A 57073-nucleotide genomic window follows, 5' to 3' on the forward strand; every position below is an offset into this window, starting at 1 on the left:
AGTCTGTCGCCTATGACCCGACTCACGTGTCGCCGATCATCTGTCGCCTATGTCGTGACACCAGACACCCTATCCTCCGCCAAAGACCCCCACCAGGGCCACCGCACAGCACCCACAACCAGGGTCCGGGCCGGTGCCCGCGGACCCCGGACCCGCAAACCGGGACACAACTTCGGAGAATATCGTGCCACCGGCGGCGGCACGCGGCGTGGCGGCGCTGTCAACGCTCGAACTCCGAAGTTGCGTACGACACGAGCCGAGGAGCTGCGGGCATCTAAACTGAGGCTCGGAGCAGCAAGCGCGTCGAGCGGTTGTACTCACGTTCGGAGATCTGCAGTCGATCGCCTTCGAACATCTGCAGTCGATCAGTTGCAAACGTCCGGCGTGACGTCCCGGCGGGTTGCGATCTCCGAAGTTGTGCATGAGTGAACAGTGACAGGAGGGAGCCCATGCGACAGGTTAATGGCACCGATGTTGTCGTCCGCCCGCTCCCCGCACTGCTGTGGCAGGGTGCCCTCGGCATGGCCCTGCTCGGAATCCCCATCATCGTCACAGGCCTCTTGCATACGATTCCAGACGGCCAATGGCAGTTCGTCGCGATCTTCTGCGTGGTCTTCGCCGTCGCTGTTGCGGTCATGGTGACGCTCTTCGTTCAGGAACGCATCACCGCTACCGACGACACTCTCATCGAGCGGACGATGATCGGCCGCACGATCGTTGTGCCGAAGAGCGAGATCGAGCGCGTTGTGCTGCTCGAACTCCATCGCAGCATGGCAAACGATTCCCGTCTGCAGTTGTTCGTGCTCGGGAAGGGCAACAAGTGGCTTCTGCGCATGCGCGGGGAATACTGGTCACGAGAAGACATCGAGAACATTGCCTCGCGCATCTCGATCCCCATCGAACGCCAGTCGAAACCCGTGACCCTCAACGAGCTGCAGATGACCAGTCCTGAGATGCTGTACTGGTTCGAGCGCGCTCCGAAGCTGCCCCGCCGCACCTGACCCGCGAGCACCGATGCTCGCGGGTGCCGATGCACGCAGGCACCTATGCACACAGGCACCTATGCACACAGGATGCCGATGCACGCAGGTGCCGACTGGCGGCCATCTCAGAAACGGATGCCCAGAATCGGGCGTCGGCACTGCACAACGGCAGAAGGTCCAGCCCGACGCGCATATAGACGGGATGCGATGCCAGGTTCCTCGGGCCGGTCACCAGATGCAGCCCCTGCACTCCCAGGCGGCGGAGCTTTTCGAAGAGCCGCTCGATCAGCCCACGGCGCCGCACCCTCCGTGCCCCGCACAACCGGCGCGAACACACCAGCTCAGTCGTGGACGATGCGCACCCTCTCACGCGGCACACTCAGCCAGACGTGATCACCGGGTGCGGGGAGCGGCGACGACGCCACGTCATCCAGGTCACGAAGGGCGCTCACTCCCGCCGATGTGCGCACGGTGACACCGCGCAACTCGCCGTGCAGCCCAGACACTGTCGCCGGCCAGCTGGGCTCCGACGGAACGGTCGGATGCACGGCGACGGACTCCGGCCGGAACACCGCACGAGCCGCGACGGGAGCCCCGCTGTGCACGGCGTCACAGGTTCCCGCGAGCACTGTGCCGTCGTCCGTCACGAGTGTGCGGCCGTCGCACCGGCCGCGCACGAGGTTCTGCCCGACGAGTGCAGCGGTGAACGGATGCCCTGGCGCGGCGACGAGACCCGCCGCGTCCGCTTCATCGACCACCCGGCCGTCCCCGAGCACCACACAGTGGTCGGCGAGCTGCACGGCGTCGACGGGTTCATGGGTGACGAGCACAGCCGTCGTTCGCGTACGACGGAGCTCATCGTGCAGCAGCCGGCGGATCGCCGGCACCTGTTCCACGTCGAGTGCGGCGAAGGGCTCGTCGAGCAGAAGCACCCTCGGAGCCGCGGCGAGCGCCCTCGCGATCGCGACGCGCTGCCGCTGCCCGCCGGACAGCCGGTGCGGCTGCCTGCCGCCCACGGCGGAGAGCCCGATCCGCTCAAGCCATTCGTCGGCGATCTGCCTCGACAGCACCCGCGACGCCCCGCGGGACCGCGGCCCGAACGCGATGTTCTGCCTGGCCGTCAGGTGCGGAAAAAGCAGAGCCTCCTGCCGCAAGAGACCGATGCCGCGGCGCTCGACTCCCACCATCGACACCGCGGGCCGGGCAGACCTCGCAGAGTGAGCAGAGCCCGCAGACCCGGCAGACCCCGCAACCCCAGCAAAGCCCTCAGACCCCGCAACCCCAGCAGACCCAACCGTCCCAACGGACGACGACCGCGACCTGCTGAAGCCCTTCGGCCCACCGAGCTCCCCCTGGCCCGCACGCGTGAGTTCGAGCCGGCCGACGCTCACCACTCCGCGCACAGGCCGCAGAAACCCCGCGATGACATCGAGCAGCGTCGACTTGCCAGACCCGTTCTCACCCAGAACCGCCAGCACCTCGCCGCCGGCGACGGAGAACGCCACGTCCAGGGTGAAGTCACCGCGCTCGGCGGTCACGTCGACGTACAAGGCGCCGTTGTGCACAGCGTCGCCGCGCATCGTCCCGTTGTCCGGGACGCCACAGGCCGCATCGCTGCCCGGAACACCGGTGTCCGGTGCCCCACCGACCCGAGCACCACCGACCCGGGCACCGCCGTGCAGAGCACCACCGTCCGCTGCACCACTGCCCCGGGCAGCGCCGTCCGCGGCACCGCGCACACCACCGCCGCGCAGACCGTCGTTCATCGCACGGTGTCCTCACGCCAGCTGCGCAGTCCGAGCACCACAACCAGTGCGGCGACGACAAGCATCAGCGCGAGCGCAGTCGCCGACTCCTGCGTCGCGCCTGCGCCGTTGAACGCTGTGTAGATCGCCAGCGGCATCGTGCGGGTCACCCCGGGAGCATTGCCGGCGAACAGCGCTGTCGCCCCGAACTCGCCTATCGCCCGTGCGAAACAGAGAACCGTTCCGCCCACAACGCCGGGCAGCACGAGGGGGATCGTCACGCGAGTGAGCACCCGCGCACGGCTGGCACCGAGGGTTGCGGCAACGGCTTCGAAGCGTGTTCCAGACGTTCTCAGTGTGCTCTCAACAGTGATCACGAAGAACGGCAGGGCGACAAAAGCCTGTGCGACGACAACGGCTGCGGTGGTGAAGGGCAGACTGATCCCCCACGCCTCGAGCACGCCGCCGGCCAGGCCTGCCCTGCCGAACAGCGCGAGCAGGGCGAGTCCGCCGACGAGGGGCGGCAGCACGAGGGGCACGAGCACAACGGCGCGCAGCACCGAGGCGGCGCGGCGCGGCGCGCGAGCGATGGCGAGCGCGAGCGGCCCACCGAGCAGCACGCAGATCACTGTCGCTGCCGCGGCCGTGGTGACCGAGAGCCACAGTGCCTCTCTCGCCTCGTCTGAGCCGATCGCCGCGGGGAGCGTCGCGACGTCGACGCGCCAGACGAGCGCGACGATCGGCAGCACGAGCAGCGCGAGTGCGATCCCCGCCGGCACCCACACCCACCGCGGCAGCGTCTGCTGCACCTGCCCGTTCATGGCGCTCCGAAGCCGTGACCGGCCAGGATCCGCTGCCCGGTCTCAGACAGAACGAAATCCACGAACTCCTGTGCTCCCGCCCCGGGCCGTTCGCCGAGCGTGGCGATCGGGTAGCTGTTGACGACGGCGTCCGCCCCCTCCGGAACAACGCCGTCGATCGATCCGCCTGACGCGACGATGTCTGTCGCATACACGAGGCCGGCATCCGCTTCGCCCAGACGCACCTTGTTCGCCACGGCTGTCACCGCCGTCTCTTCGCTCACGGCGCTCACAGCGCTGAGGTCGGCGCCTGCCCGCTCGAGCAGGGCGACGGATGCCGCCCCGCACGGAACCTCTGCAGCGCACAACACGACCTTCAGGCCGGGCTCGGCCAGATCCTCGAGCGAGTCGACCCCGAGGGGATTGCCCCTGGCGACAGCTATGCGCATGGTGTTGGTGGCGAAGACGGTGCTCTGCGCGACCAGACCGTCGTCGATCAGCGGTGTGAGGCTGCGCTCGTCGGCGAGCGCCACAACGTCCGCACTCGCGCCCTCTCGCAGCTGGGCCGCGAGCACGGTGGATCCATCGGAGACGAGCGGTGCGACGTCGGTCCCCGGATGCGCCTCGATGAATGCCGCGATCACGTCGTCGAAGGCACCCGCGAGCGAGGCAGCGGCGAAGATCGTGACCTCGTCGTCGTGCGGGGAATCCTGCCCGCCCGGCCCCGAGCATCCGGTGAGCAGCAGTGCGGATGCCGCGGCGACCGCGAGCAGGCGAGGGCGCCTCATGTCTCGGCTGTCTCCACGATCACGGTTGTCGCCTTGACGACGGCGACGGCGAGCGAGCCGGGTTCGAGCGCGAGCTCACGCACGGCCTCGCTCGACATCAGCGAGACCACGCGGAACGGCCCGCACTGCAGCTCGACCTGCGCCATCACGGTGTCCATGGTGACGGCGGTGACGAGTCCGACGAATCGGTTGCGTGCACTCGAGACCCCTGACGCCGGGTCGTCCGGAGTCTTCGCGACGCGGCGCGCATGCGCGGCCAGGTGAGCCCCCTCGATCACCTGCCGGCCGGTCTCGTCACGGCCGACGGGCAGAAGATCGCGCTCGATCCACCTGCGCACCGTGTCGTCACTCACGCCGAGCAGGCGGGCCGCCTCAGAGATCCGGAAATGCGTCACAAATTGAAGATTATCACCGCACCTGCGGTTCCACACGGCGGAGTCATCTTTTTCCGCTCGCGTTGTTCCCCGGCCGGCACGGCCACCCTCGCGTTCCTGGTGAGGGTGCGGTCACGGCGCCCGGTGCAGGGACAGAGGATGACGGGGCCGAGAACGTCTGGATCTCACCCGCCGCACGTCTGAGCCTGGAGGCATCCACCGTGCTCGGTCGTGCACACCGCCAGAAAACGGCATACCGTTGCATCATGACCTTCCCGCCCCTCGTCGAGCCCGCGAACAGGCTGAGTCCGGACGAACAGCTGCGCACGAGCAGGCAGACGCGCCTGCCGCAGATCGGCACTGTCGGCCAGCGCCGCCTGCAAGCCGCACGCGTGTGTGTGCTCGGCGCCGGCGGGCTCGGCGCGCCGGCACTGCTCTATCTCGCCGCCGCCGGGGTCGGAACGATAGGCATCGTCGACGACGACACCGTCGACGAGTCCAACCTGCAGCGCCAGGTGATCCACGGCATCGATGACGTCGGGCACCCCAAAGTCGCGAGCGCTCGCACACGTGTGCTCGAACTCGCCCCGGAGGCGAGCGTCGTTGTGTACAGACAACGCCTCACGGACGAGAACGCTCCCACCATCTTCGCCGCCTATGACCTCGTTCTCGACGGGACCGACAACTTCGACACCAGGTACCTGGTGGCAGACGCGTGCGCGAGGGCCGGTATTCCGCTGGTGTGGGCATCCGTTCTGCGTTTCGACGCGCAAATCAGCCTGTTCTGGTCTCGACCGCCCACAGGACATGACCCCGTCACCCTGCGCGACGTGTTCCCCCACCCGCCAGCGCCGGGTGAGGTTCCGTCGTGCGCAGAGGCCGGAGTGCTCGGCGCCCTCTGCGGGCAGGTCGGAAGCATCATGGCGGCAGAGGCGGTGAAGCTGATCTGCGGCATCGGCGATCCCCTGCTCGGCCGCATGCTCGTGGTCGACGCACTCGCGACGCGCACCCGCGAGCTCCCCGTGCGTCAGAGGGCCGGCGCAGCGGCGACGTCGGAGCAGGAGCCGGCACAGTCGCGCGCACCGAAACCGGCGCCGTCACCGTCGATCACCGCCGACGAGCTGCTGGTCCGCCGGGCGCAGGTCGCCCTCATCGACGTGCGTGAACCGGACGAGCACACGCAGGGTGTGATCCCCGGCGCGATCCTTCTGCCCCTCGATCAGGTTCTCGCGCGCCTCTCCGCCGGCACCGCCCACACCACATCCGGCACCGACGACGCCGCCGCCTCGCCGATCGAAGGCGTCGACCACGACTCCCCGGTTGTGGTCTACTGCCATCGCGGCCCACGCGCAGACCTCGCCGCGACCGAACTTCGCGCGAACGGCTTCACCGACGTCGTGACTCTTGACGGAGGTATGATCGCGTGGCGCGCAGGGGGGCATCCTCTTGCCGCACCCGCGTTCTCGCACGCGCACTCGCACGCGCACAGCGGATCGGCCACCGTATGATCACCGTCGCCGAACATCGCGACCGGATTCTGGCGGCCGTTCACCGGCTGCCGACCGAGCATGTTCACCTGACCGCTGCGCACGGTCGGGTGCTCGCCGCGGATCTTGTGAGCGCCGCCCCCGTGCCGGCGTTCGACAACTCGGCGATGGACGGTTATGCCGTCAGGCGTGCGGATGTGCTCGAACCACCCGTCACGCTGAGGATCGTCGCCGATGTGCCGGCGGGCTCGGCCGAGGACCCGCGCATCGGTGCGGGCGAAGCGGCACGCATCATGACGGGCGCTGCCGTGCCGAGCGACGCCGACGCCATCGTTCCCCTCGAACAGACGGATGCCGGTACCGCCGTCACGAGATCACCTCACGCCGAGATCACCGTGCTGGCGGCTCCACGGGAGCACGCGCACATCAGGCGGGCCGGTGAAGATGCCGCGGCGAACAGCCTCGTCCTCGTCGCGGGCACTGTGCTCGGTGCCCGGCAGCTCTCGGCGGCGGCAGCGGCTGGCGCCGGCCAGCTCTCTGTGCTCGCACGACCCCGTGTCGCTGTGATCGCGACGGGCGACGAGCTCGTCGCGCCCGGTGAACCGCTCCGGCGCGGGCAGATTCCGGAATCGAACTCCACACTGCTTGCGGCATGCGCTTCGGAGGCCGGTGCCCTCGTCACCTCTGTCACGAGAGTGTCTGACGATGAAGACGGGCTGCGCGCCGCCATTCACGCGGCGGCAGCTGATGCCGATGTGGTCATCCTCTCTGGCGGGGTGAGCGTCGGAGCCTTCGACGTGGTGCGTGCCGTGCTCGAGCCCGCGGGCATCCGCTTCGAGAACGTCGCCATGCAGCCGGGAAAACCGCAGGGATTCGGCACACGAGACGACGGAACCATGCTCTTCTGCCTGCCGGGCAACCCGGTGAGCTCGTTCATCTCGTTCGAGGCCTTTGTGCGGCCGGCCCTCAGGCGTTTAGCCGGGCACACAACAGAGCTGCGACCGGCACGGGTCGAACGCGTCGCCACCGGGTGGACCTGCCCGCCGGGGCGCGCCCAGTTCATGCCGATCAGATTCACCGCAGACGGTGTTGTGCCCTCGGCCTCTCGCGGGTCTGGATCGCACCTCGTCACCTCGCTCGCCCTCGCCGAGGGCATAGCGCTCGTCGACGCGAACATCGATACGGTGAGAGAAGCAGATCACCTCGACGTCTGGGAGCTCACACCGTGACAGCACATCCGTTCACCCATCTGGATGCCGCGGGCGAGGCCAGGATGGTCGACGTCACCGACAAGACGCCGACGGTCCGCAGCGCCACCGCTCGAGGATTCGTGCGGTGCGGCGACGCAGTGATCTCTGCGCTGAGAGACGGGACCACCCCGAAAGGCGACGTGCTCGCCGTGGCCAGGATCGCCGGCATCCAGGGGGCGAAGAAATGTGCTGAACTGCTTCCGCTCGCCCATGTGATCGGCGTGCACGGGGCATCCGTCGACCTGACGGTCACAGACGGCGGTGTGGAGATCAGCGCCACCGTGCGCACCGCAGACCGCACAGGCGTCGAGATGGAGGCGTTCACCGCCGTGTCGGTCGCCGCGCTCGCTGTGGTCGACATGGTCAAGGGAATCGACAAGGCGGTATCGATCACATCGATCGAACTCACCCATAAGAGCGGCGGCAAGAGCGGTGACTGGGTCAGACCGGAGTGAAGCGGCGATCGTGCTCGCGGGCGGGCGCGCGACGCGGCTCGGCGGTGCAGCCAAGCCCGAGCTCGTGGTCGACGGCTCCGCGCTGCTCGACACCGTGCTCGCGGCAGTGAGCGACGTGCCGCAGCGTATGATCGTCGGCCCGCAGGCGTTAGAGCGCCCCGGCGCTCGCGCGGTGCGCGAATCCCCGGAATTCGGAGGGCCTGCCGCCGCACTGTGCACGGGCATCAACGCGATCGAGCCGGTCGACGACGTGTGGGTTCTGGCCTGCGATCTGCCGCGGGCGCGCGAACTCGTCGATCTCATCCGGACGTACGATGCCGGCGGTCACCGTGGCGGTCTCAGCGGTCGCCGTAACGGTCTCAGCAGCGGTCGCGGTCTCAGCAGTCGCGGTCTCAGCAGCAGGGAGCCAGGCGAGTCAGACGAATCAGACGAAAACACCGATGCGAGCGTCAGCGCCGGCACGGGCGCTGACCTCCCGCCTGAAGACACGCATACCGACCGCACTGACGGCACTGACGGCACTCACGGCACTGACGGCACTCACGGCACTGACGGCACCGACGGCACCGACGGCACCGACGGCACCGACGGCACGATTATCGTTGATACGGAAGGCCGCGACCAATGGCTGGCCGGGCGCTACAGATATACAAGTCTCGTCGGCGCATGCGCCGCAGCCGACGATCGAGCAGGCCTCTCGATGCGGTCCCTGCTCGCGCCACTCGTTCTTCAGCGCGTCGTCGACCGAGACGGCGCGAGCGTCGACCTCGACACCTGGGACGACGTCAGAGCCTACACCGACCGAGGCTACACCGACCGAACGGAGACCATCTGATGGCGACCTCATCCGGCAACACACCGGCATCCAACCCCGCCACGGCAGACCCGGGGACCCCCGCGCACCTCGACGCCTGGCTCGCCGCCCTCGGCGATGAGCTCGACGTCGATGTCAGCACCATGCCCGTTCAGCTTCTGCTCGACGTGGCCCGCGATGTGGCGCACAACGTGATTCGCCCCGGCGCACCGCTCAGCACGTTCGTGGTCGCCCTCGCCGCCGCGAAGCACGGGGGCGGTGCCGATGCCGTGCGAGAGGCGGCCGCCAAGGCAAGCTCACTCGCCATCAGCTGGGGTGCGAAAGACGCTCGGTCGGATGCGGGCGGGCACACCGGTGCGGGCGGCACGGCATGACAACGATCAGGTACTTCGCCGCGGCCGCAGAGGCTGCAGGAACAGATGAAGAAACCGTCGGGCCCGCGACCCTCGGCGACCTCAAGCGATTGATGGTGGGCGCGCACGGTGGCGAGTTTGAGCGGGTGCTTTCGCGTTGCGCGGTGCTCGTAGACGGTGAGCATCTCGATGACGACCGGGTGATCTCGAACACCGCGACCGTCGACATCCTGCCGCCGTTCGCCGGGGGCTGACCGAGCCTGAACGGGGCTGACCGAGCCTGGCCGAGGCCGACCGAGGCCGGCAGGGCGAGATCTGCAGCGTACCTTCGGCCCGTCTGCGGCAGCCCCGAGCACAACTTCGGAAGAACGTGTCACCCGCGCCGATCCGAGCCTGAATCCGGCACGAACCCCACATTCCTCCGAAGTTGTGCACACCAGCGCCACCTCGCCGGATCGCCGAGCTGGTCAGCTCCGAGATCTGCACCTGTATGCCCCACGCATCTGTTTGCCCCACGCATCTGTTTGCCCGATCCATCTGTGCTCAACTCCACGCACACAACTTCGGAAGAACGCGTCACCCGCACCGATCCGAGCCCGAATCCGACACGAAACCCACATTCCTCCGAAGTTGTGCACACCGAACGGTAGCCGGTTGTCAGCCAGCCGATCCAGGTCAATCTCAAACCGTCGAAGAGTTGTGTGCACTGCGCACTGCTAGCCGCCGATGGCCGACATCGGCCTGTCCGGCTGCAGGAACCCGGGGTCGTCGATGCCGTGGCCGGCGCGCTTGCCGGTGATGCAGGTGCGCAGCATCGCGGCGAGTTCGGCGTCTGAGGCACCTGCGCGCAGCAGCGAGAGCAGGTCTGATTCTTCACGGGCGAACAGGCAGTTGCGCAGTTGACCGTCTGCCGTGAGCCGCACACGATCACATGCGCCGCAGAACGGCGCGGTCACAGACGCGATCACCCCGACGGTCGTCGGCCCGCCGTCGATCGAGAAGACCTCTGCGGGCGACGAACCGCGTTCGCCGAAGGGGGTGAGCTCGAACTCCGCTCGCAGGGCGGTGACGATCTCGTCTCCCGTGACCATCTTCACGCGCGACCAGACATGCCCGGCATCGAGGGGCATCTGCTCGATGAAACGAAGTTCGGCGTCGTTGTCGCGCGCGAATCGCACCAGGTCGCAGAGCTCGTCTTCGTTGACCTCGCGCATCGCGACGGTATTGATCTTGAGCGGCCGCAGTCCGGATGCCCGCACGGCCTCGATGCCCTCGAGAACGTCTCCGAGGCGGTCACGTCTGGTGAGCGAGGCGAACCGGTCTTGCCGCAGTGTGTCGAGGCTCACGTTGACACGCTCGAGTCCCGCGTCGACGAGTTCGCCCATAAGCGCTGCCAACCGAAGCCCGTTCGTCGTCATCGACACCTTGAGCGGGCCGTCAGCGCCCTCGATTCGAGACATCCGGCGCACAACATCCACCACGTCGCGGCGCAGCAGCGGTTCACCGCCGGTCAGACGCACCTCGACGATGCCCATGCTCGCAGCGACCCGCGCAACCCGCTCGAGCTCGTCTGTGTTGAGGATGTTCTCCTTCGCCAGCCACGGCACCCCCTCTGCCGGCATGCAGTAGGTGCACCGCAGCGAACAGCGGTCGGTCAGCGAGATGCGCAGGTCGCGGTGCACACGGCCGAACCTGTCGACGAGCGGGTCGATGACGGGCGGCGCGGACGTGTCAGCGTTCACGGCCTCGACCTCGGTCTCGACCGGGTCGACGTTCGTGCTGTCGACATTCGTGGCGACGTTCATACGAGCCCTACCCAACCGTGGGTTCCGTCACGTTCGTGCTGTTTCTTCCACACCGGCAGCTCGCGTTTGACCGTCTCGACGATCTCACGGCACACGGTGAATGCCTCGGCGCGGTGTGCGCTCGACACACAGACGACGATCGCGGCGTCGCCGACGTCGAGGGTTCCGACGCGGTGACTCACGGCGATCCGCAGCGAGTCGTCGCCCTGCCAGCGCGACACGATGCTCTCGAGCACCCGCCCGGCATCCGGATGGGCGCTGTATTCGAGCCTGACCACCTCTCCGCTCGCATCGGGATCGTGGTCCCTGACCGTGCCGACGAAGCTCGCAGTCGCTCCCGCATGCGGGCCGGCGACGGCATGAATGTGCTCCATAACATCGAGCGGCTCCGCCGAGAGACGGATGATCGTGGCCGGCATCAGTGATCGCCCCCGTCGAGCTGGTTGACCGCGTGCGCGGCGATCTCGAGCAGCACGGGGATGCCGTCGCGCACACCCCCTGGGGAACCCGGCAGATTCACCACGAGTGAGCCGGGGATGCCCACGATTCCCGCGATTCCGCGCGAGAGAGGCGCCGCCGGGTGACCGCCGTTCCGCCTGATCGCCTCGGCCACACCGGGCAGTTCCAGCCGGAGCAGTGCTGCTGTCGCCTGCGGAGTGACGTCGCGCGGGCTGACTCCCGTGCCGCCCGTGGTCACGACCAGCCGGGCGCCGGCATCCGTCGCGGCACCTATCGCATCGGTGATCGCGTCGATCTCGTCTGCCACGACGATCGGCTCGTCGACCAAGCACCCGCCCTCTGCAAGAAGCCGGACAGCGAGCGGGCCGGATTCATCCGCACGAGCGCCCGCGAACGCGCGATCGGACACCGTGATGACGGCAGCCGGAAGAGCCTGTGCAGAAACAGTGGCCATCAGCCCACCTTACGTGCTGTCTGCGGCAGCAGCGCCCCTTTTTTCACAGGGTGGCAGGCGGCCGCTTCATCCTTTCTGGACGTTCTCACCCGGCATAGCGGGCGACAACGTCCAGAAGAGATGACCTCGCGGAGTGGGATGGCGAGACGAGATGCTGGGCGCTAAGCGCTGTCGCTGCGTTCGCGGTGCGGGCGGGGTTCGGACCGCAATGCCGCCGCGAACGGGGCCCAGACGATGAGTGCGACCCCGATTCCGAGCAGCGCTCCCCCGATGGTGTCGCTCAGCCAGTGCACACCGAGATAGGTGCGCGAGTATGCCATCAGCGCGACGTAGGCCAGCCCGGCGATCCACACCCAGAGGCGCGGAAAGATGATGCCGATCGCCACGGCTATCGTTGCCGCATTCGCCGCATGCCCTGACGGGAACGATCCGAAATCGCTTGTGACGAGCATGTCTTCTGGCCGCGGTCTGCCGATGGTCCCCTTGAGCAGCTGAACGGCTCCGGCGCTGAGAGCGGACGCGACGATGAAATAGAACGCAGACCACGGTCTTCGAACGATCAGCAGCACCACAGCCGCCCCGATCGGCACGATGAAGACGCCGACGATTCCGCCGCCGAGCGCGTTCATGGCCAGTGACAGCCATTCCAGTGCCGGCAGCCGGTCTTCGACGAGCTCTTCGGCCCATTCCTCGTCGAACTCGAACGGCAGCAGGTTCTGCCTGACCACAACGAGCACCGCGAGAAGCAGGGTGAGCACAATGGCGATGCCGCCGCTGATCACGGGCCAGCGGCGAGAGATGCGGAGCTCGGTCTCCGTCGGAGTGTCGGCGTTCGCACTGTCGTCGGTCATCCCCCCATCATGCCGTGCGCAGGATGCCCGGACGAGAGCACGCAGACTCGCCGCGGAGAGGTCGGCACCGGCGAGCGGTCAGCCGCCGCGGGAGCCGCTCAGGCGCCGCCCGACCGGCATCAGCCGCATGGGATCGCCGAGCACGTCACCGCCCCGCCCGAGCCGAGCGGTCAGTTGCCGAGCGGCGGCACCGTCTTCGGCCGGACGATCATCCACAGCGAGATGACCGAGACCAGTGCCGTGATGGCCATGACCGAGGCCATCGGCAGGGCGGTTCCGATGCCGAGAACACCGACGATCGGCGAGATGAGGCCGGCGAGCCCGAAGTTCAGTGCTCCCAGCAGTGACGCCGCCGTGCCGGCCTCGTGGCCGTGGTTCGCGAGTGCGAGCACCTGAACGGCGGGAAAACCGAAGCCGGCCGCCGTGATGAAGAAGAACAGCGGCACGAGGATGCCGATGAGACCCGCGTCCGTCATCGACAGTCCGATGATGCTCAGGGCGGCGAGCAGCTGAACGAGTGTTGTCGCCGCCAGTATCCACTGGGGTCCATACCAGCGCATCAGCCTCGACGCGATCTGCACGCCGATCACGATGCCGACGGAGTTCACGCCGAAGAGCAGGCCATACTGCTGTGCGTCGAGGTCGTACACCTCCTGGAACAGGAACGACGACGCCGACAGATAGGCGAACAGGCCTGAGAAGCTCATTCCGCCAATGAGCGCGACGCCCACGAACGTCCTGTCGCTGAAGACGTTCTTGTACCGCTCGAGTGTGGTGCTGTGGCCAGCTCCCGTGCGACGTGCCGGCGGAAGGGTCTCGACGATCCAGAGTGCGACGGCGACGAGCACAAGCACCCCGTATGCCGCCAGGAACCAGAACAACCCACGCCAGTCGAGCCAGAGCAGAAGCTGCGAACCGACAACTGGCGCGAGAATCGGCGCAAGGCCGTTGACGAGGGCGAGACGCGACAGCATCCGTACGAGTGGTTTGCCTCCGAAGAGGTCGCGCACCATCGCCATGGCGACGACACCACCCGCTGCGGCGCCGACACCCTGCAGCACCCGGAACACGCTGAGCCACACGATGTCAGGGGCGAACGCCGCACCCACGGACGCGAGAACGTGCACGCTCGTCGCGATGAGCAGCGGCAGCCGCCTTCCCACCTTGTCGCTCCACGGCCCCATGAACAGCTGGCCGACGGCGAACCCGATGGTCGTTCCGGTGAGAGTGAGCTGGATCGCGGATGCCGCGACGTCGAACTCGCCCTCGAGCATCGGGAACGCCGGAAGGTAGAGGTCGATCGTGAACGGCCCGAGAGCGGTCAGCGAGCCCAGGATGAGCACGTAGACGAGCCTCTGGCGCCCGGAGAGCGAATCGCCGGGGTGCACAACGGTAGTCACAAGAGTCCTTGCAGAAGAGAGTTATTGCCGCCGCTGCGGTGCGACGCTGAGAACCACGAAGCCTCGAAGGCTGCCCGCGTGGCCGGGCCGCGAATCAAGAGCCGCGAAACCGGCTCGATTCAATAAAGAATCCAGTCTAGTGTGCAAGACGGCATTCCGTTCAACCCGTGGTGCTCAGGATCGTCAATTCATCGGTGCGATGCGCCGGGCGAGGCGGCGGGTGCGGCAACAGGACGACGGAAACAGCCGTACGTCATCCACGGTGACGGACTTGACGGACTCCGCGACCGTCGGCCACCCGGCCGATGCTGCCGCACTCCGCTTCGAACGGCAGCTTCTACGGCGCCGATGGTTGACAGAACCGCAACGTGTTCGAGAACGGGTCGGTGATGGTCATCGTCGGCCCACCCGGTGCGTCGTCATCGATGCCGGGTCGCAGCCGTGGATGACCTCGTCCGGAGAGCTCACGATGAAGACCGGCGAGGTCCGATGCCGGCATCCACACAACCGTGCCGGGCGTTCCATCGCCGTGATGCTCGGACAGGTCGAGCACCGCACCGTCACGGCGCAGTCTGGCGTACAGCGGCATCCCGGGCTCGAAGCGGTGCTCCCACTCGACGGCGAAGCCGAGGTAGTCGACGTAGAACTCTCGCGCCACCGCCTCGTCGTGGATGCGAAGGACAGGGATCGCGCCGCCGATTCCCCCGCCGGTCGACGCGTTCAGGCCTGCGACAGCCGTGTTCCAGTCGCGAAACCCCAGTTGATGCGCGACAAGCTCGAGTGCTTCGCTGTGGCTGATGGCGAAGCCGCTCTGGGTGAGATGCTCGCGAAGCCTTCGCGCGGCCGACTTCGCACTGGCGATGGTAACGTCCATGAGTTCATCCGTGTCCCGGTGACCGTTCCCGCCCAGTTCCCGCATTGCCGGCCGTGGCACCGTGTGTTCACAACGATCTCCGGACCACTTCACTGATGTGCTTCACCATGCCGACTCTGCGGCGCGGGATGCAGGCCACATCACAACCTGCCGCCCATGGTAGCAGTCCCCGCACGCAGCGACGCCGGGTCGCGCAGCAGCGGCTCGAAGGCCAGCTCGGCAGCAGCGATCATCAGAAGGTCTGCGCCCAGCTCGGCCCGCACGATCCTGACCTGCTCGAACGACGCAGCGAGTGTCTGCGACGCCACGAACTCATCGAGCAGCTCTCCGTTCTTCGCCGCGAGCGCACCCAGAAACCCGCCGAGCACAACCACCTCGGGGTTCAGCACGTTGATGGCGTTCCGCAGCGCGATGCTCAGCACATAGATCTGCCGCTCCGCTTCTGCGACGACAGCCGGGTCGTCGGACTCGAGCAGTTCGCGCTCGAGGGCAACCGGGTCGGCGTGGTCGCGCCCGAGCACCCGCAACAGGCGTGCCCGATTGACCTCGTCTTCGAGCGTCAGATCGTCGCCGCCCGTGCCGTCGACCCGCGAGCCGCCATCCGGCCTCCCCGCCCGGTGCACACCCGGTGCGGCGTCGGATGCCCCTGCGCCGGCAGCAGGCACACGGGCGGTCACGAGATTGTGGCCGAACTCCCCCGCGTATCCACCGACTCCGCCGAGCGGCAGGCCGTTGGCGATCACACCCCCACCGATGCCACTCGCTCCCCCGTTGAGGTAGATGAGGTCGCCGACCCCGCGGCCGGCGCCGAAAACATATTCGGCGGCGGCGCCGAGGCTCGCGTCGTTGGCCGCGAAGGCCGAGTGCCCGGTGGCTTCCGCAAGCCGTTCAGCGAGAGGCTCGTCGATCCAGCCCAGGTGCGGCGCGAGCCTCACCACACCGTCCGCGGCGCGCACGAGCCCGGGGACAGCCACGCCGATGCCGGCGACGAGTGCTTCTGCCGGCAGAGTCTCACTCAGCCGCCGGATCAGGTCGACGGTGATGCGGACCGTGTCATCGACGGTCGGCGGGGTCTCGACCTCGTGGCGCAGCTGTGCGACGACAACGCCGTTCAGCCTGACGACGCCGACGGTCACCGCGTCGACCTCCGGGTTCACGGCGAACGCGACGAGGTCTGGATGGGGACGCACCACCGGTGACGGCCTGCCGACGCCGCGCGAGGCGTCAGGCCCCGCCTCGACCACAAGCCGCAGAGCGGCGAGTTCAGCCACCAGCGCGGCGACGGTGGACCGATTGAGCCCGGTCTCGCGGGTGAGGTCGGAGCGCGACAGCGCACCGTGTCTGTGCACGAGCCCCAGGATCATCGACAGGTTGTGCCGCCTGACGGTGTCGAGATTATTGCCCCGGGTGTTCACAGAGCGACCCTACCCGACACCGGGTTCCTGGCTCACATCGGCTCGTCCGCCGCACGTGCGGCGAGCACCGCGAGCGGCAAGAGCATGGCAGGAGCACGGGAGACGACCTGGCGTCACTGGGCTGGCAGCGTGCGCGAGGCGATGAACCGCTTGTACCAGAGGGCTGAATCCTTCGGCAACCGCTCGAGGGTATCGTAGTCGACCCGCACGATCCCGAACCGCTTCGAGTAGCCGTAGCCCCACTCGAAATTGTCCATCAGCGACCAGACCTGGTAGCCGCGCAGGTCCACCCCGCGCCGCATGGCCCGGTGCGCAGCGGTGAAGTGCCGCCTGAGGTAGTCGATGCGGTCGGCGTCGTGCACAGCCGACACACCGTCGGCGTGCGTCACGACCCGATCGTCGAACGCCGCGCCGTTCTCGGTGACCATCAGCGGCAGATCCGGCCAGCGCTCGTGAACGGAGACGAGCAGGTCTTCAAGACCGGACGGATCGATGTTCCACCCCATGGCCGTGTACGGACCAGGCTGCGACACGAACTCGACGTCTTCAGCACTCGGCCACGCGGTTCCGGCAGAGGGCTTGTGCCCGTCTGCGCTCTCTTTCTCGCTCACGCCGTCCCACACACGCACGCGGTTCGTGGAGTAGTAGTTGATGCCGAGCACGTCGAGCGGCTGGTTGATGACGGCCGTGTCGCCGTCGCGGATGAACGACCAGTCGGTGACGGATGCCGTGTCGGCGAGGACGTCTGCCGGGTACTCGCCGTTCAGCAGCGGGTCGAGGAACAGCCTGTTCGCCAGGCCGTCGACGCGGCGAACCGCCTCTGCGCCTGTCTCGCCGTCTGGGCGGAACACGTGCAGGTTGAGGGTGACCGAGAAGGCCGGGTCGTTGGTCACGACCTCGCGCAGCGCCCGAACGGCAAGGCCGTGTGCGAGGTTGAGGTGGTGAACGGCAGTCAGCGCATCTGCGCCGTCGGTGCGCCCGGGGGCGTGAGCACCGGAGCCGTAGCCGAGGTAGGCGGAACACCACGGCTCGTTGAGGGTCGTCCACTGCTCGACCCGGTCACCGAGGCGCCGGCCGACGATCCTCGCGTAGTCGGCGAACGCATGCGCGGTCTCGCGGCTCGTCCAACCACCCTCATCTTCGAGCGCTTGCGGCAGGTCCCAGTGATACAGCGTGGCGATCGGGCGGATGCCGCGGGCGATGAGCCCGTCGACGAGCCGATCGTAGAACGACAGTCCCGCCTCGTTCGCGGCGCCACGACCGGTCGGTTGGATGCGCGGCCACGCGATCGAGAACCGATAGGCCTCGAGCCCGAGTGCCTTCATGAGGTCGAGGTCGTCGTCGAGTCGGTTGTAGTGATCACACGCCACGTCGCCGGTGTCGCCGTTCCAGACCTTGCCGGGAGTGTGGCTGAACGTGTCCCAGATCGAGGGCCCGCGGCCGTCCTGTGTCACAGCGCCCTCGATCTGATACGACGCCGTCGCCGAGCCCAACACGAAATCGGGCCCGAAGACGAGACCGGCATCGCGGTAGTCGCTCGCGCCGGTCACCGGTTCTGTGCCGGTGTTCTGCTCGCTCATCGTGTGATCACGGCCCTTCCGTTGCGTGAGTGGGTGTGATCGGTGTCTGCTGCCGGTGCGCCAGCCGCGAGGGTGGCGCGGAACGGCGCATCGCTCGAGCTCGTCACGGTGACCTGCGCCTCGGCGACGGTCACCGTGAAGGTGACCGTGCCGCCCTCCGGAGTCGTCACGGCAGCTGTGCGCGTGCCCGGGTCGCCCGGATACACCGTGACGAGAGGGTTGCTCGTGTAGTCGTAGTCCGGCCGGTCAGCCCCCGGGCAGGTGACGATGACGCTGCCGCCCCGCACCCAGATCGGCATGCTGTCGAAGTCGTGGCGCTCGGTGCGCCACACGCCGCCGGATGCCACCTCGCCGGTCAGGTAGTTCGTCCAAGTTCCGGCAGGCAGGTAGTACTCGACGTCGCCCGGCTCGCTGAACACCGGGGCGACGAGCAGGCTGTCGCCGAGCGTGTACTGCCGCTCGAGGTGCGCAACGGCGGGGTCGCCGGGAAACGCCAGCTGCATGGGCCGCATAAACGGCAGCCCGCGTTCGTGCGCTTCGATGCCCACCTGATAGAGGTATGGCATCAGTTCGAGCTTGAGCCTCGTGAACTTTCGTGTCACCTCGACGGCGCTCTGGCCCTCTGGCTCTTCTCCGGTGTCGAACGCCCACGGCACTCGATAGCTCATGGAGCCGTGCAACCGAGAGTGACTCGACATCAGCCCGAACGCCACCCACCGTTTGAAAACGGCCGGGTCCGGTGTTCCCTCGAAACCGCCGATGTCGTGGCTCCAATAGCCGAAGCCGCTGAGCGCGAGAGAGAGGCCGCCGCGCAGCGTCTCTGCCATCGACTCGAAGCTCGACGAGTTGTCTCCGCCCCAGTGCACGGGCATCTGCTGGCCGCCAGCCGTGGCAGAACGGGCGAACAGCACGGCCTCACCCGCACCTCGCTGCTCTTCGAGCACGTCGAACACCGCACGGTTGTAGAGCTGGGTGTACCAGTTGTGCATGGCCGCAGGCGACGAGCCGTCGTGCCAGACGACATCCGTCGGAATGCGCTCACCGAAGTCCGTTTTGATCGCGTCGACGCCCTGCTCGAGCAGGGTGCGGAGTTTGCCCTGGAACCAGGCCGTGGCATCCGGATTCGTGAAGTCGACGAGAGCCATTCCCGCCTGCCACATGTCCCACTGCCAGAGAACGCCGTCCGGCCTCTTCACGAGATACCCGGCCTCGGCGGCCTCGGCGAAGAGCTTCGAGCGCTGCCCGATATAGGGGTTGATCCAGGCGCTCACCCTGAGGCCTTTGTTGTTGTGCAGACGCGACAGCATTCCCTCTGGGTCTGGAAACACCCGGGCATCCCACTCGAAGTCCGTCCAGTTGAACTCGCGCATCCAGAAGCAGTCGAAGTGGAACACGCTGAGCGGCAGCTCGCGCTCGGCCATGCCGTCGATGAACCTGTTCACCGTCTCTTCGTCGTAGTCCGTGGTGAAGCTCGTCGACAGCCACAGGCCGTACGACCAGGCGGGCACCCTCGCGGGCCGACCGGTGAGTCTGGTGTAACGCTCGAGGATGTCTGCGGGCGTCGGCCCATAGATCACGAAGTACTCGAGGCTCTCACCCGCGACAGAGAACTGCACCTGTTCGACGGCCTCTGAGCCGACCTCGAACGAGACGTGCTCCGGGTGGTTGACGAGCACCCCGTATCCGCGGTTGGTGAGGTAGAACGGGATGTTCTTGTACGACTGCTCGCTCGACGTGCCGCCGTCCGCATTCCAGATGTCGACGGTCTGGCCGTTCTTGACGAGCGGTCCGAAGCGCTCGCCGAGGCCATAGACGAGCTCGCCCACGCCGAGCGACAGCTGCGAGTGCATGTAGCTCGATGCCTCGGCGAGGCCGCTTGTCGTCACGCCGGCGACGCCGGCCGGCTCTGCCGCGACGGGGGCGCCGTCGGCGAGCTGAACATAACCGATCGACCTGTGGCCGCTTGTCGTGAGGGTGCGGCCATCCGCCTCGAAGCTGAGGTTCCACGGCGAGCCCGGCGCGACCCTCGCGGTCAGCGGGCCTGCTTCGAGAACGCCGCCAGCCGCATTCGACGTCGCGGTTCCCGCGCCCTGGACGGCGCCGACGAGGTCGAAGCCTCCGAAGGCGCTCTCGCCCGCGTGGTGTTCTGTGCGCACTCCGATCACACCCTCGAGCGGACTCGAGAGAGTCACGGTGAGCATCGGGCGGTTGAGGGTGTCTCCCCGCCGCTCGATGACCTTGGTGGGGGCTGAGATGATCAGGCTTTCACCCGCGGCGTCGATGTCATACGCCTCTTGGGCGTAGAGGGCCGTGACGCCGGGGCGGGTGTGCCAGAAACCGTCTGTGAACTTCATAACTACTTGACCGCTCCTGCTGTGATGCCCCTGGTGAGGGTGCGTTGGAAGATAAGGAAGAAGATGAGTGTGGGAATGAGCCCGAGAAGGGCGGAGGCGCTCGTCGTCGTGACGTCCATCAGCCGGTCGCCCTGCAGCACGGTGATGGCGACGGGCACGGTCTGCGTGGCATTCGACACCAGGAACGTGAGCGGGATGAGGAACTCGTTCCAGGTCCAGATGAAGAAGAAGATCAGCAGAACGCTGAGCGTCGGGCGCGAGATCGGAAAGACGACACGCCAGAGGATCTGCCACCGGCTGGCGCCGTCGAGAGATGCGGCTTCGAGCATCTCTTTCGGGAAGGTGCCATAGACAGAGGCGAGCAGGTAGGTGCCGAACGCGCTCTGTATCACCGTGAAGATGACGATGACTGCCCACTGGTTGTCATAGAGGCCAACGGTCTTGAACATGAAATAGAGCGGGTAGAGCAGCACCTCCTGCGGCAGCATGTTGGCGAGCAGGATGAGCACAACGATCCAGGTACGGCCCCTGACCCGCCCGATTCCGAGCGCGAACGCGTTGAGCATCGAGAGGCCGACGGCCAGCACGGCGACGAGACTCGAGATGAAGAAGCTGTTCCAGAGTTTCTCTGGAAAGTTCACGCGCTCCCAGAAGTTGACGATCCCGTCGACATAGAACTCGCTCGGCAGGCTCAGCGGGCCCGAGGTGTTGTAGTCGGCGGGCGACTTGAACGAGTTGACGAGGATGATCAGAAACGGTACGGCGATAAAGAGGCCGATCAGGACGGCCACGGCGAGGATCAGCCAGTCGCCGACAGTCTTTCGGTTCTGGCCCCCTCGGCCTCGCTTCTGGCCGCGTGATGACCCGGAGGCTCCGCGTCTGTTCCCGCCTGGGACGTCGGCTTCTGTGCCGGGCGTTCGTGTCGCAGGTGTTGTTGTCGACATCAGCGCTCCTCCTCCCTGCGCTCGAATCTCGTCTGCACGAAGATGAAGACGATGCTGATGACGGCGATGACAACGGTCAGCGCCGTCGCGATCGTGGCGCCGTAGCCGACCTGCTGCGACTGGAAGAACTCGCTGTATGCGTAGTAGGCGGGCACGATCGTCGACGTGCCCGGGCCCCCGCCCGTCAGCGCATAGATCGGTCCGAAGACCTTCAGCGCCGCGATCGTGCAGGTCAGGGTGACGACGAAGATCTCAGGGCGGATGATGCCGACGGTGATCGCGCGGAACCTCTGGAACCAGTCGGCCCCGTCGAGCTCGGCCGCCTCATAGAGTTCGGGGTCGACGCGCTGCAGGGCAGCCATAAAGATGACGATCGGGTAGCCGAGCTGCACCCAGATCATGATCACCATGATGCTCGGCAGCGCCGTGTCCGGGCTCCCCAGCCAGTTGTGCTGAAGACCGCCGAGGCCGACGGCCTCGAGCACCTGGTTCAGCGCACCGTTCTCGGGGCGCAGGATCCAGCCGATCACGATCGCCGCGATCACGGCGGGAAGGATCTGTGGCAGGTAGTAGGTGGCTCGCAGAAAGCTCGCGAGCCTGGCGCCGAACTTCTTGCCGATGAGGTCGAAGAGCATGGCGGCGAGCACAAGCCCCACCAGTGTCGGCACAACGACCATCGCGACGATCATCGCTATGGAGTTGAGGAACGACGTCCAGAACACGGAGTCGCCGAACAGTTCCGTCCAGTTCTCGAGACCTATCCACTCCGGAGGCCTGATGCCGCGGTAGTCCGTGAACGTGAGGTACACGTTCCAGACCAGCGGAATCACGATGATCACCGTGATCAGCGCGAGCCCTGGCACGAGGTAGAGCCAGTACGCATTTCGGCTCGACCCGGGAATCAGGCTGGGCATGCCCGGCTTCTTTCCGTGTCTGTCGTGTTGTGGCGCATCGACCGCAGATGCTGTCGCCATGGGATGTCTTTCTCTTCGGTGTGTGTCGTCGAGGTGGCGCACGCCGGGCATCGACGTGCGGGGCGGATGCCGTCGGCGGTCTTCGCGGGCCGCCAACGGCATCCGGATCAGCGATCAGCGATCAGCGATCAGCGATCAGCGATCAGCGATCAGCGATCAGCGATCAGCGATCAGCCGACGATGTCGTCGACGCCCGCCTGGTACTGCTCACCCAGCTGACTCTGCACCTCTGCCGGCGACTTTGTGCCGTTGACAAGCTCCTGGAGCCCCGCGTTCAACTCGTCATAGAACGTGGCAGTCGGCCAGTCCGGGTAGAACGCGATGCCGTCTCGGTCGGTGAGGGTGTTGAAGTTGCCGATGAGCTCTGCGCTCATCTCATCGGTGATGTCTGCGGGATCGGCGGCGACGGGCACACCACCGTTGTTGCCGATGATGGCCTGGATCTCGGGACGCATGGTGATGTCGATGAACTCGTAGGCCAGCTCCTTGTTCGCTGCGTTCTCTGGCACCGCCCACATGTTGCCGGCAGAGCCCGGGGACATCTCCGCTCCGGGGAACAGGAAGCTGCCCCACTCGAAGCCCTCGATCTCTGTCGCGAACCGGTTGTGCCACCAGCTGCCGGAGAAGAAGATCGGGTAGGTGCCGTTGATGAACGCCGTGCCCGCATCTTCTGCTTTGAGGCCCGTCGCGTCCTGGCTGATGAAGCCGTTCTCGGTCCAGTCGTTGATGGTCTCGGTGGCATAGCCGATCTCTTCGCCCTGCCAGTCGACGTCACCCGTGTAGAGCTGGTAGTCGTCGACGAAGTCGCGGTCGGCCTTGGTCAGCGCGAGCTGGTACCAGAGCTGGCCGAGAGGGTACTCGGCAGCGGCTTCTGCGAGCGGGGTGACACCCTGGTCGACGAACGCCTGCATAACCGTCTCGAACTCGTCGAGCGTGGTCGGAATGTCGAGGCCGGCCGCCGCGAACATGTCTTTGTTGTAGTAGACCTGCACGAACTCGCCGTAGTTCGGAACGCCGTACCAGCTGCCGGAGCCCATCACGCCGTTCTCGTCGTACTTCGCGGTGGTCTGCAGCGAGGGAGCGAGCATGTCGTCCCAGCCGTACTCCGCGACCGCATCGTCGAGCGGCGCGAGCAGACCCTGGCTCGACAGCAGTCCAGCCGTGGCGTTTCCCTTGTTGTACTCGAGCAGGTCTGGCGCCTCGTTCGAGTTGAGCACCTGGCTCGCCGTGGAGCGGATCTGCTCGAAGCTCTTCTCTTCGAACTCGACCGTGGCGCCGGTCTCTTCTTCGAAGACCTCGATCGCTTCGTTCCACGCGATGCCCATCGCGCTCGTCTCACTCTCGAAGTGCCAGAGCTTCAGCACGTTGTCGTCGCTTGCGTCGCCGGAGCCGGAGCATCCGGACAGCACGAGGGCACTCGCGGCGAAAACCGCTGTGCCGATGGCCCGTCTCGTGGATTTCATGTCTACCTCTCTGTAGCGAACGGATTCCGTCGGTCGGCCCGTCCGTGTGGGTGCTGGGTGGGAGTGTCTCGAGTGTCGAGTGATCGAAACGCTTCGATAATGCGGGTGAGGTCGTCCTTTCTCTTGGTTTACGGATGCCGTGGGTTCCTGTGCCGTCGTGCGGCCTTTCGCCGTCTGGTCGTCTGGTCGTCTGGCCGCCGTCAGGGGGAGCGGGGCGGGGCGATCGACCCGAACCGGTGATATCGCGGTGGCACGAGTTCGGTTCTGGCCTCGACGGGAATCCCCCTGAGCTGGTCCATCACGAGCTCGACTCCTCGATCACACGAATCGCTCGCGACGAGCGGGATGACGTCGAGCGGCGGCGCGAAGTGCGACGTGTCGAACGACGAGCCCGCCGAGATCACCGACAGATCGTCGGGAACACGGAGGCCGCGTGCGCCGAGGACCTCGAGCACAGAGGTCTGGATCGACTCCTCACAGTGCATCACTAGAGCCGTCGGCGCCTCGTCGGCCGTCAGCAGCTCGTCGAGGGCGTCGCGAATGCTCGCCACGTCTTTGCCCGGCATGGCGAAGCCAGAGGCGACGCCGCGTTCCCCTGCACGCCGGGCGAAGGCATCCCGAAACCGCGGGGGAAAGTTCGAGCCGCGGTCATAGACGGCTTTGGGGTGCCCGAGCAGCGCGATCGAACGGTGGCCGAGGTCGGCGAGCGTGTCGACGGCGAGCGCCGCAGCACTCTCGAAGTCGAGGTCGACGCAGACGAGCCCGCTCGAGTCCCCCGGGATCCCGATCAGCACAGAGGGCACGGTGAGATCGCGCACGAGCTCGACGCGCTCGTCGTCTGTCGACACGTCGAGCACGATGATGCCGTCGACGAGCCTGCTGTTCGCGACCCGGCGCAATCCGTCCGTCGCCTCGTCCTCCGTGAGCAGCAGAACGTCGTAGTCGTATCGTCTCGCGGCGGTGGCCACGGCGAGCACAAAGGCCATATGCGCGGGCGCATACGTGTCTGAGCGCAGCGGAGCCGTGAGGGCGAAGATGTTCGTGCGTGTGCCGGCGAGCATCCGCGCCCCCGCGTTCGGGCGGTAGTCGAGCTCGCGAACGGCGTCGGCGATGCGCTGTCGTGTGGTCGCGGCGATCGAGCGCTTGCCGCTCAGGGCATACGACACCGTGCTGATCGACACACCGGCGACGCGTGCCACGTCGTGGATGTTGGCCATGGGACTCCGTCGTCAGGGTGACTGTTCGTGTATGCGTTCTGCTGTGCAGCTGACTGATCGGTGAAGCGCTTCGATAGAGAACGTTGAAGCGTTTCGACAGCTCAACCGTGAAGCACATTACGTCACCGCCGGGCAAAGCGCAAGCGATATGTGGATTAACGCAACAAACTCACGCTGCCCTGAGGGTCACCACGTGTCCGGACGCGCCCCCAACGGCACCGGCTCCGGTCGCTCCACCCTGCTCATCACCTCGATCACACGATGCTCATCGCCGGCGCGCAGCACGGCGTCCATGATCTCGAGCACGTGGAAGGCGAGTGCGCCAGACGCACGATGCGGCCTGCCGGTCTCGATGGCCCGTGCCATGTCGGCCAGGCCGTACCCGCGGCCGGCATCGGAATAACCGCCTGAGACGGGCGCCTCGGTCCACGCCCCCGTCTCTGGGGTCCACACCATCGTCGGGTCGGCGAAGCGGTTCGGATCCGGCACAGAGATCGTTCCGCCGGTGCCGTAGACCTCGATGTGCGGCAGCGCCGCCGCCCACACCTCGAAGCTGACCATCACCGTCGAGGTGACCCCTGAGGCGTGTTCGAGCAGCGCCGAGACGTGTGTCGCCACCTCGACGTCGATGGCGGTTCCTGCCTGCGGTCCCGCCGCGATCGTTCTCTTCCGCCCCGACCCGGTTGTCGCCGCCGACACCCGCACAACAGGTCCGAGCATCGTGACGAGAGCGGAAAGATAGTACGGACCCATGTCGAACAGCGGCCCGGCCCCCGGCTGGTAGTAGAACTGCGGCGCCGGGTGCCAGAGCTCGTGCCCCGGCGCCGTCCAGAACGCGGATGCTGCGACGGGGCTGCCGATGCGACCGGAGTCGAGCACGTGCCTCGAGGTCTGTGTGCCGGTTCCGAGCACGGTGTCGGGCGCACTCCCGACGCGCAGCCCCCCGGCGTCAGCGAGTGTGAGCACGGGTGCGGCTTCGCCGGGTGTCAGCGCGAGCGGCTTCTCACCGTAGACGTGTTTACCCGCTTTGAGCGCACGGAGCGCGATGCTTGCGTGAGCGGCCGGGATGGTCAGGTTCAGCACGGCGTCGACGTTGTCAGACACGAGAAGGTCATCGACGGTGAGGGCTTCGACGTCGTGCTGCTGCGCGACGGCCGCAGCGCGCACCTGATCGAGGTCGGCGACAGCGCTCAGCCGCAGGCCGGGCAGCGACGGCAGATGCGCCAGGTACTGCTCGCTGATCGTGCCGACGCCGACGATTCCGACTCTCAGCGGGCCGCCCACAGCAGGCCCCTCTCGATGATCGTGCGAACGGAGGGATGCTCGAGGATGTCGACCCTGTGCCCGGGTGTCGACACAAAGATCCTGCCCGTGCCCCACTGCCTCGTCCAGATCGCCGGCGAGGTGACCGGCCTGGTCCACGGATCCCATGGCCGCACCGCCTGAGTGGTCGTGGCCAGCACGTCGATGTAGTCGTCGTGCAGCACCCAGTACTGCTCTGTCACCAGGTCGAAGTCCGGGATCCCCCGGGTGATCGGATGTTCGGCGGCAACCGGCAGCATGTTGATCGTGTGCGGCAGATAGTTGTCTGCCATGTCACCCGTGCGCTCGTCCGGATGCTTGCCGGGATGGGCCGCGAACTGTCCGCCGATCATCTGCAGGTAGTCGGAGTTGTTTCGATACGAGTCGGCGATCCCCCCGTGCCAGCCGGCGAGACCCGTCCCGCTCTGGACGGCTGCGCGCAGGCCGGTGAACTCGTTGTCCTCGATCGTCGACATCGTGTTCGTCTGCACGATCAGGTCGACGGTCGCCATGTACTCGGCGTCGGCATAAGGCGCCGGCGACTCTTCGACCCGCACGGTGAACCCGTTCCGCTTGAGGAAGGGGATGAACAGCTCGGTCGACTCGACCGGCTGGTGGCCGTCCCATCCGCCGCGCACAACGAGTGCCGTGCGCGATCGTGGTGTCTCTGAAGTCATGTCACTCTTTCGTTTGTCCTTCTTTTGTCCGAGATTCTGCGTTCGACATTCCCGCCGTCGTTTCGGCGCTTCGGGCTGCATCGTCAGCCGGCAGCCGTCCAGATGCTGTTGTTCTCCGCACTCCGCTCGACGCAGTGCTCCATTGCTCCCTGGGTCGCTTCGACGTTACCTGCTCACTGAGCAGCCGTCGATGCCGGACGGACCGTGCTGACGACACGATCAGCCGCACTGGCACGCCGATAGTGTAATATGTTGAGTCAATCCACAAATCATCACCGCCGCTGAATCGGAGCATACCCATGTCACTCACCCCCACCCGCGACGACAGGTTCTCGTTCGGACTCTGGACCATCGGATACAACGGCGCCGACCCCTTCGGCGGCCCCACTCGCGCGCCCCTCGACGTGGTGCACGGTGTGGAGAAGCTCGCAGAGCTCGGAGCATACGGACTGACCTTCCACGACAACGACCTCTTCGCGTTCGGATCGACGGACGCCGAGCGCCAGAAGCAGATCGACCGCCTCAAGCAGGCCATGTCCGACACCGGGATCGTTGTGCCGATGATCACCACGAACCTCTTCTCCGCCCCCGTCTTCAAAGACGGCGGCTTCACCTCGAACGACCGTTCCGTGCGCCGTTTCGCGCTCCGCAAGGTGATTCGCAACCTCGACCTGGCCGCGGAACTCGGCGCGACGACATTTGTTATGTGGGGCGGCCGGGAGGGTTCTGAATACGACGCCGCCAAAGACGTGCAGGCCGCGCTCGAGCGATACCGCGAAGCCGTCAACCTTCTCGGCGACTATGTCACTGACAAGGGCTACGACATCCGCTTCGCCATCGAGCCGAAGCCGAACGAACCGCGCGGTGACATCCTGCTGCCGACACTCGGTCATGCACTCGCCTTCATCGAGACCCTTGAGCGCCCGGAACTCGTCGGCGTCAACCCCGAAGTCGGCCACGAGCAGATGGCGGGGCTCAACTACACCTCCGGCATCGCCCAGGCGCTCTACCAGGGCAAGCTCTACCACATCGACCTCAACGGCCAGCGCGGCATGAAGTACGACCAAGACCTCGTCTTCGGGCACGGTGACCTGCAGAACGCGTTCTCGACCGTCGACCTGCTCGAGCACGGCGGGCTGAACGGCGGACCGGCATACACCGGCCCCCGTCACTTCGACTACAAGCCGTCACGCACCGAAGACGAGTCCGGCGTCTGGGACTCGGTTTCGGCGAACATGCGGATGTACCTGCTGTTGAAGGAGCGCGCTCAGGCGTTCCGCGCCGACCCCGAGGTGCAGGCCGCGTTGAAGGCCGCCCAGGTCGACGAGCTGTCGCAGCCGACGTTGAACCCGGGCGAGTCATACAACGACCTGCTCGCGGACCGCACGGCATACGAGAGCTTCGACGTCGAGCCCTACTTCAACGGCAGGGGCTTCGGATTCGTGCGCTTGCAGCAGCTCGCCCTCGAGCACCTGATGGGTGCAAGGCGCGGCCTCGCGAAAGGCGGCAGCCTCTAGTCAGGCACTCCGCCCAACACAACCTCCTGCGGCAACACCCCGCGAAAGGCCGCAGCCTCTCATCAGGCACTCCGCGGAACGCAATGCCCGCGGCAACAATCGACGTCATCGCCACCGAACACCGTACGGTGCGCGGGGTCAGCGCGTCCGCTCGGCCCCGCACACAGTGCTCAGCCCCGCACACCGTGCCACGCGGGCTCGCGTCGGTACTCTTGTTGTGACCGCATCTGCTGACCGCAGCCCCCGTGAAAGGCCTCCATGACACTCGTCGCAGGAATCGACTCGTCGACGCAGAGCTGCAAGATCGTCATCCGAGACGCAAAGACAGGGGCCCTCGTCCGCCAAGGCCGAGCGTCGCATCCCGCCGGCACCGAGGTCGCACCCTCGGCCTGGTGGGAAGCACTGCAGACGGCCATGACGGATGCCGGTGGCCTCGACGATGTCGCCGCCGTCGCGATCGCCGGCCAGCAGCACGGCATGGTGGTTCTCGACGACCAGGGGCGTGTGATCCGCGACGCTCTTCTCTGGAACGACACGAGGAGCGCACGTGCGGCGCTCGACCTCATCGACGAGGTCGGCAGAGACGAATACGCCAGACGAACGGGTGTTGTGCCCGTCGCCTCGTTCACCGCGACGAAGCTCCGCTGGCTGCGGGATGCCGAGCCAGAGAACGCCGCACGCGTTGCGGCCGTCGCTCTCCCCCACGACTGGCTGACCTGGCGCCTGCGCGGCTTCGGACCCGCGGACGAGAGCCAGCTCGGCCCGGTGCTCGACGAACTCGTCACCGATCGCTCAGATGCCTCTGGCACCGCGTACTGGTCGCCGAAGAGCGGAGACTACGACCGCGAACTGTTCGTGAAGGCGCTCGGCCACGACGCCGTGCTTCCCCGTGTTCTCGGCCCGGGCGAGAGTGCCGGAACCATGCCGTCTGGCGCCGTCGTCGGCCCGGGCGCCGGAGACAATGCGGCGGCTGCACTCGGCCTCGACGCCGGAGCCGGCGACGTTGTGGTGTCGATCGGCACGTCTGGCACGGTGTTCGCCGTCACCTCTGAGCCGGTTCAGGATGCCTCTGGAACCGTCGCCGGGTTCGCCGACGCATCCGGCCTGTATCTTCCCCTGATCGCCACGCTGAACGCGGCACGGATCCTGGATTCGATCGCCGGACTGCTCGGGGTCTCGCACGGCGAACTCGGCTCTCTCGCGCTCGAGGCGGAGCCCGGGTGCGACGGACTGGTGCTGCAGCCGTACTTCGAGGGTGAGCGCACACCGAACCTGCCAGACGCCACGGCCACCCTGTTCGGCATGACCCTGGCCTCCACCACGCGCCCCTCGCTCGCCCGTGCCGCCATCGAGGGGCTGCTCTGCGGGCTCGCAGACGGCCTCGACGCCGTTCGTGCGCAGGGGGTGAGCGCCACGCGGGTGATGCTCGTCGGCGGAGCCGCGCAGAACGAGGCCGTGCAGCGTATCGCCGCCCAGGTGTTCGCGGTGCCCGTTGTCGTGCCGACGCCCGGCGAGTACGTCGCCGACGGCGCGGCCAGGCAGGCGGCCTGGGTGCTTATGGGCTCCCGCCCCGCATGGCAGCTCTCGATCGCCGCAGAGCCTGCGCCAGACCACCGGCCGGTCATCCGCGAGCAGTATGCCGCGCGGCGCGCCACAGCCTGATCGGGCTGTCGTCGCGTGCCCCTGACGTTTTCATCCCTTCTGGACGTTCTCACCCGGCATAGCGGGTGAGAACGTCCAGAAGTGGTGACGTCGCCGTGGGCTCACCGTTCGAGGAGCGTCTCCAGCGTGCGGCGTGCGCCGACCGTGTGCAGCAGCGAGAGCGCCCTGTCATACGCCTCGACGAACCTCGGCTCGTCGACGAGTGATCCGAACAGCTCGCGATCCTCGATGAACGCGTGCGGGTTCGACGGGTACTGCACCGCGGCCGCGTGCACACGGTCGGCGAGCCTGTCGACGATCTCGATGGGCTCGCCCTGTTCGTCCACACCCTCCGCATACCGGGCCCAGCTCGCGACGATCGCCGCAGACAGTGCGACCTCGCCGTCCGGCAGCTGTTCCCTGATCACGGGAACAAGCCACTTCGGGATGCGATCGGACGACTCCGCGCACAACCGTGCGATCGTGTCTCGCACTCCGGCGTTCGAGAACCGCTCGATGAGCTGATGTTTGTATTCGTCGAGGTCGATGCCGGGCAGCGGCTTGAGCGTCGGCGTCGCTTCGCGGTCCATGTAGGCGAGCAGGAACTCGGCCATCAGCGGGTCCTGCGCGGCGTCGTGCACCAGGCGGTAGCCCATCAGGTGCCCGAAGTAGCAGATGCCCTGATGGCTCGCATTGAGCAGGCGCAGCTTCATCAGCTCATAGGGTTCGACGTCGTCGACCACTTGCACCGCCGTGTTCTCGTACGGGGGCCGGCCCGCTGTGAACGCGTCCTGCAGCACCCATTGAAAGAAGGGCTCGCAGACCACAGGCCACTCGTCCGCGATGCCGAACTGCTGGGCGACCTGTTCGCGGTCCTCGTCCGTCGTCGCGGGGGTGATGCGGTCGACCATCGAGTTGGGGAACAACACGTTCTCATCGATCCACGCGCCGAGCTCCGGGTCTTTCGCCGTGGCGAACGCGACGATGGCGCGGTGCGCGACGGCGCCGTTGTCCTGCAGGTTGTCACACGACATCACGGTGAACGGCACGATGCCCCGGTCACGCCGGCGCCGAAGGGCCTCGACGACATACCCGAAGACCGTCTCGGGCACATCCTCACGCAGGTCATGGGCGACCTGGGCGGTCTCGAGCTGGAACTCGCCGGTCACCTGATTGATGTTGTATCCCCCCTCTGTCACGGTGAGCGACACGATGCGGATCGCGGGGTGTGCCATGCGCTCGAGCACGATCTGCGGGTCGTCCGGTGCATAGAGATAGTCGACGATCGAGCCGATCACCCTCGCGTGCTTCGAGCCGTCCGGATGCTTCTGCACGAGTGTGTACAGACCGTCCTGCGTGCGCAGGGCGTCTCGCATGCGCTGGTCCGACGGCATAACGCCGACGCCGCAGATGGCCCAGTCCGTGGCCTGACCCGCGCTCAGCAGGTCGTCGATGATCATCGCCTGGTGGGCCCGGTGAAAGCCTCCGACGCCGAAATGCATGATCCCGACGGTGAGGGACGACCGGTCATAGCTCGGTGTCGTCACGTCTGGGCCGATGGCGTCCAGCGTCTCGTTGCTCAGCGGAATCGTGGTGTCGTGTGTCACGATGACCTCCTTTCAGTGCTGTTCAGGTGGTGCGTGTTCGTGGTGTACCGGCCGCTCCGCTCACTCGCGCGGCGGTGTATATCGCGCAGGCTCCCGCAGAGGCGCAGACGGATCTGGCGCAGGTGTGACCGTCGCGACGGGGGCACCGTCGACAGAGGACAGCAGTGTGGTGGACCGGGTGACCGCAAGGGCTCCCCACGACGCCGCAGCGCCGATGGCGGCCGGGATGTCGAGGGTGCCGTCGGCCGTCGGTGTCGCGTTCACGAGAAAACCAGCGAGCGAAGCGTCACCCGCGCCCGCTGAGTTCACGACCCGGCGAGCTTCGGCCCGCGCGAGCCAGACGCCGTTCTCGGCGACAGCGAGCGCGCCGTCTTCGCCCATGCTCACATAGACGGTGTTCACACCGCGAGCGCGCAGCTCCTGCGCCGCGGTGATCACGTCGCCGACGGTGGTGAGGTCTCGCCTGACGATGTCTGCCAGCTCGTGGGTGTTCGGTTTGATCAGAGCGACGAGATCGAGGCGCTCGGCGACGAGGTCGAATGCCGCTTCGCTTGTGTCGACAGCGACGCGAACGCCAGCGGAGACCCCCCGGTCGATGAGCTCGACGATGGGAACCATGCCGCCGGGCTCGTCTCCGTCTGTCACACGCGGAAGGCTTCCGCAGATCACGAGCCAGCCGGCGTCGATCCTCGCGACCTCACTCATCACGAGGCCGCAGAAGTCGTCCCACTCTGCCCGCGACATCGGCACCGGAGACTCGTTGACCTTCGTGGTGTGCCCGCTGTCGTCGATGATCGTGGTGTTGATGCGCGTGTGCCCGGCGACCGGAAGCGGATGGAGTATCCTCGTGTTCCCTCCGCCGGCCACGAGGTCGAGATCCGACGCCCCGATAGCGAGCACACCGCTCACGGGCACATCGGCGAGCGCGACGGCGTTCGCGACGTTCACTCCCTTTCCGCTCACCTCGCGATGGGCGGACACAGCGCGGTTCACGCTGCCGATCGACAACCGGGGCAGCACATAGGTCTGGTCGATCGCCGCAGCGACGGTGACCGTGACGATGCCGTTTCGCGCCTGCCGGTCGCCCTCGGTTCGGTCGTCGCTCATGGTTGCTTCCCCGCTCGAACGACGTGGATCCCGAGCTCGTCGAGCATGGCCAGGAACTCGTGTGACACTCCTGCGTCGCACACGGCCACGTCGACGTCGCGCAGCTGTGCGAACGTCACAAGCCCGGCCGACGACGAGTTCTCCGGCCCGATCACCAGTATCGTGCGGTCGGCAGACGCGACGGCACGCCGTTTGAGGGCCGCGGACTTCGGCGTCGCCGCGGTCAGCCATCCGTCGGCCGAGACGCCGTCGGCTGTGATGAAGGCGACGCCGAAGCGCACGCGCTCGAGGGTCTCGCGCGCCCACTGCCCCGACTGCGAGCCGTCATCGTGGTCGACGGCGCCGCCGAGGTTATAGACAGAGAGCGACGGCTTCCTGCCGGCGAGGATGGCTGCGGGAATCGAGCTGGTCACAACCTGCAACCTCTCGCTGTCAGGCAGCATGGCGGCGAGCGACTCCAGGTCGGCGCCGGCGTCGAGGAAGACGCCGCCGTGCTCTGGCACAAACGGCAATGCGGCAACGGCAACCGGGCGAGGGGGCACATCCGCACCGGTGATGCGGGTCAGGTCCTCTGCCCTGCCGGCCGCCTTGATGGCTCCGCCGTGGGCGCGCGTCAGGCTGCCCGACCGCTCGAGATTGCGCAGGTCACGCCTGATGGTCTCTTCTGTGACATCGAGGGTCGCAGACAGGTCGTTCACCTCGACGCGCCCGTCGCGCTCGAGCATCGCGACGATCTCAGCCTGCCGGTCGGCGGCTGATCGACCGGCTCGGGCGGTGTCGGTCATCGGCTCATTCTCCGTTCGCCGGTGTCGGTGCGTTTGCGCTCCACCACGGGCCGAGCGAGTCCGCGAGTGAGTCGAAGGACTGCGTGACGCCGGCCCAGTACCCTGCGGACTCGTCTGTCGGCAGAGTGACGGGGGCGAGGCCGACGAACTGCTGGGCCTCGTCGATCGACCCGAACACACCCTGCGCGACCCCGGCGAGGGCGGCGACTCCGAATGCCCCGGCCTCATCCGTGCGCACAACGGCGATCGGCGCGCGCAGCGCGTTGGCGGCGAGCTGCACATAGAGCGGAGACCTCGACAGTCCGCCGCCGAGCAGCAGCGGTTCGTTCCAGGTGAACTTCTCGCCCAGGGCGCGGGTATGCCAAACGTGCATCAGGGCGATGCCCTCGAGCAGCCCGCGCAGCAGGTGCGCCCTCGTGTGCCACCCGCGCACACCGGCGAACGTCGCCGACGCATCCGCCCCCAATGGCGAGGCGTAGAAATACGGAAGCACAAGCGGAACGTTCTGCTGCGGGTCGAGGGCCGCAGCCTCTGCGAACAGGGCGTCGCGCATCGAGTCGCCTGAGGCGCCGAGGATCTGAAGCATCCAATCGAGCGAGGGGGATGCCGTCGGCGACGTCGACATCGCTATGCGCAGATCCGGGGTGATCGACAGCCTGGACTGCCAGCGGGGGTCGACGTGGGATTCGCGTGTGGTCACCCCGTTCGTGCTGAACGACCCCGCCACCATCGCCAGCCGCCCCGGCACAAGCGCCCCCATCCCGATGGATGAGGCCTGCACGTCGTGCATGCCCATGATCACCGGTGTTCCCTCTGCCAGGCCTGTGCGCTCGGCGGCCTTCGCCGTGACGGTGCCGCCGGGGTCTGCGCTCAACCTCAGCTCGGGCAACAGCCGTTCGAGCCCGGCAAGGCCGTATGCGGCGAGAACGTCTCTGCTCCAGTCCGCAGTGCGCGTGTCGAGAAACGTCGCCGTGGCGTCGGAGAGATCTGTCGCGATCTCTCCCGTCAGCCGCAGCCGCACGATGTCTTTGCAGAACAGCATGGTGTGCGCCCGCTCGACGAGCTCCGGCCGGTTGCGCACGAGCCAGCGCAGGAGCGCGCCTGTTCCGGCGGCGGCGACCTGCTGTCCCGAGAGCTCGAGGATCGTCTTCGCCCGCACCGGGTCTTCCCGGATCTCGTCAGCCTCGCGGTGGGCACGCGAGTCGACGGCTGTGATCGCGGGTCCGACCGCATCGCCTTTCGCGTCCACCAGGTGCAGCCCGTCGCCGTGACCGGCGATTCCGACGGCGGCGATGAGCGCCGGGTCGAGGCCTGACGACCGCACGGCATCGCCGATCGCGTCTGCGGCGGCATCCCACAGCTGGTCTTGTGAGCGCTCGGCGTGGCGCGGTGTGCTCCTGTCGACGGGGCTGAAGCGCCGGCCGATGGCGACCTGGCGCATGTTCTCGTCATGCAGCACGGCCTTGACGGTGGTCTGTCCGGCATCGACGCCGAGAAGGTAGCGCGAACTCATCAGCGGAATCGGCCGCCCGTCACTTGATCGCGCCCATCGCGAGACCTCGGACGAGTCGCTTCTGCGCGAGCCAGCCGGCGATCACAACCGGAAGCACAGCGAGAGTCGCCGCTGCAGAGAGCACGGCGAGAAACTGCCCTCGACCATCCACGAAGCTGCCGAGGAACGGAGGTGTCGTCCGTGCCATCGTCGAGGTGAGCAGGTTGGCGAGAAAGTACTCGTTCCACGCGAAGATGAAGCAGATCAGCGCTGCAGCGGCGACGCCGGGTCCCACGATCGGCAGCACGATGCGCACGAGCTCCGTCCAGAACTTGGCACCGTCGACCTGCGCCGCCTCGATGATCTCGGTGGGAACCTCGCTGAAGAACGACCGCATCATCCAGATGGCGAGCGGCAGGTTGATGCCGACATAGAGAATCGCCAGTGCCGTGATGTTGTCGAGCATGTCCAGGCTCTGCAACAGCAGGTAGATCGGGATGATCGCCGCCGCGATGGGCAGGAACTTCGTCGAGATGAAGAAGAACAGGGCGTCTGTCGACCGCACGATCGGCCGCACCGAGAGCCCGTACGCCGCGGGAATCGCGAGCGCCATCACGATCAGCGTCGAGAGCACACTCGCGGTGAGCGAGTTGATCAGGTACGGGGTGAACCCGCGGTTGAACACGTCGATGAATCGGTCGAAGCTCAGCTCGGTGATGAAGGTCGGCGGCATCGTCGCCGCTGCACGCTCGGTCTTGAACGCTGTGAACACCATCCAGGCGACCGGAAAGAAGAAACCGAGGGTGACCACCCAGGTGACGACGGTGAGGACTGTGGAACTCACCCGCTTCTTGAACGGCTTCTTGCGTCGGGCAGGGGTCACGGTGGCAGAACGGCGCCGTGTTGTGGTCGGGGTTGCGGCCGTGGTGCTCATCAGCGGACTCCCTCAGCTTTGAAGATCTTGAACAGGGTGCGCAACGCGATGGTGGCGACGATGATCGTGATGATCACCGTGAGAACGCCGTATGCCGCGGCCTCACCGATCTCGAGGCCCACAAAAGCGCGCTCATACAACAGGTAGGAAAGTGTTTTCGTGCCTCCGGTGCCGCGCGTCATGATCGCGACCGGATCGAAGACCTGCAGCAGCAGGATCGCCCCGAGAAGCACCGAGAGCTCGATGTACTGGCGCAGGTGCGGAAGGGTCATCGAGAAGAACGTGCGGACGGGTCCGGCGCCGTCGACGGACGCGGCCTCGAGCACATCGCCCGGCTGGCTCTGCAGGCCGGCGAGCAGGATCAGCATCATAAACGGCGTGTATTGCCAGGTCAGCACCATGATGATCGTGAGGGCGGGAAAGTTCGTGTTCCACTCGATGGCGGGAATGCCGACAAGCGACAGCGCCCAGTTGACCATGCCGACGTTGGAGTCGAGCATCGACCACTTCCAGATGAGAGCGGCAGCAGCTGGCATCATCAGGAACGGCGTGATGAGGAGTGTGCGCGCAAGTCCCTGCCCCATGAACTTGCGGTCGAGCAGGAGCGCCAGGAGCATCCCGAACACAACAGAGAGCAGCACGCTCGAGCCGGTGATGAGCACAGTGGCTCCGAGCGACTGCACGAATGCGCCGTTTGTGAGGACCGTCGCGTAGTTGTCGAATCCGGCGAACTCCTGGTCGCCCGGGCGAAGCAGGTTCCACGACTGGAACGAGTAGTAGATCGTGACGACGAACGGGATCTGGGTGATGAGGATGGCCACACCGAGCGCGGGCCATACGAGGGCGCGCGCCAGGCGCAGCCCCTTCTTCTCTCGTGCCGTCAGCACGAGCTTCTTGCGAGTGCGAACCTTCGCGGGTTTCACCACGACAGCTGTGGTCATTGTGGTCTCTTTCTCGATGAGAGATCAGAAGGGAATCCCACGATCACCCGCGAGGAGCCTTCGTGGTCTTCAGATGAACCGGAGGTTGGGCGGCCCCGGCCGACGAAACGTCGGGGCCGCCCAACGGCGGTTTCGTGTTCTATTTCTGGGCGGCGCCGGCTTCTTCTGCCAGCTGCTGCCCCTTCGCAAGGGCGTTCTCGACAGAATCACGCCCGGCGAACACTTCGGCGATGTACTGCGACACCTGGTTGCCGAGGTCCTGGAACTCAGGGATGGTCACATACTGGATGCCGACCCAGGGCTGCGGGTTGACGCCCGGCTGCTCGGGGTTGACGGCCAGCATGATGTCTTTTGTGATGCCGGCGAACGCTTCGGCTTCTTCCTGGTACTCGGGGATGTCATAGGTCGACGTGCGGGAGCCAGGTGGCACGCGACTCCAACCCAGTTCGTTTCCGACCAGTTCGATGTACTCCTTGCTCGTCGCCCAGCTCACGAACTCCCACGCCGCCTCCTGCTTCTTCGAGGTGTTGGGGATGGCGAGGTTCCATGCCCAGAGCCAGCCGGACTCCTCGGTCTCGACCGTCGGAGCGTGCACGTAGCCGACCTTGCCGACGACGCCGCTCAGTTCCTCTGATTCGACAGAACCGGCTGCGCTCGTCGCGTCGTACCAGAACGCCGCCTTGCCCTGCGTGAACAGGTTGAGGCACTCGGTGAATCCGGTCGAAACGGGGTCGGATTCGCCCGCGTCCTTCACCAGATCGGTGTAGAACTGCACGGCCTCCGTGAACTCGGGTGAGTCGACGGTCGCATTCCAGTCTTCATCGAACCAGTTGCCGCCGAACGTCTGCACAACTGTTGTGAGCGGTGCGAACAGCTCACCCCAGCCCGGCTTTCCGCGCAGGCAGATGCCTGCGACGTCACCGGTGTGCACCTGGCGGGCCATGTCCGCGATCTCCTGCCAGGTCGGGTGTTCCGGAACAGTCAGGCCCGCGGCGTCGAGGATCTCCTTGTTGTACATCAGGAACGACGACTCTCCGTAGAACGGCACAGCGAAGAGCTTGTCGTCGACGGTGAGCGCTTCTCTGACGGGCGGAAGGATGTCGTCGACGTCGTAGTCCGTGTCATCGCCGGCCAGGTCTGTCAGATCGACGAGCCAGTCGTTCTGCCCCCAGATCGGCACCTCGTAGCTGCCGACGGTCACGATGTCGTACTGGCCTCCCTGTGTGGCGACGTCTTTGGTGACGGCGTCGCGAAGGTCGTTCTCCTCCATCTGGATGAAGTTGACCTTGATGTCCGGGTGCTCTTCTTCGAAGGTGCCCTTGAGCTCCTCCATGTCTTTCATCTGGGGGTTGTTCACGGTGGCGAGAGTCAGCGTGACCTGCTCTCCGTCTCCGCCTCCGCCTCCTCCGCCGCCGGCGCCCGCGCAGCCCGCGAGCACCACACCAACAGAAGCAACGGCGGCCAGGGTGAGCCACTGCTTTCTTCTGGAATAAGACTTCGTCATCTCATTGCCTTTCGTCTTCATCGACACGTCCTGGACGGACATCATTCACCACTATCAATCCGAAACTGTTTGCTTTTCAAGATCCGGTGTTGTTTTGTAACGCTATCGTGATCGAACCATGCCCGAATATTCTGCTTTTCGACCACAGTAGCGACAAATTCGGGCACGGCGCCACCGGATTCGCTATTCTGACTGAGACCGCGCGAAGGAGCAGGCCGTGTACCCAGCCGAACGACAGGCGGCGATCCTCGAGATCGCCCAATCCGGTGACGGAACCATCTCCGTCACCGCGATGGGCGAGCGGCTGCAGGTCACCCCGGAGACCATCAGGCGAGACCTCGCTGTTCTCGAACGACAGGGCGTCATCATGCGGGTGCACGGCGGCGCCCGCCTCACCCGCGGCACCCCGTTCGAACTGTCACTCGCGCGGCGCCAGCTCGACGAGGCAGACGAGAAGCGCGCCATCGCCGGTCGTGTGCTGCGCGAGCTGCCCGCTGACGGGGTCGTCCTTCTCGATTCAGGATCCCTGACGCTGGTCGTCGCCTCGATGTTTCCCTTAGATCGGGAACTGATCGTCGTCACCAACAACCTTCCCGCGGTGCGGCTGCTCACCGAGCACCCGCTTCTCACCGTGCTCGCGCTCCCGGGGCGCGTGCGCAGTCTCACGCTGGGCACCGTCGACGAGTGGACGCGCGAGCGCATCAGCTCTCTCAACGTCGATCTCGCGATTCTCGGCGGCAACGGACTCACCATAGCGGCCGGCCTCACCACAACCGTGCCGGACGAAGCCGAGGTCAAACGCGCGATGCTGCTCTCGGCCAGACGGCGTTTGCTCGCCATCACGTCCACGAAGATCGGACATTCGTCGTTCTGCCATGTCGCCGACCTCAACGAGCTCGACATGATCGTCACGGACTCTCGCATCGACCCCGACCAGGCCTCTGACCTCAGCTCGGCCGGCCCTGAGCTCGTCGTCGTGGGCTGACGGCGTGTTCGTGCCGCCGCACGGCGGCACGGCATCCGCTCACCTCTCGGCCACGCATCCGCTCGCCCCATCACCCACAGCCACAGCCACAGTGACAGCCACACGCATAGACAGAAGGAAGAACATGTCTCTCGCCACCACGGGCCAGATCATCGGCGATGCCGGTGCCGTCGCCGCGTTCAACGTCATCCAGATCGAGCACGCAGAGGCCATCGTCGCGGGCGCAGAGAACGCAGGCCTGCCCGTTGTGCTGCAGATCTCTGAGAACGCGGCCGCCTACCATGGCTCGCTCGCGCCGATCGCCCTCGCGACGCGCAGGCTCGCCGAGCGCGCCACGGTTCCCGTCGCGGTGCACCTCGACCACGCCGAGAACGAGGCGCTCGTCGACGAGGCCATCGAGCTCGGCGTGACGTCGGTGATGTTCGACGCCTCGAAGCTGAGCTACGCAGACAATGTCGCGCGCACGGCGGCTGTGACGGAGCGGGCGCACACACACGGCGTCTGGGTCGAGGCCGAGCTCGGCGAGATCGGCGGCAAAGACGGTGCCCACGCTCCAGGCGTTCGCACAGACGTCGAGGATGCCGTCAGGTTCGTCTCGCAGACCGGTGTCGACGGGCTCGCTGTCGCCGTGGGCAGCTCACACGCGATGACAACGAGGAGCGCCAGCCTCGACTTCGAGCTGATCGCACGGCTTCACGCCGCACTGTCCGTGCCGCTTGTGCTGCACGGGTCGAGCGGGGTGACGGACGCGGACATCCGTGAGGCCGTCGCGAGTGGCATGAGCAAGATCAACATCTCGACCCACATCAACGCGGTGTTCACCCGCGCGGTGCGCGCTGCGCTCGACGCACGGCCAGAGCTCGTTGATCCTCGCAAATACCTCGGGCCAGGGCGCGACGCCGTCGCCGTCGAGGTGCAGCGGCTCATAGAACTCATCAGCGGTCGCTGAGCCGGCGCAGCTCTCGTCCGACACGCGCATCCGCTCCGGAGCATCCGCCACGCCCCGCGCCGCGCATCCACCACGCGCATCCGCTCCGCCACGCGCTACACCATTTGTGACGCGCGGGCCTATTTCGTGTAGCGCGTCACAAATCGAGGCGCGCGTGGCGGAACTCGAGCTCGATCCTGGACGCGCCGGCGCCCTGCAGCCCGGTCACCGGGCGGTGACGAGCACCTTCACCTCTTCGCCGCCGGCGGATGCGGCAAACGCCTCAGCCACCCGATCGAGCGGGAAGCTGCTCGTCACGATGTCGTCGACGCGCACCTCACCGGCACTGATGATCTCGAGAGACGTCGCGTAGTCTTCTGGCAGATACGTCGCGCTGCCCTGGATGCGCACCTGCAGATCCTGGATCTGCGGCAACGGCACCGTCACGGGCGCGGCGGGCACACCGACGACCATAACGGTACCGCCCTTCATCGCGAGTGAGACCGCCTGGTCGACGGTCGGCTGGATCGCCACGCAGTCGAACACCACATCGGCGCTCTCGCCGAGCTCATCGCGAATCGCCTCGACCGCGTCTGCTCGTGTGGCGTCGACGACGGCATCCGCCCCGAGCCGCAGGGCGCGCTCACGTTTCGACGGCAGCATGTCGGTCATCACGATGCGGCGAGCGCCGGCGTGCCTCGCCGCCGCGAGCACAAAAAGCCCGATCGTGCCGGCGCCGATGATCACCACCGCCTTGCCCTCGACCCCGCCAGAGAGCCTGACCGCGTGCACGGGTGTCGCCAGCGGCTCGATGAGCGCGGCCTGCAGGTCGTCCACGTCGTCTGGGATGATGTGGAGGCGGTTGGCGGGGATCGTGAAGAAGTCTGCCATCCCGCCCTGGTCGTAGCCGCAGCCGAAGAAGCGCAGGTTCTCGCAGAGGTTCGATCGCCCGGTCATGCACATCTTGCACTCCCAGCACGGAAGCGTCGGCTCCACGGTGACCCGGTCGCCGACGGCGACGCCCGTGACCTCCTGCCCGATCTCAGTGACCCTGCCGACGACCTCGTGCCCCGGCAGGTAGGGAAGGGGCACAAACGGATGTTGTCCGTGCAGGGCGTGTGTGTCCGACCCGCACACTCCGGTGACGGTCATCTCGACGAGCGCTTCGTCTGGTCGCGGCACTGGCTTCTCGGCCGTTGTGACAACAACCTCACCGAGAGATCGCGCGACGACCCTCCTCATCGGGGAGCTCACGGCATCCTGATCGGCGCTCACGGCACGACCTGGATCTTGCGACCCTTGCCCTCGCGAAAGAGGTCGAGCGCATGGGCGTACTGCTCGAGCGGAAGCCTGTCGCTGATGAAGACCTCTGGATCGATGACCCCCGTCGCGAACAGGTCGACGGCACGGTCATACGAGTTGAGGGTCGCCATCGACCCGACGATGGTGATCTCGTGGCGAAAGATCTTGTAGGGCTCGATCGTCGCTCTCGCCGCATACGACGCCACACCGAACTGCAGAAAGGTGCCTCCCCTGTCCACACGCCCGAGGCCGTCTTGAATGGCACGTTCGTTGCCCGTCGCATCGATGACGAGTTCCCAGCCGTAGGGGCGATCGAGCTGATCGGCCGAGGTGACGGCCGCATCGCACCCGAGCGTCGCCGCAACCTCGAGCTTCGCCGGGTTCATGTCGACGACCTCGACACTGGCGAGCCCTGCTCGTTTCGCGAGCTGCAGCATCATGAGGCCCATGGTGCCCGCGCCATAGATCAGCGCGCGGTTGCCCATCTGATTGCGCAACACGTCGTAGCCCCTGATGGCGCACGAGAGCGGCTCGATCAGCGACGCGTCGATCGCGCGCACGTTCTCTGGGAGCTTCACGAGGTACTTCGAGCCGACGGCGGCGAACTCGGCTGCGCCTCCGTTGAATGAGGTGCCGTATCCGCCGGCGACCTCGCAGAGGTTCGTCAGCCCCTTGCGGCAGTACCGGCATTCGTAGCAGATGAACGAGGGGTTCACCCCCACCTGGTCTCCGACGACGACGTCGGTGACCTCGCCGCCGACGGCGACGACCTCACCCGCGAACTCGTGCCCGGGAACGATGGGAAAGGTGTCGGCGAACTCCCCCTGCAGAATGTGCAGGTCGGTGCCGCAGATCCCGGCAGAGGCGACGTCGACGATGACATCTTTGGGGCCGGGGGCCGGGTCGGGGATCGTTGTATATTCAACGACCCCCGGTTCGGTGAACAGTGCGGCTTTCATCTGGTTCCTCTCTTCGGTTCAGCCCGCTGGCTCACGTTCGGCGAGCAGAGGGCTGTCCGGGGCACTGACGACGAGGTCGGCCCGCGGTCTCGTGGTCTCAACGAGGTCGGCGTTGCGCTGGTCTGTTCCGAGCGCCCACTCTCGGGCGTTCACCGCGTCGCGGCCGAACTGCTCGTGGCGCCGGATCAGCCGCGCCTTGCGCACCTCGTCGGGCGGGGCGACGAACCAGCACTCGTCGAGGTGGGGCCGCACAGCCTCCCACCCCCCGCTCGGCAGCAGCAGGTAGTTGCCCTCGGTGATCACAAGCGGCGTATGCCTGCGCACGGGAACCGCACTGCCGACGGAGGCATCCAGCGCCCGGTCGAAGACGGGGGCGTAGATGACATCGTCTGACGGAGCGGATGCCTGCCTGACGATCCGCTCGAGAAGCGCAACGTAGCCGGCGACGTCGAAGGTGTCTGGCGCCCCCTTGCGATCGCGGCTGTTCAGGTCGTCGAGAACCGAGTTCGCGAGGTGAAAGCCGTCCATGGTCACGAGAACCGCATCATCGCCGAGAGCGTGTGCGAGTGCGTGGGCGAGAGTCGTCTTGCCTGCACCCGGGGCTCCCGTGAGACCGAGAATGCGCCTGTCACCGGTCTGCACCAGATCTCGCGCCCGTGCGACGAGCGCCTCGAACGAGAGGACCCTGGCATCATCGGGGGCGTCAGCGTGCGTCACGGGCAAGGTTCTTTCTGCGGGCGGTCGGCCTCAGCGAGGGCCGGTTCCTTACAGCTTATTACCCGCCACGCGCCACATCGTTTGCGACCGCCAGCCTGTGTTCGGTAGCGCGCGGCAACGGAATGGCGTGTGAGGGGCGGGGCAGCTGCACCCCTCCCCCTCACAGTGCGAGATGCAGCGCGAGGGCGTTGTCTATCCGTCGCATGACCTCTGCGTCGACCCATCCGACGGGCCGCACAAGGCGCATGACCGAAACGGATCGCACCTGTTCGGCCCGGGCTTTCGACAGCCGGCCGAGTCCGGTGTCAGAAGGCTCGAGTTCGACCTGGAACGGAAAGACGCGGCCGACGTTCGACGTGACAGGCACGACTGTCACCACGCCGCTCTGCGTTCGTGCCGCCGCCACGTCGGCGGCGTTGTTGCTGACAATGACCGCCGGCCGCACCTTTCCGCCCGACGTTCTCAGATCAGAAGCGATCGAAGCAGCTCTCGGCGAACTGCTTCAGAGCAACCAGACCGCCGGCACTCATCAGCGATGCGTCCGTCTCTGACCACGAGCACACGATCTGCGGCGGAGAGGGCGTCGTCGACAGAACCGGTGCTCAACACCACCGCGGCTCCGGACGCGGCGAGACGACGGACGGCGGTGATACGGCGCTCGCGATCGGCCTCGAACGGCTGGTCGAGCAGCACAACACGGGGAACACGCGCTCCGGTCACGGCGAGTTTCTCGGTGCCGGACTCTCTGGCGGTGGCCCATCCCTCGAGCACCGCTGAGAACTGTGCCGGACCCTGCCGCCCGGCGAGTCCGCGGGTGACGGTTCGCGCCGCGACATATTCTCGGCGTGCGTCGACAACACCCGCCTTCGCCAGACGCGCCAGCGACCCGCTCGTCACGCGGGTTGTGATTCCGCCGATGGCGCTGACCTCGTACCCCATCGGATGCTCACTGCCGAACACCACTCCCTCATGGATGCTGCGCTCGACGGACAGGGTGTCGGTCTGCACGTCGTCGACGGCCACGGTCCCGCCCACATGGCGGCCGAAACTCCTGGCGAAGAGGCTCGCGAGCAACTCGGTGCTTCCCTCCCCGATGAGAACAAGGGTCTCGCCGCCGTTCGCCGTGAGAGACACGTCCGTCGCGATGTTCCGCCCGTTCCCGAGGGGCGGGGCGACGGTCCATGCGTCGACGACAAAACGATGAGTCACCGAAGAACCCGGTTCGCGATCGCGCACCGGGCCCGTCTTCTGCTCGCGCTCCCGTTCGGTCTCCTGTCCCTGTTCACGGGCCGCACCGCCAGACGGATGCTCCGGCGACGCCACGAGCAGGTCGAGAACGTTCTCGAGATCGGTTTCGCCGAGTCCCTCCGGCTCCGTCGCGACAACGGAGCCGGCAACCCTGCCGTCTTTCACCGCGACGATGCGCTGTGCGATGTGAGTGAAAGCGGCGAGGGGCGCGCCGAGCACGAACACTCGAGTGCCAGAGTCCGCAAGCAACCCGAGCGCCGAGCCGATTCGCGGGTCATCGAGCGAAGCGGCGCGCGCCGCGTCGACGAAGACGACAGGAGTGCGACGCACGAGTGCCTGCGCGCAGCTGAGCAGCGCACTCTCGGCAGCGGTGAGGTTCTCGACGCGGCTCGAGGGCTCGCGGTCGACTCCGACAAGCGCCAGCAGCCGTCCGGCCTCCGTCGCCTGCTGCTCGCGACGCACGATCCCGAACCGGCGGATCTCGTGGCCGAGAAAAAGGCTCTCTGCAACGGTGCCGAACGCCGAGATCGTCGATCGCCTCGCGACGACGGGGGCGACGCGCAGCTCGGCGGCGGTTGCGAGACCGGCGCGCTCGACGAGTTCGGGCGACACGTCAACACAGTCGGTGACGATCTGCGTGATCTGCGCCGGCTCAGAGTCGGCGTCGGCATCCGTGTGCACAGAGCCAGCCTACGGCCGGTCGACGACGACACCGAAAGCCGCAGCCCCTGTTCCCGAGCCGGTTCCTGCTCCGGTGACACCGGGACCGGGATCGGGATCGGGACCGCAGCTCCGGCTCGCGAACCGCTCCTGCTTCGATGACACCGAAAGCCGCGGCCACAGCCCGCGACCTGCTCCTGCACCGGCGACGGTCAGAACCCCTGCGCGAGACGGTAATAGGCGTTGTTCCAGCGCACCTCGCGCTCGAAACCGGCGCGTGTGGTCGACTCGTCGATGGTCAGCAGCTCAACCCCCGCCATCTCGGCGAAGTCGTGGAACGCCTCGATACCGAGCGCCGTCGACATCACCGTGTGGTGCGCTCCCCCCGCGGTCAGCCAGGCGGCCGCCGACGTGGCGAAGTCCGGCTCGGGCTTCCAGACCGCGCGGCCGACGGGCAGCTTCGGCAGGTCTTCGAGTGGTTCGACCACCTCGACGACGTTCGCCACCAGACGGAACCGGTCACGCATGTCGGCGAGCGACACAACGACCGCTGGGCCGGCATCCGCTGTGAACACCAGGCGAACGGGGTCGTCTTTGCCGCCGATGCCGAGCGGATGCACCTCGAGCGACGCGGTGCCCGCGGACAGGGCCGGGCTCACCTCGAGCATGTGCGCACCGAGGATCAGCTCGTTGCCCGGTTCGAGGTGGTAGGTGTAGTCCTCCATCAGGGATGCCCCGCCGGGCAGGCCCGCGCCCATCACGTTCGCCGCGCGCACGAGGATCGCCGTCTTCCAGTCGCCTTCCGCGCCGAAGCCGTAGCCGTCGGCCATCAGCCGCTGCACGGCGAGGCCCGGCAGTTGCCTCAGGGCGCCGAGGTCTTCGAACGACGTGGTGAACGCACCGAAACCACCATCTTCGAGGAACGATCGCAGCCCGATCTCGATCGCCGCTCCGTCGCGGAGCGACCGGTGGCGCTCACCGTCCGCCCGCAGCTCGGGCACAACCGCGTAGAGCTCCTCGTACTCCCGCACGAGAGCGTCGATCTGACGCTCGGTGGCCCGGCCAACGGCATCCGCCAGCTCGTTGACGCCCCAGGTGTTGACCTGCACGCCGAAGCGCAGTTCTGCTTCGGTCTTGTCGCCCTCTGTCACGGCGACGTAACGCATGTTGTCGCCGAAGCGCGCGAGCTTGAGGGTCCGTGTTGCCGCCCAGCCGGCTGCTGCACGCTGCCACGTGCCGACCTGTGCCGTGACGACCGGGTTCGAGACGTGCCCGACGACCGTCTTGCGAGACACACCGAGCCGCGTCTGGATGTACCCGAACTCGCGATCGCCGTGCGCTGCCTGGTTGAGGTTCATGAAGTCGAAGTCGATCTCTGACCAGGGCAGGTCGCGATGCGCCTGCGTGTGCAGGTGCAGCAGGGGTTTGCGCAGGGCGTCGAGGCCGGCGATCCACATCTTGGCGGGGCTGAAGGTGTGCATCCACACCGTGAGCCCGATCACGCGGTCGTCTGCGTTGGCGTCGAGCACCGCCCGTCTGATCGCGTCTGCGTCGGTGAGCACAGGTTTCCAGACGACGCGAACGGGCACGTCGACGGATGCCTCGAGCTCAGCGGCGATCCGCTGCGACTGCTCTGCGACCTGTCGCAGGGTCTCGTCGCCATAGAGTCCCTGGCTTCCGGTGAGAAACCAGACCTCGTAGTCGTCGAACGATGTGGTGAGAGTGGGCATGACCTGTCTCCAGTGGTGTGGTGGGGGGTTCGTTGCCGCGGTCAGTTTCTGGCCGACGACGGGCGCGTTTTCACCCGATCCGGACGTTTTCACCCGGCACCGCGGGTGAAAACGTCCGGAACAGATGAAGACGCGAAGAGGGGCCGAGCCTGTCGAGGTTCATTCGGTGAGCGCTCCCTGTGGCGCCTGGCCGTAGACGTTCTGATAGCGGTCGAAGAGTGCGTCGATCGCAGCCTGCGGGATCGGCACGGGCTCGCCGAGCTGGCGCGAGATGTGCACGGTGCGGGCGATGTCCTCGATCATCACGGCGGCCTTGACGGCATCCCGCGCGTCTTTGCCGATCGTGAACGGGCCGTGGTTCTGCATGAGCACAGCCCTGGATCGGTGCCCCATGAGCGTCTCGACGATCCCTTGCCCGATCGAGTCGTCTCCGATGATGGCGAACGGGCCGACGGGAATGTCCGAACCGAATTCGTCTGCCATCGCGGTGATCACACACGGGATCGGCTCTGCACGTGCCGCCCATGCCGTCGCGTAGGTGGAGTGGGTGTGCACAACACCGCCCACCTCAGGCATGTGGCGATAGACGTACGCGTGGGCCGCCGTGTCACTCGACGGCGAGCGATCAGAGCCCGGTGTGCCAGGGACCACCCCGCCGTCGAGGTCGCAGAGGACCATGTTGTCTGGCGTCAGGTCGTCGTAGTCGACGCCGCTCGGCTTGATCACAAAGAGGTCCGCGCCCGGCACCCGGCCAGACACGTTGCCTCCCGTCCAGACGACGAGGCCGTATCGAACGAGCTCGTTGTGCAGGCGCGCGACGTCTGCCCGCACCCGCTCGACGGCATCCGCCACCTCTGCGCTGAGCTCGGTCACGTGGTCTCCTGTCTCGTCTGCCCCGTGGGGTTCTGCCTCGCCGGGACATGCCGGCGCCCGGTCTGCCGGCGCCCGATCATGTGAGCGCCTCGCGCCTCATCGCCTTCAACCGGTGCATCACGTCGTTCGCGCCGCGCCCGAAGTAGTCGTGCAGGGCGAGGTACTCCGCATAGAGGGCGTCATAGGCGTCAGCGGCCTCTTCGTCTGGGGTGTAGACGTTGCGGTTCACGCGCCCCATGGCCTCGCCCGCAGCCGTGGCATCCTGGTATGCACCGGCAGCGACGGCCCCATGGATCGCCGAACCGAGCGCGGGCCCCTGGCTGCTCACGATGGTCGAGATCGGCATCCGAAGAACGTTCGCGTAGACCTGCATCAGGAACGCATTCTTCACGAGGCCGCCCGCCGCGATGAACTCGGTCACGGGGACCCCCGACGCGTTGAACGCCTCGACGATGACGCGAGTGCCGAACGCCGTCGCCTCGAGCAGGGCCCGATAGATCTCTTCTGGCCTGGTGGTCAGGGTGGTACCGACGACCACCCCAGAGAGCTCGTGGTCGACGAGCACGGAACGGTTGCCGGACTGCCAGTCGAGGGCGACGAGCCCGTGCGCGCCGACGGGCTGGTCTTCGATCAGAGCCGTCAGATGCTGGTGGATGCTGCGCCCCGCCTTCTCTGCAGCGGCGTGGTACGAGCCGGGCACCTGGTTCCCGACGTACCAGGCGAAGATGTCACCCACACCGGACTGGCCGGCCTCATAACCGTAGTATCCGGCGACGATGCCGCCGTCGACGACGCCGCACATCCCCGGCACCTCTGCCCGCAGCTCCGAGTTCATCACGTGACAGGTCGATGTGCCCATGATCGCGAGCATCTGCCCCGGCTCCGTGGCCTGGGCCGCGGGTGCGGTCACATGGGCGTCGACGTTCCCGCTGGCGACGGCGATGCCCTCTGGCAGTCCTGTCCAGTGGGCGGCCTCCGCGCTCAGCCCGCCGACGGATTCTCCGAGCTGCACGATCTCGTGGGCGACCTTCGTCTCGGCGAAGTCGGCGAAGTCCGGATTGAGCGCACCGAGGAACTCGCGACTCGGGTACTCGCCGTCCTGGAGGATCCCCTTGTATCCCGCCGTGCACGCGTTGCGCAGATATCGACCGGTGAGCTGCCAGACGATCCAGTCTGCGCCCTCGACCCAGTGGTCCATGCGGTGATAGAGCTCAGGGTCCTCTTCGAGCAGCTGCAGTCCTTTGGCGAACTCCCACTCGCTCGAGATCAGCCCGCCGTAGCGCGGCAGCCAGGACTCGCCCCGTGAGGCCGCCAGCTCGTTGATGCGGTCGGCCTGCGGCTGGGCGGCGTGGTGCTTCCAGAGCTTGACGTACGCGTGTGGTCTGTCGGCGTACTCCGGCAGTTCGTTGAGCGGTGTTCCGTCGGCGATGACGGGGACCATCGTGCACGCCGTGAAGTCCGTGCCGATCCCGATGACCGTGGACGGATCGATGCCCGCAGCCTCTATCGCCTGCGGCACAGCGCTCTTCAGCACGTCGACGTAGTCCTGCGGCACCTGCAGCGCCCAGTCCGGCGGAAGCGACCTGCCTGTCGACGCAAGAGCGGTGTCCATGACCGCGTGTGCATAGGTGTGCTCAGCACTCGCGAGTTCTTCGCCGTCTGACACGCGCACCACAACCGCACGGCCTGAGAGCGTGCCGAAGTCCACCCCGATCACATGGCGCTCCGCCCGGTCGGCGCTTCGAGGGGCATCCGGGGTCATCTGTTCGTCCTTTCGTCTGCGGAACGGGGGGCGGCGCCCGCACCGGCTGACGTCGCTTTTCGGGGTTCACGTGTCGACGGCGGCGCTGCCGAGTCCCGCACAACGAGCCTCGGCTCGGTGAACACAGCATGTTCGCGGGCGTGACCCGCGAGCAGATCGAGCATGGCGGCCATGATGTCCGCACCGAGCAGCGCGAAATCCTGGCGAACGCTCGTCAGGGCGGGCCGAAGATATGCGGCTTCGGGCATGTCGTCGAAGCCGACGACGCTGACATCGTGAGGAACGCGTACTCCCGCGTCGCCGAACGCGGCCATCAGCCCGATCGCCATCTGGTCGTTCGACGAGAAAACCGCTGTGACCTCGTCTCGGGCCGCCAGTTCAGACCCGATGCGATACCCGGATGCCGCGGTCCAGTCCCCCGTGTGAAGCACCTGTGCGCCGAGCCCGTTCTCGGCCAGGGCATCTCGCCACCCCCTGATCCGATTGCGCGCGTCGAGGGAGTATTCGGGGCCGGCGACGTGCGCTATGCGCCTGTGACCGAGGTCGATGAGATGCTCGGTCGCCTGTCTGGCGCCCGAGTACTGGTCGATCGCGACGGTGTGGAGTCCGGAGCGCACGATGCTCGCCGCGGTCACGAGCGGAACGTCGAGAGACATCGATTGCACAGCGTCGATCGCCGCCTGGTGCTGTGCGATGAGCACGAGTCCGGCCACCCCCTCTCCGAGCAGCCTGTCGACGATCTCGTTGATCGTCGCCGGGTCGGCGCCGCTGATCGTGCCGATGCCGACGTGGTAGCCGGCTTGGCGCGCGGCCTCTGAGAACGCGATCATCGTGCTCGTCGGCCCGTGGTTGGGGTTGTCGGTGCCGATCAGGCCGAGTGAGAGCGAGGTGTTCGTCACCAGGCGGCGAGCGGAGCGGTTGGGCCGGTATCCAAGCCTTCTGATGGCATCCTGAACTCTCAGCCTGGTCTCGGGGCGCACGCTCGAGTGGTTGTTGAGCACCCGAGACACCGTCTGGTGAGAGACACCGGCGAGACGCGCGACGTCGATGATGCTCGGCGCCTTCAGCGGCGCTCTGCCATCGGACACCGTCGTCATGTTCACGTTCTCATTAAAGCATGTCGCGCCGTTCGCGCAACCCCGCTGCACCGATCGCCGACACCCCGCCCTATGTGACCTTTGCGGACGCAGGTGGCCGTTCTGACGGCCACCTGCGTCCGCAAAGGTCACATGGAGCGGGGTGATTCGAGCCACCGCCGGGGATATGCGCACGTTCACATCAGCTCGCGCCTCGCCCGGCCACACGAACGATGACAACTCCCTCGGCAGGCGGCCTTGCGAGGCGGTCGACTCCCTCGGCAGGCGGCCTTACGAGGCGGTCGACTCCCTCGGCAGGCGGCCTTACGAGGCGGTCGGACCCTCCCGCGGGTGGCGGCATTGCGGGGCGGCCGGACCCTCCTGCGGGTGGCGGGCCTTGCGGGGCGGCCGACTCCCCAGAGGGTGTCGGCCTCGCGAGGCGCGGCGGGCTCCCGGGTGGCCGGCCGTCTCCGCGTACGCATAACGGATGTCTACTTGCGCGCGCCCATACGGCGCTTGTTGAAGACGTCGAAGGCGACGGCGAGCAGAAGCACAAGACCCTTCACGAACTGCTGGACGTCTGTGGTGACGCCCATCAGCGACATACCGTTGTTGAGCACACCCATGATGAGGCCACCCGTGATCGCGCCGGTGACGGTCCCGATGCCGCCCGTGACGGCGGCTCCGCCGATGAACGCAGCGGCGATCGCGTCGAGCTCGAAAAGGTTTCCCGCGCCCGGCCCCGCCGAGTTGAGCCGCCCGGTGAACACAAGGCCGGCGAGGGCGGCGAGCACACCCATGTTCACAAACAGATAGAAGTCGACGCGTTTGGTCTTGATACCCGAGAGCTCTGCCGCGTGCAGGTTGCCACCACGTGCGTAGATGTGCCGCCCGAACACACTGCGGCTCATCACCAGGCTGTATCCGACGATCAGAACAGCGAGCACAACGAGCACGATGGGCGTTCCGCGGTAGCTGGCGAGAAGATAGGTCAGTCCCAGGATCACCACCACCATAAAGGCGAGTTTCACCGTGAACCAGATGAACGGTTCGTCGACGAGGCCCAGCTTGCCCCGCGAGGTGCGCTGCCGCAGCTGTGCGACGACGAGAGAAAGCGCTGCGATGACACCGAGGCCGACGGTGATCCACTCCAGGTAGGACTGCCCGCCGCTCGGATCGGGAAGGAATCCGCCGCCGAGCTGGCGGTATTCGCTCGGGAAGGGAGTGATCCGCGTGTTGCCGAGAACCATCTGGGTGAGGCCGCGGAACAGGAGCATGCCGGCCAGGGTCACGATGAACGCCGGTATGCCGACCACCGCAACCCAGAACCCCTGCCAGGCACCGACCAGCGCCCCGATGAGCAGCGAGGCGATGAGCGCGATCCACCAGGGAAGGCCCCACTGCGTGATCATCACCCCCGACATCGCTCCGACGAAGGCGGCGACGGAGCCGACGGAGAGATCGATGTGGCCCGCGATGATGATCATCACCATGCCGATCGCCAGGATCAGGATGTAGCTGTTCTGCACAACGATGTTCGAGACGTTGTTCGGCTGCAGCAGCTTGCCGTCCGTCAAGATCTGGAACAGCACGATGATCACGAACAGGGCGACGAAGATGCCGATCTGTCGCATCCGGCTGGCGAGAAAGCCGAGGGTCTCTTTCACGGAGGCCATGGGGTTAGTCCTTTTCCTTGGTCATGTATTGCATAAGCACCTCTGGGTTCGCCTCCGCGATCGGCACATCGGCTGTGATGCGCCCTTCGGCAAGCGTGTAGATGCGGTCGCAGATGCCCAGCAGCTCTGGCAGCTCGCTCGAGATGACGATGATCGCCTTCCCCTCGCGGGCGAGGCGGTTGATGATCGTGTAGATCTCGTATTTCGCCCCGACGTCTATACCCCGTGTCGGCTCGTCGAGGATGAGCACGTCGGGGTCGGCGTACATCCACTTCGAGAGCACGACCTTCTGCTGATTGCCACCTGAGAGCTGCCCGGTCACCGTCGACACCGAGGGCGCCTTGATGTTCATGGCTTTTCGATAGTCGTCTGCGACGAGGATCTCTTTGTTGCCGTCGACCCAACCTCCAGGGGAGATCTTCTCGAGGGCTGCCATCGAGATATTGCGCTTGATGTCCTCGAGCAGGTTCAGGCCGTACCGTTTGCGGTCCTCTGTGGCGTACGCGATCCCGCAGGCGATGGCATCCGACACGGTCTTCACCTTGACCTCTTTGCCGCGCATGAAGATGCGGCCCGAGATGTTCGAGCCGTATGCGCGCCCGAAGATGCTCATGGCGAGCTCGGTGCGACCGGCTCCCATCAGACCGGCGATCCCGACGACCTCACCCTGCCTGACAGAGAGGTTCACGTGATCGCTCACGACCCGTGCGTGCTCCTGCGGGTGGTGAACGGTCCAGTCCTCGACGCGCAGTGCCTCTTCGCCGATGTGTGGGGTGCGATCGGGGTACCTGTGTTCCAGGTCTCGGCCGACCATTCCCTTGATGATGCGGTCCTCTGACACCGCGCCCGCCAGGTCGAGGGTCTCGATGATACGGCCGTCGCGCAGGATAGTGACCCTGTCCGCGACGCTCCTGATCTCGTTCAGCTTGTGCGAGATGATGATGCAGGTGATGCCCTGGTCGCGAAGCTGTGTGATCAGGCCGAGCAGGTGCGCGGAATCCTCGTCGTTGAGCGCGGCCGTCGGCTCGTCGAGGATCAGAAGTCTCACCTCTTTCGAGAGAGCCTTCGCGATCTCGACCAGCTGCTGTTTGCCGACGCCGATGTCCATGATCTTCGTCGACGGATTCTCGGCCAGCCCGACCCGCTTGAGGAGCGTGTCTGCCTTCTGAAAGGTGTCGTTCCAGTTGATCCATCCGCCGCGTGCTCTCTCGTTGCCGAGAAAGATGTTCTCGGCGATCGAGAGATACGGGCTCAGGGCGAGTTCCTGGTGGATGATGACGATTCCATGCTGCTCGCTGTCCCGGATGTCGCTGAACGCAACGGTCTCGTTCTCAAAGACGATGTCGCCGTCATAGCTCCCGTGCGGGTACACCCCGGAGAGCACTTTCATCAGCGTCGATTTTCCCGCGCCGTTCTCGCCGCAGATGGCGTGGACCTCGCCGTGTTTCACGTCGAGGTTCACGTTCTGCAGCGCCTTGACGCCGGGGAAGGTCTTGGTGATGTCGCGCATCTCGAGAATGTTCTCGGTCATGTGATGCCTCGTTCTGTGTGCGAATGCTGTTGTCGAAGCCCGGTGCCCGCTGCCCGCGAACAAAGCCGGGATGCCTCTGGTCCGGCCGCGACGCCGGGCCGCCCCTACCCACGGGCCGGAGCGGGCGGCGCGCACGGGTGGTGTGTGCGCGCCGCCTCATCGCTGGACTACTGAAGGTCGTCCTCCGAGTAGTATTCGCTGTCGACCAGCACCTCTTCATAGTTCTCTGCTGTGACGATCGTCGACTCGAGCAGGTAGGAGGGAACGACCTTCACACCGTTGTCGTATGTCTCGGTGTCATTCACCTCGGGCTCTTCGCCGTTCAGAAGGGCATCGACCATCTCGACGGCCTGTGCGCCCAGCTCCCTGGTGTCTTTGAAGATCGACGAGTACTGCTCACCGGCGATGATCGACTTGACCGAGCCGACCTCGGCGTCCTGGCCGGTGATGATCGGAAGGTCGTCTGTGGAGTATCCGCTCGAGACCAGTGCAGAGATGATGCCGATCGACAGACCGTCATAGGGCGAGAGCACACCGTCGAGCCTGGTGTCTCCGATCACGGTGATCAGGTCCTCCATACGGTCCTGCGCGTTCTCTGGCAGCCACCTCAGGGTCGCGGCCTGCTCGAACCCGGTCTGTCCGCTCGGCACGGTCAGCACACCGCTGTCGAGGTAGGGCTGAAGCGTCTCCATGGCGCCGTCCCAGAAGAACTTCGAGTTGTTGTCGTCCGGGCTGCCCGCGAACAGCTCGACGTTGAACGGTCCGGTTTCGCCGGTGTCTTCGCCGTTCTCGTCGAGCACACCCATTCCCGTGAGGAGCGAGGTCGCCTGCTGCACACCGACCTCGAAGTTGTCGAAGGTCGTGTAGTAGTCGACGTTCTCGGTCCCGTTGATCAGGCGATCATATGCGATCACGGGAATATCTGCCGCCGCCGCCTGCTCGAGCACGTCTGTGAGTGTCGTTCCGTCGATCGACGCGATGATCAGCGCCTCTGCCCCGCTCGTGATCATGTTCTCGATCTGCGACACCTGGGTCGGGATGTCATCGTTTGCGAACTGCAGGTCGACCTCGTAGCCGAGTTCTTCGAGCTCGGCCTTGACGTTGTCGCCGTCTGCGATCCAACGCTCGGACGTCTGCGTCGGCATGGCGACGCCGACGATGGCGCCCTCGGTGCTTCCGTCGTCGTCGCCTCCGCCCGTGCCCGCGCGGCCGCCGCTGCATGCGGCGAGCGACACGGCGAGAAGACCGGCAGTCGCTACTCCGAACAGCCTCTTTGCTGATTTCACTGTGTGTTCCTTTCGTTGGTGGTTCTCTCGATGGCTCAGGCTGATGCGGCGCCCGGACGCCGTCCGGATGCCGCGGCGAACGTTGTGGGGAGCGGCGTGTCGGCGGGCGAGAACACCCGCAGGTAGGCCGAGGTGCGGGCATCCTGCTCCGCGGTGAGCGCACGGCGGAGCGCGGCGCGCGCGTTGTCGTCTGCGGCGACGACCCCGACGCCCGGGACGGCGGCGAGTGCGCGGCCATCGGCATCGAGCAGGTCGATCAGGCGACTCATCGTCTGCTCGCCGACGGCTTGCGGGGTGTCGCCCATGGTCGCCCCGATGACGGCGCAGTGACCGCCCGTGCGCAGCGGGATGTCGTGGGCGTGATCGACGGCCGCCGCCGACTCGGCGCGTGCGGTGGCCGCGGGGAGTGTGGCGACGAGAACAGCCCCTGTCGCACGGCTGGAGCGATAGAGTCCCGCGTGCACGTCGACGTGACGCGAGGCTGTCCGCGTGCTTCCCGGCGTCGAGTCGACGACTTCGGCATCTGCCACACGAATGAGCTGTGTGCCGAGGGCGGCGTCGCCGTTCGCGGCGTCACTCGGTGTCGCGACGAACAGGTCGGCGGCGACACGCACCGAGACGCTCGAGAACTCGGCCGCGACGGGGTCGATGCGCTGGAGTTCCGCTCGCACGCGTGCGACTTCTTCACGCGCCCTGGCGATGGCGACCTCGGTCTCAGGTGTGCGAGAGGCCATCACAGCACCCCTGCGCTGCTCATGCCTCTGGACACTGCTGACTCCTTCGTCCTTGGATGTGACCGGTCACATTCCGTTACATGGCGATATTACCCAGCCCCCACGCGTTGTCAAGCCCTCGGGCGAAACTCCTGGAACGGCGCTGGGCCAGACGAGGCCCTCTCGACGAGGTGCGGGCTGATGAGCTCGGGCGTGTGCAGCTCTTCACCCCTGATCTGGCGCAGGAGCATGCCGACAGCCCGCTCGCCCAGCTCAGCGAAGTCCTGGCGCACCGTCGTCAGCGGAGGAAAGAAATGCTGCGACTCCGGGATGTCGTCGAATCCGACGACACTCAGGTCGTGAGGAACCGAGAGGCCTGCATCGCGGCAGGCGTGCAACACTCCGAGCGCCATCTGGTCGTTCGCCGCGAAGATCGCCGTGAAGTCGCGGAGGGTCAGCAGCTCCCGGCCCGCGCGGTATCCGAACTGCGCGGTCCAGTCCCCCAGGATCGGAGCCCTGACCGAGAGATCTGCATCACTCAGCTCGGCGATGTATCCCTGCATCCTCGCTTCCGCTTCGATCCAGTCCTGCGGGCCGGCGAGGTGGATGATGTCTTCGTGTCCGAGGTCGATGAGGTGCCTCACCGCCTGCCTGGCTCCAGCCTGCTGGTCGACCCAGGTGCTTTTGCCCTCGCCCGGATAGGACGGGTTCAGGGTGACGAGAGGCACCCTCACCGACATGTCCTCGATCACCTCGAACACACTCACCTGCGGCGCGATGACCACGAGGCCCTCGACCGACTGGCCGACGAGGTGGTCGAGGGCGGCTCTGATGCCTGCCTCGTCGCGCGACGCGATGTTGGTCACGGTGACGAGGTATCCCTCGCGCCGCGCCGCCGCCTCGATCGACTGAATGCTCGTGGCCGGGCCGTAATACGACAGTTGCGAGGTGAGCACACCGATCATCTGCGAGCGACGGGTGACAAGCCGCCTGGCGGCCTGGTTCGGCCTGAAGTCGAGCTCACGCATCGCGTCGAGCACCCGTTGCCTCGTGCCAGGGCGGATGCTCGGGTGATCGTTGAGCACACGCGACACGGTCTGGTGCGACACACCCGCACGACGCGCGACATCGCGGATGTTCGGCGCCCTCGCGTTCTCAACTCCAGTCGGCATGGTCTTCCACTTGTTCGGGATGTGACCGTACACATCCAGAAGAAGTCTATTCCCACCCCTTGCCAGCCGCAGCCGGAGGCGCAAGGCTGGCCTCAGGCATCCGCCAGCG

General features: G+C 66.5%; 51 protein-coding genes. 11 read left to right on the forward strand and 40 right to left on the reverse strand.

Annotated features, from left to right (window positions below):
* The first annotated feature begins 449 nt into the window (after positions 1-449).
* Entirely contained in the window at positions 450-1001 is a 552-nt protein-coding gene (locus ACYVF5_RS08590; RefSeq protein ID WP_460945342.1) for a hypothetical protein, read from the forward strand.
* Positions 1002-1324: 323 nt separating this feature from the next.
* Here the strand turns inward: ACYVF5_RS08590 and ACYVF5_RS08595 are convergent, their stop codons facing one another.
* From ACYVF5_RS08595 to ACYVF5_RS08610, 4 genes are read right to left on the reverse strand one after another with little or no spacing between them, the layout of a single operon-like run.
* Positions 1325-2749: a sulfate/molybdate ABC transporter ATP-binding protein gene (locus tag ACYVF5_RS08595; protein ID WP_460945344.1), complete on the reverse strand. Its 1425-nt coding sequence runs from the start codon at positions 2747-2749 to the stop codon at positions 1325-1327.
* On the reverse strand, positions 2746-3549 hold the full coding sequence (locus ACYVF5_RS08600) for an ABC transporter permease (protein ID WP_460945346.1): 804 nt from the start codon (positions 3547-3549) through the stop codon (positions 2746-2748). The genes ACYVF5_RS08595 and ACYVF5_RS08600 overlap by 4 nt, the downstream gene beginning before the upstream one ends.
* Entirely contained in the window at positions 3546-4316 is a 771-nt protein-coding gene (gene modA, locus ACYVF5_RS08605; protein ID WP_460945348.1) for a molybdate ABC transporter substrate-binding protein, read from the reverse strand. The genes ACYVF5_RS08600 and modA overlap by 4 nt, the downstream gene beginning before the upstream one ends.
* Positions 4313-4711 (reverse strand): TOBE domain-containing protein, encoded by a 399-nt coding sequence (locus ACYVF5_RS08610; RefSeq protein WP_460945350.1) that lies wholly within the window; start codon positions 4709-4711, stop codon positions 4313-4315. Before ACYVF5_RS08610 ends, modA begins: the two co-directional genes overlap by 4 nt.
* Positions 4712-4956: 245 nt before the next feature.
* On the opposite strand from ACYVF5_RS08610, the gene ACYVF5_RS08615 reads away from it, so the two are divergent.
* From ACYVF5_RS08615 to ACYVF5_RS08640, 6 genes are read left to right on the forward strand one after another with little or no spacing between them, the layout of a single operon-like run.
* The gene (locus tag ACYVF5_RS08615; protein ID WP_460945352.1) at positions 4957-6198 is read left to right on the forward strand and encodes a ThiF family adenylyltransferase; all 1242 of its coding nucleotides are present in this window, start codon (positions 4957-4959) and stop codon (positions 6196-6198) included.
* Positions 6195-7406, forward strand: a complete 1212-nt coding sequence (locus ACYVF5_RS08620) for a molybdopterin molybdotransferase MoeA (protein WP_460945354.1) — start codon at positions 6195-6197, stop codon at positions 7404-7406. The genes ACYVF5_RS08615 and ACYVF5_RS08620 overlap by 4 nt, the downstream gene beginning before the upstream one ends.
* Positions 7403-7882 (forward strand): cyclic pyranopterin monophosphate synthase MoaC, encoded by a 480-nt coding sequence (gene moaC, locus ACYVF5_RS08625; RefSeq protein ID WP_460945356.1) that lies wholly within the window; start codon positions 7403-7405, stop codon positions 7880-7882. Before ACYVF5_RS08620 ends, moaC begins: the two co-directional genes overlap by 4 nt.
* A complete protein-coding gene (gene mobA, locus ACYVF5_RS08630; protein WP_460945358.1) occupies positions 7860-8717 on the forward strand; it encodes a molybdenum cofactor guanylyltransferase in 858 nt (285 codons plus the stop codon). The genes moaC and mobA overlap by 23 nt, the downstream gene beginning before the upstream one ends.
* Positions 8717-9070 (forward strand): DUF6457 domain-containing protein, encoded by a 354-nt coding sequence (locus tag ACYVF5_RS08635; protein WP_460945360.1) that lies wholly within the window; start codon positions 8717-8719, stop codon positions 9068-9070. The genes mobA and ACYVF5_RS08635 overlap by 1 nt, the downstream gene beginning before the upstream one ends.
* A complete protein-coding gene (locus tag ACYVF5_RS08640; protein ID WP_460945362.1) occupies positions 9067-9303 on the forward strand; it encodes a MoaD/ThiS family protein in 237 nt (78 codons plus the stop codon). Before ACYVF5_RS08635 ends, ACYVF5_RS08640 begins: the two co-directional genes overlap by 4 nt.
* Before the next feature lie 462 nt (positions 9304-9765).
* Here the strand turns inward: ACYVF5_RS08640 and moaA are convergent, their stop codons facing one another.
* The 15 genes from moaA to ACYVF5_RS08715 form a co-directional block, all read right to left on the reverse strand.
* Positions 9766-10854 (reverse strand): GTP 3',8-cyclase MoaA, encoded by a 1089-nt coding sequence (gene moaA, locus ACYVF5_RS08645; RefSeq protein WP_460945364.1) that lies wholly within the window; start codon positions 10852-10854, stop codon positions 9766-9768.
* A complete protein-coding gene (locus ACYVF5_RS08650; protein WP_460945366.1) occupies positions 10851-11273 on the reverse strand; it encodes a molybdenum cofactor biosynthesis protein MoaE in 423 nt (140 codons plus the stop codon). The genes moaA and ACYVF5_RS08650 overlap by 4 nt, the downstream gene beginning before the upstream one ends.
* Positions 11273-11767, reverse strand: a complete 495-nt coding sequence (locus tag ACYVF5_RS08655; RefSeq protein WP_460945368.1) for a MogA/MoaB family molybdenum cofactor biosynthesis protein — start codon at positions 11765-11767, stop codon at positions 11273-11275. Before ACYVF5_RS08655 ends, ACYVF5_RS08650 begins: the two co-directional genes overlap by 1 nt.
* A gap of 161 nt (positions 11768-11928) precedes the next feature.
* Positions 11929-12618, reverse strand: a complete 690-nt coding sequence (locus ACYVF5_RS08660) for a phosphatase PAP2 family protein (RefSeq protein WP_460945370.1) — start codon at positions 12616-12618, stop codon at positions 11929-11931.
* 170 nt (positions 12619-12788) lie between these two features.
* Complete coding sequence (locus tag ACYVF5_RS08665) at positions 12789-14018, reverse strand: multidrug effflux MFS transporter (RefSeq protein WP_460945372.1); 1230 nt, start codon at positions 14016-14018, stop codon at positions 12789-12791.
* Positions 14019-14355: 337 nt separating this feature from the next.
* Entirely contained in the window at positions 14356-14892 is a 537-nt protein-coding gene (locus ACYVF5_RS08670) for a glyoxalase superfamily protein (RefSeq protein ID WP_460945374.1), read from the reverse strand.
* A gap of 140 nt (positions 14893-15032) precedes the next feature.
* Positions 15033-16307, reverse strand: a complete 1275-nt coding sequence (locus ACYVF5_RS08675) for an ROK family protein (RefSeq protein WP_460945376.1) — start codon at positions 16305-16307, stop codon at positions 15033-15035.
* 113 nt (positions 16308-16420) lie between these two features.
* On the reverse strand, positions 16421-17887 hold the full coding sequence (locus ACYVF5_RS08680) for a GH1 family beta-glucosidase (protein WP_460945378.1): 1467 nt from the start codon (positions 17885-17887) through the stop codon (positions 16421-16423).
* A complete protein-coding gene (gene yicI / locus ACYVF5_RS08685) occupies positions 17884-20241 on the reverse strand; it encodes an alpha-xylosidase (RefSeq protein ID WP_460945380.1) in 2358 nt (785 codons plus the stop codon). The genes ACYVF5_RS08680 and yicI overlap by 4 nt, the downstream gene beginning before the upstream one ends.
* A 2-nt stretch (positions 20242-20243) precedes the next feature.
* Entirely contained in the window at positions 20244-21185 is a 942-nt protein-coding gene (locus ACYVF5_RS08690) for a carbohydrate ABC transporter permease (RefSeq protein WP_460945382.1), read from the reverse strand.
* Positions 21185-22099, reverse strand: coding sequence for a carbohydrate ABC transporter permease (locus ACYVF5_RS08695; protein ID WP_460945800.1), 915 nt, complete (start codon positions 22097-22099; stop codon positions 21185-21187). The genes ACYVF5_RS08690 and ACYVF5_RS08695 overlap by 1 nt, the downstream gene beginning before the upstream one ends.
* 230 nt (positions 22100-22329) lie before the next feature.
* Complete coding sequence (locus ACYVF5_RS08700; protein WP_460945384.1) at positions 22330-23622, reverse strand: ABC transporter substrate-binding protein; 1293 nt, start codon at positions 23620-23622, stop codon at positions 22330-22332.
* Between the two features lie 200 nt (positions 23623-23822).
* Positions 23823-24839: a LacI family DNA-binding transcriptional regulator gene (locus ACYVF5_RS08705; protein ID WP_460945386.1), complete on the reverse strand. Its 1017-nt coding sequence runs from the start codon at positions 24837-24839 to the stop codon at positions 23823-23825.
* Positions 24840-25025: 186 nt separating this feature from the next.
* Complete coding sequence (locus ACYVF5_RS08710) at positions 25026-26123, reverse strand: Gfo/Idh/MocA family protein (protein WP_460945389.1); 1098 nt, start codon at positions 26121-26123, stop codon at positions 25026-25028.
* Complete coding sequence (locus ACYVF5_RS08715) at positions 26108-26818, reverse strand: ThuA domain-containing protein (protein WP_460945391.1); 711 nt, start codon at positions 26816-26818, stop codon at positions 26108-26110. The genes ACYVF5_RS08710 and ACYVF5_RS08715 overlap by 16 nt, the downstream gene beginning before the upstream one ends.
* A 299-nt stretch (positions 26819-27117) precedes the next feature.
* Between ACYVF5_RS08715 and xylA the strand changes: the two genes are divergently transcribed.
* The gene (xylA, locus tag ACYVF5_RS08720) at positions 27118-28335 is read left to right on the forward strand and encodes a xylose isomerase (protein ID WP_460945393.1); all 1218 of its coding nucleotides are present in this window, start codon (positions 27118-27120) and stop codon (positions 28333-28335) included.
* 258 nt (positions 28336-28593) lie between these two features.
* Positions 28594-29997 carry a xylulokinase gene (gene xylB, locus ACYVF5_RS08725; RefSeq protein ID WP_460945395.1) on the forward strand — a complete coding sequence of 468 codons (1404 nt, stop codon included), beginning with the start codon at positions 28594-28596 and terminating at the stop codon, positions 29995-29997.
* A gap of 101 nt (positions 29998-30098) precedes the next feature.
* Here xylB and ACYVF5_RS08730 read toward each other — a convergent pair whose 3' ends face one another.
* From ACYVF5_RS08730 to ACYVF5_RS08760, 7 genes are all read right to left on the reverse strand, one after another.
* Positions 30099-31583 (reverse strand): mannitol dehydrogenase family protein, encoded by a 1485-nt coding sequence (locus ACYVF5_RS08730; RefSeq protein WP_460945397.1) that lies wholly within the window; start codon positions 31581-31583, stop codon positions 30099-30101.
* Between the two features lie 60 nt (positions 31584-31643).
* Entirely contained in the window at positions 31644-32690 is a 1047-nt protein-coding gene (locus tag ACYVF5_RS08735; RefSeq protein WP_460945399.1) for a 1-phosphofructokinase family hexose kinase, read from the reverse strand.
* Positions 32687-33475 carry a DeoR/GlpR family DNA-binding transcription regulator gene (locus ACYVF5_RS08740; RefSeq protein ID WP_460945401.1) on the reverse strand — a complete coding sequence of 263 codons (789 nt, stop codon included), beginning with the start codon at positions 33473-33475 and terminating at the stop codon, positions 32687-32689. Before ACYVF5_RS08740 ends, ACYVF5_RS08735 begins: the two co-directional genes overlap by 4 nt.
* Positions 33476-33479: 4 nt before the next feature.
* Entirely contained in the window at positions 33480-34988 is a 1509-nt protein-coding gene (locus ACYVF5_RS08745; protein ID WP_460945403.1) for an FGGY-family carbohydrate kinase, read from the reverse strand.
* 19 nt (positions 34989-35007) lie between these two features.
* On the reverse strand, positions 35008-35901 hold the full coding sequence (locus tag ACYVF5_RS08750; RefSeq protein ID WP_460945405.1) for a carbohydrate ABC transporter permease: 894 nt from the start codon (positions 35899-35901) through the stop codon (positions 35008-35010).
* Positions 35901-36842 (reverse strand): carbohydrate ABC transporter permease, encoded by a 942-nt coding sequence (locus ACYVF5_RS08755; RefSeq protein WP_460945407.1) that lies wholly within the window; start codon positions 36840-36842, stop codon positions 35901-35903. Before ACYVF5_RS08755 ends, ACYVF5_RS08750 begins: the two co-directional genes overlap by 1 nt.
* Positions 36843-36981: 139 nt before the next feature.
* Complete coding sequence (locus ACYVF5_RS08760; RefSeq protein WP_460945409.1) at positions 36982-38346, reverse strand: ABC transporter substrate-binding protein; 1365 nt, start codon at positions 38344-38346, stop codon at positions 36982-36984.
* Positions 38347-38563: 217 nt separating this feature from the next.
* On the opposite strand from ACYVF5_RS08760, the gene ACYVF5_RS08765 reads away from it, so the two are divergent.
* Positions 38564-39331 carry a DeoR/GlpR family DNA-binding transcription regulator gene (locus ACYVF5_RS08765; RefSeq protein ID WP_460945411.1) on the forward strand — a complete coding sequence of 256 codons (768 nt, stop codon included), beginning with the start codon at positions 38564-38566 and terminating at the stop codon, positions 39329-39331.
* Positions 39332-39455: 124 nt separating this feature from the next.
* Positions 39456-40280 (forward strand): class II fructose-bisphosphate aldolase, encoded by an 825-nt coding sequence (locus tag ACYVF5_RS08770; protein WP_460945413.1) that lies wholly within the window; start codon positions 39456-39458, stop codon positions 40278-40280.
* Between the two features lie 204 nt (positions 40281-40484).
* On the opposite strand, the gene ACYVF5_RS08775 is transcribed toward ACYVF5_RS08770, so the two are convergent.
* The 14 genes from ACYVF5_RS08775 to ACYVF5_RS08840 form a co-directional block, all read right to left on the reverse strand.
* Positions 40485-41534, reverse strand: a complete 1050-nt coding sequence (locus tag ACYVF5_RS08775) for a zinc-dependent alcohol dehydrogenase (RefSeq protein WP_460945415.1) — start codon at positions 41532-41534, stop codon at positions 40485-40487.
* The gene (locus tag ACYVF5_RS08780) at positions 41531-42520 is read right to left on the reverse strand and encodes a zinc-dependent alcohol dehydrogenase family protein (protein WP_460945417.1); all 990 of its coding nucleotides are present in this window, start codon (positions 42518-42520) and stop codon (positions 41531-41533) included. The genes ACYVF5_RS08775 and ACYVF5_RS08780 overlap by 4 nt, the downstream gene beginning before the upstream one ends.
* Positions 42521-42538: 18 nt before the next feature.
* Positions 42539-43237, reverse strand: coding sequence for a nucleoside/nucleotide kinase family protein (locus tag ACYVF5_RS08785; protein WP_460945419.1), 699 nt, complete (start codon positions 43235-43237; stop codon positions 42539-42541).
* Between the two features lie 160 nt (positions 43238-43397).
* Positions 43398-43682: a type II toxin-antitoxin system PemK/MazF family toxin gene (locus ACYVF5_RS08790; RefSeq protein WP_460945421.1), complete on the reverse strand. Its 285-nt coding sequence runs from the start codon at positions 43680-43682 to the stop codon at positions 43398-43400.
* 17 nt (positions 43683-43699) lie between these two features.
* A complete protein-coding gene (locus tag ACYVF5_RS08795; protein ID WP_460945423.1) occupies positions 43700-45166 on the reverse strand; it encodes a sugar ABC transporter ATP-binding protein in 1467 nt (488 codons plus the stop codon).
* 191 nt (positions 45167-45357) lie between these two features.
* Entirely contained in the window at positions 45358-46875 is a 1518-nt protein-coding gene (araA, locus tag ACYVF5_RS08800; RefSeq protein ID WP_460945425.1) for an L-arabinose isomerase, read from the reverse strand.
* A 159-nt stretch (positions 46876-47034) separates the two neighbouring features.
* Positions 47035-47748 (reverse strand): L-ribulose-5-phosphate 4-epimerase, encoded by a 714-nt coding sequence (locus ACYVF5_RS08805; RefSeq protein ID WP_460945427.1) that lies wholly within the window; start codon positions 47746-47748, stop codon positions 47035-47037.
* 76 nt (positions 47749-47824) lie between these two features.
* The gene (gene araB, locus ACYVF5_RS08810) at positions 47825-49510 is read right to left on the reverse strand and encodes a ribulokinase (protein ID WP_460945429.1); all 1686 of its coding nucleotides are present in this window, start codon (positions 49508-49510) and stop codon (positions 47825-47827) included.
* Positions 49507-50607: a LacI family DNA-binding transcriptional regulator gene (locus ACYVF5_RS08815; protein WP_460945432.1), complete on the reverse strand. Its 1101-nt coding sequence runs from the start codon at positions 50605-50607 to the stop codon at positions 49507-49509. Before ACYVF5_RS08815 ends, araB begins: the two co-directional genes overlap by 4 nt.
* Before the next feature lie 470 nt (positions 50608-51077).
* The gene (gene mmsB, locus ACYVF5_RS08820) at positions 51078-52262 is read right to left on the reverse strand and encodes a multiple monosaccharide ABC transporter permease (protein WP_460945434.1); all 1185 of its coding nucleotides are present in this window, start codon (positions 52260-52262) and stop codon (positions 51078-51080) included.
* A gap of 4 nt (positions 52263-52266) precedes the next feature.
* A complete protein-coding gene (mmsA, locus tag ACYVF5_RS08825) occupies positions 52267-53793 on the reverse strand; it encodes a multiple monosaccharide ABC transporter ATP-binding protein (protein WP_460945436.1) in 1527 nt (508 codons plus the stop codon).
* Positions 53794-53960: 167 nt separating this feature from the next.
* A complete protein-coding gene (gene chvE / locus ACYVF5_RS08830) occupies positions 53961-55079 on the reverse strand; it encodes a multiple monosaccharide ABC transporter substrate-binding protein (RefSeq protein ID WP_460945438.1) in 1119 nt (372 codons plus the stop codon).
* A gap of 35 nt (positions 55080-55114) precedes the next feature.
* Complete coding sequence (locus ACYVF5_RS08835; RefSeq protein WP_460945440.1) at positions 55115-55813, reverse strand: class II aldolase/adducin family protein; 699 nt, start codon at positions 55811-55813, stop codon at positions 55115-55117.
* Positions 55814-55923: 110 nt separating this feature from the next.
* Positions 55924-56964: a LacI family DNA-binding transcriptional regulator gene (locus ACYVF5_RS08840; protein ID WP_460945442.1), complete on the reverse strand. Its 1041-nt coding sequence runs from the start codon at positions 56962-56964 to the stop codon at positions 55924-55926.
* Positions 56965-57073 lie beyond the last annotated feature (109 nt).

Source organism: Okibacterium endophyticum (genome assembly GCF_054780075.1).

What these genes read in the sequence shown, in the direction of transcription:
- ACYVF5_RS08590 (WP_460945342.1), top strand. Translation starts at nt 450, where the DNA reads ATGCGACAGGTTAATGGCACCGATGTTGTCGTCCGCCCGCTCCCCGCA.
- ACYVF5_RS08595 (WP_460945344.1), bottom strand. Translation starts at nt 2,749, where the DNA reads ATGAACGACGGTCTGCGCGGCGGTGGTGTGCGCGGTGCCGCGGACGGC.
- ACYVF5_RS08600 (WP_460945346.1), bottom strand. Translation starts at nt 3,549, where the DNA reads ATGAACGGGCAGGTGCAGCAGACGCTGCCGCGGTGGGTGTGGGTGCCG.
- modA (WP_460945348.1), bottom strand. Translation starts at nt 4,316, where the DNA reads ATGAGGCGCCCTCGCCTGCTCGCGGTCGCCGCGGCATCCGCACTGCTG.
- ACYVF5_RS08615 (WP_460945352.1), top strand. Translation starts at nt 4,957, where the DNA reads ATGACCTTCCCGCCCCTCGTCGAGCCCGCGAACAGGCTGAGTCCGGAC.
- ACYVF5_RS08620 (WP_460945354.1), top strand. Translation starts at nt 6,195, where the DNA reads ATGATCACCGTCGCCGAACATCGCGACCGGATTCTGGCGGCCGTTCAC.
- ACYVF5_RS08635 (WP_460945360.1), top strand. Translation starts at nt 8,717, where the DNA reads ATGGCGACCTCATCCGGCAACACACCGGCATCCAACCCCGCCACGGCA.
- ACYVF5_RS08640 (WP_460945362.1), top strand. Translation starts at nt 9,067, where the DNA reads ATGACAACGATCAGGTACTTCGCCGCGGCCGCAGAGGCTGCAGGAACA.
- moaA (WP_460945364.1), bottom strand. Translation starts at nt 10,854, where the DNA reads ATGAACGTCGCCACGAATGTCGACAGCACGAACGTCGACCCGGTCGAG.
- ACYVF5_RS08650 (WP_460945366.1), bottom strand. Translation starts at nt 11,273, where the DNA reads ATGCCGGCCACGATCATCCGTCTCTCGGCGGAGCCGCTCGATGTTATG.
- ACYVF5_RS08655 (WP_460945368.1), bottom strand. Translation starts at nt 11,767, where the DNA reads ATGGCCACTGTTTCTGCACAGGCTCTTCCGGCTGCCGTCATCACGGTG.
- ACYVF5_RS08660 (WP_460945370.1), bottom strand. Translation starts at nt 12,618, where the DNA reads ATGACCGACGACAGTGCGAACGCCGACACTCCGACGGAGACCGAGCTC.
- ACYVF5_RS08670 (WP_460945374.1), bottom strand. Translation starts at nt 14,892, where the DNA reads ATGGACGTTACCATCGCCAGTGCGAAGTCGGCCGCGCGAAGGCTTCGC.
- ACYVF5_RS08680 (WP_460945378.1), bottom strand. Translation starts at nt 17,887, where the DNA reads ATGAGCGAGCAGAACACCGGCACAGAACCGGTGACCGGCGCGAGCGAC.
- yicI (WP_460945380.1), bottom strand. Translation starts at nt 20,241, where the DNA reads ATGAAGTTCACAGACGGTTTCTGGCACACCCGCCCCGGCGTCACGGCC.
- ACYVF5_RS08690 (WP_460945382.1), bottom strand. Translation starts at nt 21,185, where the DNA reads ATGTCGACAACAACACCTGCGACACGAACGCCCGGCACAGAAGCCGAC.
- ACYVF5_RS08695 (WP_460945800.1), bottom strand. Translation starts at nt 22,099, where the DNA reads ATGCCCAGCCTGATTCCCGGGTCGAGCCGAAATGCGTACTGGCTCTAC.
- ACYVF5_RS08700 (WP_460945384.1), bottom strand. Translation starts at nt 23,622, where the DNA reads ATGAAATCCACGAGACGGGCCATCGGCACAGCGGTTTTCGCCGCGAGT.
- ACYVF5_RS08705 (WP_460945386.1), bottom strand. Translation starts at nt 24,839, where the DNA reads ATGGCCAACATCCACGACGTGGCACGCGTCGCCGGTGTGTCGATCAGC.
- ACYVF5_RS08715 (WP_460945391.1), bottom strand. Translation starts at nt 26,818, where the DNA reads ATGACTTCAGAGACACCACGATCGCGCACGGCACTCGTTGTGCGCGGC.
- xylA (WP_460945393.1), top strand. Translation starts at nt 27,118, where the DNA reads ATGTCACTCACCCCCACCCGCGACGACAGGTTCTCGTTCGGACTCTGG.
- xylB (WP_460945395.1), top strand. Translation starts at nt 28,594, where the DNA reads ATGACACTCGTCGCAGGAATCGACTCGTCGACGCAGAGCTGCAAGATC.
- ACYVF5_RS08735 (WP_460945399.1), bottom strand. Translation starts at nt 32,690, where the DNA reads ATGAGCGACGACCGAACCGAGGGCGACCGGCAGGCGCGAAACGGCATC.
- ACYVF5_RS08740 (WP_460945401.1), bottom strand. Translation starts at nt 33,475, where the DNA reads ATGACCGACACCGCCCGAGCCGGTCGATCAGCCGCCGACCGGCAGGCT.
- ACYVF5_RS08745 (WP_460945403.1), bottom strand. Translation starts at nt 34,988, where the DNA reads ATGAGTTCGCGCTACCTTCTCGGCGTCGATGCCGGACAGACCACCGTC.
- ACYVF5_RS08750 (WP_460945405.1), bottom strand. Translation starts at nt 35,901, where the DNA reads ATGAGCACCACGGCCGCAACCCCGACCACAACACGGCGCCGTTCTGCC.
- ACYVF5_RS08755 (WP_460945407.1), bottom strand. Translation starts at nt 36,842, where the DNA reads ATGACCACAGCTGTCGTGGTGAAACCCGCGAAGGTTCGCACTCGCAAG.
- ACYVF5_RS08760 (WP_460945409.1), bottom strand. Translation starts at nt 38,346, where the DNA reads ATGACGAAGTCTTATTCCAGAAGAAAGCAGTGGCTCACCCTGGCCGCC.
- ACYVF5_RS08770 (WP_460945413.1), top strand. Translation starts at nt 39,456, where the DNA reads ATGTCTCTCGCCACCACGGGCCAGATCATCGGCGATGCCGGTGCCGTC.
- ACYVF5_RS08780 (WP_460945417.1), bottom strand. Translation starts at nt 42,520, where the DNA reads ATGAAAGCCGCACTGTTCACCGAACCGGGGGTCGTTGAATATACAACG.
- araA (WP_460945425.1), bottom strand. Translation starts at nt 46,875, where the DNA reads ATGCCCACTCTCACCACATCGTTCGACGACTACGAGGTCTGGTTTCTC.
- araB (WP_460945429.1), bottom strand. Translation starts at nt 49,510, where the DNA reads ATGACCCCGGATGCCCCTCGAAGCGCCGACCGGGCGGAGCGCCATGTG.
- ACYVF5_RS08815 (WP_460945432.1), bottom strand. Translation starts at nt 50,607, where the DNA reads ATGACGACGGTGTCCGATGGCAGAGCGCCGCTGAAGGCGCCGAGCATC.
- mmsB (WP_460945434.1), bottom strand. Translation starts at nt 52,262, where the DNA reads ATGGCCTCCGTGAAAGAGACCCTCGGCTTTCTCGCCAGCCGGATGCGA.
- mmsA (WP_460945436.1), bottom strand. Translation starts at nt 53,793, where the DNA reads ATGACCGAGAACATTCTCGAGATGCGCGACATCACCAAGACCTTCCCC.
- ACYVF5_RS08835 (WP_460945440.1), bottom strand. Translation starts at nt 55,813, where the DNA reads ATGGCCTCTCGCACACCTGAGACCGAGGTCGCCATCGCCAGGGCGCGT.
- ACYVF5_RS08840 (WP_460945442.1), bottom strand. Translation starts at nt 56,964, where the DNA reads ATGCCGACTGGAGTTGAGAACGCGAGGGCGCCGAACATCCGCGATGTC.